The 56,114-nt window shown below is 67.8% G+C and carries 56 protein-coding genes and 1 tRNA gene (2 of these 57 running past the window's edge); 17 read left to right on the top strand and 40 right to left on the bottom strand.

Going from position 1 to position 56,114, the window contains the following annotated elements; all coding sequences use genetic code 11:
* From dapC to GV007_RS10285, 5 genes are all read right to left on the bottom strand, one after another.
* Positions 1 to 790, bottom strand: the 5' portion of a protein-coding gene (gene dapC, locus GV007_RS10265) for a succinyldiaminopimelate transaminase (protein WP_160072340.1). The gene continues 341 nt to the left of window position 1, outside the view; 790 of the gene's 1,131 nt are visible here — the first part of the coding sequence; the start codon lies at positions 788 to 790; the stop codon falls past the left edge of the window.
* Positions 787 to 1,113, bottom strand: coding sequence for a ferredoxin (fdxA, locus tag GV007_RS10270; protein ID WP_104241603.1), 327 nt, complete (start codon positions 1,111 to 1,113; stop codon positions 787 to 789). Before fdxA ends, dapC begins: the two co-directional genes overlap by 4 nt.
* A gap of 14 nt (positions 1,114 to 1,127) precedes the next feature.
* Positions 1,128 to 1,580 carry a hypothetical protein gene (locus tag GV007_RS10275; protein ID WP_160072342.1) on the bottom strand — a complete coding sequence of 151 codons (453 nt, stop codon included), beginning with the start codon at positions 1,578 to 1,580 and terminating at the stop codon, positions 1,128 to 1,130.
* A 45-nt stretch (positions 1,581 to 1,625) separates the two neighbouring features.
* Positions 1,626 to 3,542: a translational GTPase TypA gene (gene typA / locus GV007_RS10280; protein ID WP_160072344.1), complete on the bottom strand. Its 1,917-nt coding sequence runs from the start codon at positions 3,540 to 3,542 to the stop codon at positions 1,626 to 1,628.
* A gap of 106 nt (positions 3,543 to 3,648) precedes the next feature.
* Positions 3,649 to 5,442, bottom strand: coding sequence for an ABC transporter ATP-binding protein (locus GV007_RS10285; RefSeq protein WP_160072346.1), 1,794 nt, complete (start codon positions 5,440 to 5,442; stop codon positions 3,649 to 3,651).
* 80 nt (positions 5,443 to 5,522) lie between these two features.
* On the opposite strand from GV007_RS10285, the gene GV007_RS10290 reads away from it, so the two are divergent.
* Complete coding sequence (locus GV007_RS10290) at positions 5,523 to 6,128, top strand: hypothetical protein (RefSeq protein ID WP_146080229.1); 606 nt, start codon at positions 5,523 to 5,525, stop codon at positions 6,126 to 6,128.
* Between the two features lie 44 nt (positions 6,129 to 6,172).
* Here GV007_RS10290 and GV007_RS10295 read toward each other — a convergent pair whose 3' ends face one another.
* The 3 genes from GV007_RS10295 to GV007_RS10305 form a co-directional block, all read right to left on the bottom strand.
* Entirely contained in the window at positions 6,173 to 7,312 is a 1,140-nt protein-coding gene (locus GV007_RS10295) for an ABC transporter permease (protein ID WP_104331556.1), read from the bottom strand.
* A gap of 14 nt (positions 7,313 to 7,326) precedes the next feature.
* Positions 7,327 to 8,901 (bottom strand): ABC transporter permease, encoded by a 1,575-nt coding sequence (locus GV007_RS10300; protein ID WP_160072348.1) that lies wholly within the window; start codon positions 8,899 to 8,901, stop codon positions 7,327 to 7,329.
* Positions 8,902 to 9,054: 153 nt separating this feature from the next.
* A complete protein-coding gene (locus GV007_RS10305) occupies positions 9,055 to 10,923 on the bottom strand; it encodes an ABC transporter family substrate-binding protein (RefSeq protein ID WP_160072350.1) in 1,869 nt (622 codons plus the stop codon).
* A 189-nt stretch (positions 10,924 to 11,112) separates the two neighbouring features.
* On the opposite strand from GV007_RS10305, the gene GV007_RS10310 reads away from it, so the two are divergent.
* Positions 11,113 to 11,919, top strand: a complete 807-nt coding sequence (locus GV007_RS10310; protein ID WP_160072352.1) for a CPBP family intramembrane glutamic endopeptidase — start codon at positions 11,113 to 11,115, stop codon at positions 11,917 to 11,919.
* A gap of 59 nt (positions 11,920 to 11,978) precedes the next feature.
* Here the strand turns inward: GV007_RS10310 and GV007_RS10315 are convergent, their stop codons facing one another.
* From GV007_RS10315 to GV007_RS10345, 7 genes are all read right to left on the bottom strand, one after another.
* The gene (locus tag GV007_RS10315; RefSeq protein ID WP_160072354.1) at positions 11,979 to 12,524 is read right to left on the bottom strand and encodes a hypothetical protein; all 546 of its coding nucleotides are present in this window, start codon (positions 12,522 to 12,524) and stop codon (positions 11,979 to 11,981) included.
* Positions 12,525 to 12,667: 143 nt separating this feature from the next.
* A complete protein-coding gene (gene malQ, locus GV007_RS10320; RefSeq protein ID WP_160072356.1) occupies positions 12,668 to 14,806 on the bottom strand; it encodes a 4-alpha-glucanotransferase in 2,139 nt (712 codons plus the stop codon).
* Positions 14,803 to 15,240, bottom strand: coding sequence for a Rieske (2Fe-2S) protein (locus GV007_RS10325; RefSeq protein ID WP_160072358.1), 438 nt, complete (start codon positions 15,238 to 15,240; stop codon positions 14,803 to 14,805). The genes malQ and GV007_RS10325 overlap by 4 nt, the downstream gene beginning before the upstream one ends.
* An 80-nt stretch (positions 15,241 to 15,320) precedes the next feature.
* Positions 15,321 to 16,721 (bottom strand): MFS transporter, encoded by a 1,401-nt coding sequence (locus tag GV007_RS10330; protein WP_160072360.1) that lies wholly within the window; start codon positions 16,719 to 16,721, stop codon positions 15,321 to 15,323.
* Between the two features lie 159 nt (positions 16,722 to 16,880).
* Positions 16,881 to 17,291: a VOC family protein gene (locus GV007_RS10335; RefSeq protein WP_160072362.1), complete on the bottom strand. Its 411-nt coding sequence runs from the start codon at positions 17,289 to 17,291 to the stop codon at positions 16,881 to 16,883.
* A 123-nt stretch (positions 17,292 to 17,414) separates the two neighbouring features.
* Positions 17,415 to 18,980: a cryptochrome/photolyase family protein gene (locus tag GV007_RS10340; RefSeq protein ID WP_236558453.1), complete on the bottom strand. Its 1,566-nt coding sequence runs from the start codon at positions 18,978 to 18,980 to the stop codon at positions 17,415 to 17,417.
* A 31-nt stretch (positions 18,981 to 19,011) separates the two neighbouring features.
* Positions 19,012 to 20,262 carry an NAD(P)/FAD-dependent oxidoreductase gene (locus GV007_RS10345; protein ID WP_160072366.1) on the bottom strand — a complete coding sequence of 417 codons (1,251 nt, stop codon included), beginning with the start codon at positions 20,260 to 20,262 and terminating at the stop codon, positions 19,012 to 19,014.
* A 138-nt stretch (positions 20,263 to 20,400) separates the two neighbouring features.
* Here GV007_RS10345 and GV007_RS10350 point away from each other — a divergent pair, with 138 nt between their 5' ends.
* Positions 20,401 to 20,763: a TraR/DksA family transcriptional regulator gene (locus GV007_RS10350; protein ID WP_160072367.1), complete on the top strand. Its 363-nt coding sequence runs from the start codon at positions 20,401 to 20,403 to the stop codon at positions 20,761 to 20,763.
* A 5-nt stretch (positions 20,764 to 20,768) separates the two neighbouring features.
* On the opposite strand, the gene GV007_RS10355 is transcribed toward GV007_RS10350, so the two are convergent.
* Together GV007_RS10355 and GV007_RS10360 are read right to left on the bottom strand one after the other, a co-directional pair.
* Positions 20,769 to 21,128: a DUF2695 domain-containing protein gene (locus GV007_RS10355; protein ID WP_160072369.1), complete on the bottom strand. Its 360-nt coding sequence runs from the start codon at positions 21,126 to 21,128 to the stop codon at positions 20,769 to 20,771.
* A 69-nt stretch (positions 21,129 to 21,197) separates the two neighbouring features.
* Positions 21,198 to 21,596 (bottom strand): VOC family protein, encoded by a 399-nt coding sequence (locus GV007_RS10360; protein ID WP_160072371.1) that lies wholly within the window; start codon positions 21,594 to 21,596, stop codon positions 21,198 to 21,200.
* A gap of 179 nt (positions 21,597 to 21,775) precedes the next feature.
* Here GV007_RS10360 and GV007_RS10365 point away from each other — a divergent pair, with 179 nt between their 5' ends.
* Positions 21,776 to 22,210, top strand: a complete 435-nt coding sequence (locus tag GV007_RS10365; RefSeq protein WP_160072373.1) for a hypothetical protein — start codon at positions 21,776 to 21,778, stop codon at positions 22,208 to 22,210.
* 52 nt (positions 22,211 to 22,262) lie between these two features.
* Here the strand turns inward: GV007_RS10365 and GV007_RS10370 are convergent, their stop codons facing one another.
* The 3 genes from GV007_RS10370 to GV007_RS10380 form a co-directional block, all read right to left on the bottom strand.
* Positions 22,263 to 22,874: a dihydrofolate reductase family protein gene (locus tag GV007_RS10370; protein WP_160072375.1), complete on the bottom strand. Its 612-nt coding sequence runs from the start codon at positions 22,872 to 22,874 to the stop codon at positions 22,263 to 22,265.
* A gap of 67 nt (positions 22,875 to 22,941) precedes the next feature.
* The gene (locus GV007_RS10375) at positions 22,942 to 24,714 is read right to left on the bottom strand and encodes an HSP90 family protein (RefSeq protein ID WP_160072377.1); all 1,773 of its coding nucleotides are present in this window, start codon (positions 24,712 to 24,714) and stop codon (positions 22,942 to 22,944) included.
* Positions 24,711 to 26,948 (bottom strand): hypothetical protein, encoded by a 2,238-nt coding sequence (locus GV007_RS10380; protein WP_160072379.1) that lies wholly within the window; start codon positions 26,946 to 26,948, stop codon positions 24,711 to 24,713. The genes GV007_RS10375 and GV007_RS10380 overlap by 4 nt, the downstream gene beginning before the upstream one ends.
* A gap of 152 nt (positions 26,949 to 27,100) precedes the next feature.
* Here GV007_RS10380 and GV007_RS10385 point away from each other — a divergent pair, with 152 nt between their 5' ends.
* On the top strand, positions 27,101 to 28,294 hold the full coding sequence (locus GV007_RS10385; RefSeq protein ID WP_160072381.1) for a N(5)-(carboxyethyl)ornithine synthase: 1,194 nt from the start codon (positions 27,101 to 27,103) through the stop codon (positions 28,292 to 28,294).
* A 41-nt stretch (positions 28,295 to 28,335) separates the two neighbouring features.
* On the opposite strand, the gene GV007_RS10390 is transcribed toward GV007_RS10385, so the two are convergent.
* From GV007_RS10390 to ychF, 4 genes are all read right to left on the bottom strand, one after another.
* A complete protein-coding gene (locus tag GV007_RS10390) occupies positions 28,336 to 28,923 on the bottom strand; it encodes a mismatch-specific DNA-glycosylase (RefSeq protein ID WP_442960376.1) in 588 nt (195 codons plus the stop codon).
* 202 nt (positions 28,924 to 29,125) lie between these two features.
* Positions 29,126 to 29,446, bottom strand: coding sequence for a HigA family addiction module antitoxin (locus GV007_RS10395; protein ID WP_160072385.1), 321 nt, complete (start codon positions 29,444 to 29,446; stop codon positions 29,126 to 29,128).
* Positions 29,421 to 29,702, bottom strand: a complete 282-nt coding sequence (locus GV007_RS10400; RefSeq protein WP_160072387.1) for a type II toxin-antitoxin system RelE/ParE family toxin — start codon at positions 29,700 to 29,702, stop codon at positions 29,421 to 29,423. The genes GV007_RS10395 and GV007_RS10400 overlap by 26 nt, the downstream gene beginning before the upstream one ends.
* A 33-nt stretch (positions 29,703 to 29,735) precedes the next feature.
* Complete coding sequence (gene ychF, locus GV007_RS10405) at positions 29,736 to 30,809, bottom strand: redox-regulated ATPase YchF (protein WP_104242123.1); 1,074 nt, start codon at positions 30,807 to 30,809, stop codon at positions 29,736 to 29,738.
* Between the two features lie 68 nt (positions 30,810 to 30,877).
* On the opposite strand from ychF, the gene GV007_RS10410 reads away from it, so the two are divergent.
* Together GV007_RS10410 and GV007_RS10415 are read left to right on the top strand one after the other, a co-directional pair.
* A complete protein-coding gene (locus GV007_RS10410; protein WP_236558454.1) occupies positions 30,878 to 31,507 on the top strand; it encodes a 3'-5' exonuclease in 630 nt (209 codons plus the stop codon).
* Between the two features lie 30 nt (positions 31,508 to 31,537).
* On the top strand, positions 31,538 to 32,761 hold the full coding sequence (locus GV007_RS10415) for a DNA recombination protein RmuC (protein WP_160072389.1): 1,224 nt from the start codon (positions 31,538 to 31,540) through the stop codon (positions 32,759 to 32,761).
* A gap of 163 nt (positions 32,762 to 32,924) precedes the next feature.
* Here GV007_RS10415 and glpX read toward each other — a convergent pair whose 3' ends face one another.
* Positions 32,925 to 33,857: a class II fructose-bisphosphatase gene (glpX, locus tag GV007_RS10420; protein ID WP_228502914.1), complete on the bottom strand. Its 933-nt coding sequence runs from the start codon at positions 33,855 to 33,857 to the stop codon at positions 32,925 to 32,927.
* 232 nt (positions 33,858 to 34,089) lie between these two features.
* Here glpX and fbaA point away from each other — a divergent pair, with 232 nt between their 5' ends.
* The 6 genes from fbaA (at position 34,090) to GV007_RS10450 (ending at position 39,397) form a co-directional block, all read left to right on the top strand.
* On the top strand, positions 34,090 to 35,115 hold the full coding sequence (fbaA, locus tag GV007_RS10425; protein WP_104241631.1) for a class II fructose-bisphosphate aldolase: 1,026 nt from the start codon (positions 34,090 to 34,092) through the stop codon (positions 35,113 to 35,115).
* A complete protein-coding gene (locus GV007_RS10430) occupies positions 35,112 to 35,558 on the top strand; it encodes a DUF6264 family protein (RefSeq protein ID WP_146081981.1) in 447 nt (148 codons plus the stop codon). Before fbaA ends, GV007_RS10430 begins: the two co-directional genes overlap by 4 nt.
* Positions 35,559 to 35,773: 215 nt before the next feature.
* Positions 35,774 to 37,054, top strand: a complete 1,281-nt coding sequence (gene xseA / locus GV007_RS10435) for an exodeoxyribonuclease VII large subunit (protein WP_236558456.1) — start codon at positions 35,774 to 35,776, stop codon at positions 37,052 to 37,054.
* Entirely contained in the window at positions 37,051 to 37,287 is a 237-nt protein-coding gene (locus GV007_RS10440; RefSeq protein WP_104241634.1) for an exodeoxyribonuclease VII small subunit, read from the top strand. Before xseA ends, GV007_RS10440 begins: the two co-directional genes overlap by 4 nt.
* A complete protein-coding gene (locus tag GV007_RS10445; RefSeq protein ID WP_160072395.1) occupies positions 37,287 to 37,934 on the top strand; it encodes a DUF4245 family protein in 648 nt (215 codons plus the stop codon). The genes GV007_RS10440 and GV007_RS10445 overlap by 1 nt, the downstream gene beginning before the upstream one ends.
* A 59-nt stretch (positions 37,935 to 37,993) precedes the next feature.
* Entirely contained in the window at positions 37,994 to 39,397 is a 1,404-nt protein-coding gene (locus GV007_RS10450) for a class II fumarate hydratase (protein ID WP_442960377.1), read from the top strand.
* An 86-nt stretch (positions 39,398 to 39,483) separates the two neighbouring features.
* Here GV007_RS10450 and GV007_RS10455 read toward each other — a convergent pair whose 3' ends face one another.
* The 3 genes from GV007_RS10455 to GV007_RS10465 form a co-directional block, all read right to left on the bottom strand.
* Entirely contained in the window at positions 39,484 to 40,110 is a 627-nt protein-coding gene (locus GV007_RS10455; RefSeq protein ID WP_160072397.1) for a prepilin peptidase, read from the bottom strand.
* A gap of 105 nt (positions 40,111 to 40,215) precedes the next feature.
* A complete protein-coding gene (locus tag GV007_RS10460; protein ID WP_236558560.1) occupies positions 40,216 to 41,535 on the bottom strand; it encodes a PhoH family protein in 1,320 nt (439 codons plus the stop codon).
* A gap of 258 nt (positions 41,536 to 41,793) precedes the next feature.
* Positions 41,794 to 42,570 (bottom strand): isoprenyl transferase, encoded by a 777-nt coding sequence (locus GV007_RS10465; RefSeq protein WP_374953192.1) that lies wholly within the window; start codon positions 42,568 to 42,570, stop codon positions 41,794 to 41,796.
* 70 nt (positions 42,571 to 42,640) lie between these two features.
* On the opposite strand from GV007_RS10465, the gene trhA reads away from it, so the two are divergent.
* The gene (gene trhA, locus GV007_RS10470) at positions 42,641 to 43,381 is read left to right on the top strand and encodes a PAQR family membrane homeostasis protein TrhA (RefSeq protein WP_236558459.1); all 741 of its coding nucleotides are present in this window, start codon (positions 42,641 to 42,643) and stop codon (positions 43,379 to 43,381) included.
* On the opposite strand, the gene GV007_RS10475 is transcribed toward trhA, so the two are convergent.
* Positions 43,378 to 43,731, bottom strand: a complete 354-nt coding sequence (locus GV007_RS10475; protein ID WP_442960378.1) for a hypothetical protein — start codon at positions 43,729 to 43,731, stop codon at positions 43,378 to 43,380. The two genes, trhA and GV007_RS10475, sit on opposite strands and share 4 nt — an antisense overlap.
* Positions 43,728 to 44,609, bottom strand: coding sequence for a mycothiol conjugate amidase Mca (gene mca, locus GV007_RS10480; RefSeq protein ID WP_160072399.1), 882 nt, complete (start codon positions 44,607 to 44,609; stop codon positions 43,728 to 43,730). The genes GV007_RS10475 and mca overlap by 4 nt, the downstream gene beginning before the upstream one ends.
* A 109-nt stretch (positions 44,610 to 44,718) precedes the next feature.
* Here mca and GV007_RS10485 point away from each other — a divergent pair, with 109 nt between their 5' ends.
* On the top strand, positions 44,719 to 45,159 hold the full coding sequence (locus tag GV007_RS10485; RefSeq protein ID WP_160072401.1) for a DUF4307 domain-containing protein: 441 nt from the start codon (positions 44,719 to 44,721) through the stop codon (positions 45,157 to 45,159).
* Between the two features lie 67 nt (positions 45,160 to 45,226).
* Entirely contained in the window at positions 45,227 to 45,712 is a 486-nt protein-coding gene (gene greA, locus GV007_RS10490; RefSeq protein ID WP_104241642.1) for a transcription elongation factor GreA, read from the top strand.
* Between the two features lie 88 nt (positions 45,713 to 45,800).
* Here greA and ilvA read toward each other — a convergent pair whose 3' ends face one another.
* The 6 genes from ilvA to GV007_RS10520 all read right to left on the bottom strand — a co-directional run bounded on the left by ilvA (position 45,801) and on the right by GV007_RS10520 (position 51,029).
* Positions 45,801 to 47,048 carry a threonine ammonia-lyase gene (ilvA, locus tag GV007_RS10495; RefSeq protein ID WP_160072403.1) on the bottom strand — a complete coding sequence of 416 codons (1,248 nt, stop codon included), beginning with the start codon at positions 47,046 to 47,048 and terminating at the stop codon, positions 45,801 to 45,803.
* Positions 47,045 to 48,277, bottom strand: a complete 1,233-nt coding sequence (locus GV007_RS10500) for an AI-2E family transporter (RefSeq protein WP_160072405.1) — start codon at positions 48,275 to 48,277, stop codon at positions 47,045 to 47,047. Before GV007_RS10500 ends, ilvA begins: the two co-directional genes overlap by 4 nt.
* 40 nt (positions 48,278 to 48,317) lie before the next feature.
* Positions 48,318 to 48,887 carry a LemA family protein gene (locus tag GV007_RS10505; RefSeq protein WP_160072407.1) on the bottom strand — a complete coding sequence of 190 codons (570 nt, stop codon included), beginning with the start codon at positions 48,885 to 48,887 and terminating at the stop codon, positions 48,318 to 48,320.
* Between the two features lie 39 nt (positions 48,888 to 48,926).
* Complete coding sequence (gene lipA, locus GV007_RS10510; protein WP_160072409.1) at positions 48,927 to 49,919, bottom strand: lipoyl synthase; 993 nt, start codon at positions 49,917 to 49,919, stop codon at positions 48,927 to 48,929.
* Positions 49,916 to 50,563 (bottom strand): lipoyl(octanoyl) transferase LipB, encoded by a 648-nt coding sequence (lipB, locus tag GV007_RS10515; protein ID WP_160072411.1) that lies wholly within the window; start codon positions 50,561 to 50,563, stop codon positions 49,916 to 49,918. Before lipB ends, lipA begins: the two co-directional genes overlap by 4 nt.
* A 97-nt stretch (positions 50,564 to 50,660) precedes the next feature.
* Positions 50,661 to 51,029, bottom strand: coding sequence for a hypothetical protein (locus GV007_RS10520; protein WP_104241648.1), 369 nt, complete (start codon positions 51,027 to 51,029; stop codon positions 50,661 to 50,663).
* A gap of 495 nt (positions 51,030 to 51,524) precedes the next feature.
* Between GV007_RS10520 and GV007_RS10525 the strand changes: the two genes are divergently transcribed.
* Positions 51,525 to 53,003 carry an ATP-binding cassette domain-containing protein gene (locus GV007_RS10525; protein ID WP_160072413.1) on the top strand — a complete coding sequence of 493 codons (1,479 nt, stop codon included), beginning with the start codon at positions 51,525 to 51,527 and terminating at the stop codon, positions 53,001 to 53,003.
* A 51-nt stretch (positions 53,004 to 53,054) separates the two neighbouring features.
* On the opposite strand, the gene GV007_RS10530 is transcribed toward GV007_RS10525, so the two are convergent.
* From GV007_RS10530 to GV007_RS10545, 4 genes are all read right to left on the bottom strand, one after another.
* A complete protein-coding gene (locus GV007_RS10530) occupies positions 53,055 to 53,870 on the bottom strand; it encodes a shikimate 5-dehydrogenase (RefSeq protein ID WP_160072415.1) in 816 nt (271 codons plus the stop codon).
* A gap of 49 nt (positions 53,871 to 53,919) precedes the next feature.
* Complete coding sequence (locus tag GV007_RS10535) at positions 53,920 to 54,492, bottom strand: GNAT family N-acetyltransferase (RefSeq protein WP_160072417.1); 573 nt, start codon at positions 54,490 to 54,492, stop codon at positions 53,920 to 53,922.
* Between the two features lie 47 nt (positions 54,493 to 54,539).
* Positions 54,540 to 54,617, bottom strand: a tRNA-Leu gene (locus GV007_RS10540).
* Positions 54,618 to 54,669: 52 nt separating this feature from the next.
* Positions 54,670 to 56,114, bottom strand: the 3' portion of a protein-coding gene (locus GV007_RS10545) for an FAD-dependent oxidoreductase (RefSeq protein WP_160072419.1). Its footprint extends 82 nt past the window's final position; only the last 1,445 of its 1,527 coding nucleotides appear in the window; the start codon falls outside the window, past its right edge — the gene reads right to left on this strand; the stop codon is at positions 54,670 to 54,672.

Raw genomic sequence — 56,114 nt, forward strand, 5'->3', positions numbered from 1 at the left:
CCTGCACCGGAGCGGGGACGATGAGCCCCGCGTGCTTGCGTGCAGTGAGCAGCCGGGAGATGAGCTGCGGGTCACCCGCGACGTAGGCGGCCCGGTAGCCCGCCAGATTCGACCGCTTCGAGAGCGACGAGCACGCGAGGATGTTGCTCAGGTCGCCGCCCGTGACCCGCTCGTCGAGGATGCTCGGGATGCGCTCCCCCGACCAGTCCCCCCAGCCGAGTTCCGCGTAGCACTCGTCGTTGATGATGACGGCGCCCAGTTCGCGAGCACGGGAGACCGCGGCCGCCAGCTCCTCGACGCCGAGCACTCGTCCGTCGGGGTTCCCTGGACTGTTGAGCCAGATGAGCTTCGTCGATTCCGGCCAGGCCGCGGGGTCGTCGCCCGCGAAGCCCTCTGCTCCGGCGAAGACCGCGCCGATCTCGTAGGTCGGGTATGCCCGGGCAGGGTAGACGACCGTGTCGCCCGCACCGAGTCGCAGGAAGAAGGCCGTCGTCGCGACGAACTCCTTCGAGCCGACCGTGAGCATCGCGTTCGCGCGCAGCAGGCCGCTCACACCACGGCACCGCGCGAACCAGGCGACGACGGCGTCCCTGGCCTCCGGTGTGCCGATCGTGGTCGGGTAGGAGTGCGCGTCGGCGTGCTCCCGCAGCGCCGCGCGGACGACCTCCGGCGTCGGGTCGACGGGAGAGCCGATCGAGAGGTCGAGGGCGCCGTCCTGGTGCGCGTTCGCCTGGTCGATGTACGGCGTCAGCTGATCCCAGGGGTAGTCGGGGAGCTCGCCCAGCGTCACGCGCCCTCTCCCTGCGGTTCGAGCGCCGCGATGACCGGGTGGTCGTGGTGGATCACGCCGACCTTCGCCGCTCCCCCTGGCGAGCCGATCTCGGAGAAGAAGTCGACGTTCGCGGTGTAGTACTCGCTCCACTCCTCGGGCAGGTCATCCTCGTAGTAGATGGCCTCGACGGGGCAGACAGGTTCGCAGGCACCGCAGTCGACGCATTCGTCGGGGTGGATGTAGAGCATCCGATCGCCCTCGTAGATGCAGTCGACGGGGCACTCATCGATGCAGGCCCGGTCTTTCACGTCGACACAGGGAAGGGCGATGACGTAGGTCACTGAGGTGACTCCTCCTAGCTCGGTTGCGATCTCTCATCGTACTCGCCGCCGCCGGTCGCCGTTCGCGATCGGCGGCTGGGCAGGGCGGGCCAGAATGCGCAGCCAGCCGCGATGAGGGACGCCAGGGCGAGCCACGCGAGGCCGACCACGTCACCGACGACGACGACGCTCGAGCCGGGATTCCAGACGCCGAGGCCGACGACCGCGACGATGACCCCCACAGCGAACCCGGTGCTCATCCAGCGATCGACGAGGTACAGGCGCAGCCCGATGCCGAGGCACAGGATGCAGGCGAGGCCGAGCACGATGCCCACCCAGAGCGTCGTCTCGAAGAGCTCGACGCGGCCACGGTGGAGGAACGTCGTCACGGTGCCGACGATGAGGCCGAAAAGCGCGTAGAGCAGCGCCCCGAGGATGCGTTCCCCGGTTCGCTGCTCTGCGGCAGGCTGTTCGATGACTTCCGTCATACGACCTTACTGTTCACGTGTTGCCGTGCGAAGGCGCACGCGCAACTACTGCTTCTTGGCGCGCGACGTGGCACGCGCACGCGCGTTGCCGTCGAGGAGCAGCTTGCGGATGCGGATCTTCTCGGGCGTGACCTCGACGCACTCGTCCTCGCGGGCGAACTCGAGGCACTCCTCGAGCGTGAGCTGACGAGAAGGCGTCATCGACTCGAACGTGTCCGCGTTGGCGGAACGCATGTTCGTGAGCTTCTTCTCCTTCGTCACGTTGACGTCCATGTCGTCGGCGCGCGAGTTCTCGCCGATGACCATGCCCTCGTAGACCTCTTCGGTCGGCTGCACGAAGAACGACATGCGCTCCTGCAGTGCCTGCATCGCGAACGGCGTCGCGACTCCGGCGCGGTCGGCGACGATCGAACCCGAGATGCGGGTCGTGATCTGGCCGGCCCACGGCTCGTAGCCGTGCGAGATCGCGTTCGCGATACCGGTTCCACGCGTGCTCGTCATGAACTCGCTGCGGAAGCCGATGAGGCCTCGCGACGGGATGATGAACTCCATGCGGACCCAGCCCGTGCCGTGGTTCGACATCGACTCCATGCGGCCCTTGCGCGCGGCGAGCAGCTGCGTGATGGCACCGAGGTGCTCTTCCGGCGAGTCGATCGTGAGGTGCTCGTACGGCTCGTGCGTCTTGCCGTCGACGATCTTCGTGACCACCTGCGGCTTGCCGGCGGTGAGCTCGAAGCCCTCGCGGCGCATGTTCTCGATGAGGACGGAGAGCGCGAGCTCGCCACGACCCTGGACTTCCCAGGCGTCCGGGCGTCCGATGTCGAGAACGCGGATCGAGACGTTGCCGATGAGCTCGCGGTCGAGGCGGTCCTTGACCATGCGCGAGGTGAGCTTGTGGCCCTTGACCTTGCCCATGATGGGCGAGGTGTTCGTGCCGATCGTCATCGAGATGGCTGGCTCGTCGACCGTGATGCCGGGAAGCGGACGGATGTCCTCGGGGTCGGCGATCGTCTCGCCGATCATGATCTCGGGGATGCCGGCGACGGCGACGATGTCACCTGGGCCAGCGGAGTCGGTGGGGACGCGGTCGAGCGCCTTCGTCTCGAGCAGCTCCGTGATGCGCACGTTGTGCACCGAGCCGTCGTTCTTCACCCAGGCCACGTTCTGGCCCTTCTTGAGCGTGCCGTTGAAGACGCGCAGCAGCGCGAGACGACCGAGGAACGGGGAGCTGTCCAGGTTCGTCACGTGCGCCTGCAGCGGCGCCTCTGGGTCGAAGGCCGGCGGCTGGATGTGCTTGAGGATCGTCTCGAAGAGCGGCTCGAGGTCGTCGTTGTCCGGCAGCTCTCCGTCGGCGGGCTGGTTGTGCGAAGCGGCACCGGCGCGGCCCGAGGCGTAGAGGACGGGCAGGTCGAGGAGCGCGTCGATGTCGAGATCGGGCGCCTCGTCGGCCATGTCGGAGGCGAGACCGAGGAGCAGGTCCTGGCTCTCGGCGACGACCTCGTCGATGCGCGCGTCCGGACGGTCGGTCTTGTTGACGCAGAGGATGACCGGGAGGTTCGCGGCGAGCGCCTTGCGGAGCACGAAGCGAGTCTGCGGGAGGGGGCCCTCTGAGGCGTCGACGAGCAGGACGACACCGTCGACCATGGACAGGCCGCGCTCGACCTCGCCGCCGAAGTCGGCGTGGCCGGGGGTGTCGATCACGTTGATCGTGATCGGCCCATCCGTGGCGTGCTTCCCCTTGTAGGAGATCGCCGTGTTCTTGGCGAGGATGGTGATGCCCTTTTCACGCTCGAGGTCGTTCGAGTCCATGACTCGGGCTTCGGTCGAGTTGCTGTCGTGCTCGCCAAACGAGCCCGTCTGCTTCAGCATGGCGTCGACGAGGGTCGTCTTGCCGTGGTCGACGTGCGCCACGATGGCGACGTTACGGAGTTCAGAACGGTGGGCGACAGGCACAGCAGTCATTCAGGGGTGCTTTCATTTGAGAAAAGGGCAGTTCATCCTACGTCACGGAGGACACGCCTCCCGACCAGCGTGAGATGGCCCCACGCTGGTCGAAGTTTCTACCGAGTCACTGGCCGGATTCGCGCTCCTCCGCCTCGGCCCGCAGGATGTCCTCCTGCTGTGCGGAAGGAGCATCGGAGGCCACGATGTCGTCGCCGAGGACCTCGGACGTGACCGCACCCTCGGTTGCGCGCTTGAGTGCGGCCCGCTCGGCTCGGCGGATTGCCTGCTCGTCGGGGTCCGGCACCGGCACGGCGGCGACGAGGCGCTGCGTGTACGGGTCCTGCGGCGCACGGAGGATCTGGTCCGTCGGCCCCTGCTCCACGATCTTGCCGTGGTTCATGACGATGACCCGGTTCGCCAGCTGGTCGACGACGGCCAGGTCGTGCGTCACGAACAAGACGGCGAACTGCAGCCGCTGCTGGATCTCCACGAGCAGCTCGAGCACGCGCTTCTGCACCGACACGTCCAAGGCGGAAGTTGGCTCGTCGGCGACGAGGAGCTTCGGCTCGAGCGCCAGGGCGCGGGCGATGCCGATGCGCTGACGCTGTCCGCCGGAAAGCTCGTTCGGGTAGCGGTTGCGGAACGAGCGGGGAAGCTCGACCTGGTCGAGCAGCTCGCCGACTCGGGCCTCGATCTCCGCCTTCGTCAGCTTCTTCTCGAGGATGAGCGGCTCGGCGATCGACTGCCCGACTGGCCACCTCGGGTTGAGCGACGAGCCCGGGTCCTGGAAGACGATGCCGATATCGCGGCGCACCTTCGCGAGGTCGTGCCTCGAGACCCCGTTCAGCTCGACGCCGTTGAGCTTCATCGAGCCGGCGGCGACCGGCAGCAGTCCGACGACAGCGCGAGCGACCGTGGTCTTCCCCGATCCCGATTCTCCGACGACGCTCACGATCTCGCCTGGGTAGATCTCGAAGGTCGCGTCCTCGACAGCCTTGAATGCGGGGACGCGGCCCTGCTTCGGGTACTCGATGTCGGCGTTCTGCACGACGAGCGCCGGCTCACCCGTGAACTCGCGCGCATCCAGTCCGCTCGCCTCTCCGGTACCCAGGTGCGGAACCGCGTCGAGCAGCGTCTTGGTGTAGGCGTGCTGCGGGTTCTTGAAGATCTCCCGCACGGTGCCGCGCTCGACGATCTCGCCGCCCTTCATCACGATGACGTTGTCAGCGATATCGGCGACGACGCCCATGTCATGCGTAATGATCACGATCGCCGAGTTGAGACGCTCGTGCAGCGAGCGCATGAGCTCGAGGATCTCGGCCTGGATCGTCACGTCGAGGGCCGTCGTCGGCTCATCGGCGATGAGGAGGTCCGGGTCGCAGCTGAGCGACTGCGCGATCATGGCGCGCTGTCGCTGTCCGCCGGAGAGCTGGTGCGGGTACGAGTCGAACGCCTTCGACGGGTTGGGCATCTCGACGAGACGAAGGAGCTCGAGCGCACGCTCTCGGGCGGCGTTCGGCGTCATCGTGGGGTTGTGGATGCGCAGCGCCTCGGAGATCTGGAACCCGATGGTCAGCACCGGGTTGAGCGCCGTCATGGGCTCCTGGAAGATCACCGCGATGTCGTTGCCTCGAGCGCGGCGCAGCGTCGACTGCGGCGCCCCGATGAGCTCGGTGCCGTTGAGCTTCGCGCTGCCCGAGGTGCGCCCGTTCTTCGGGAGGAGGTCGAGGAGCGTCATGGACGACACGGACTTGCCGGAACCCGACTCGCCGACGATGGCGAGCACCTCGCCCGGCCGGACCACGTAGTTGATGTCCTTCGCGGCGGTGACCCAGTCGCCACCGACCCAGAACTCGACACTCAGATCCTGGACCTCGAGGATCGGCGTCGTGTCGTCTTTGCGTGAAGTCGAGCTCATGAGCGTGCCTCCCGGTGGGCTGCGGTTGCAGTGCGTGCTGTCTGGGGTGTGGGCCGTGCGGCCTCTGCGAGAATGGGCGGGTGTCCGAGCGAACCGTTCTCCGCCCCCGTATGGGTCTTGTCGTCTACGGCGTCATCGCCGCGATGGCGCTCGTCGCCGTCATCTCCGTGATGATCACTCCGGGAGCCGAGCGGCACCTGCTCTCGGTGCTGCCGCTGCCCATCCTGGCCCTCGGCCTCGGATGGATCACCCTGGTGAGCCCGAGTGTCGTCTTCACCGACGAGGCGCTCGAGGTGAACAACCCGCTCAAGAAGACGGTTGTGCCCTACGGGCAGATCGAGCTCGTCGAGACGACGCGCGGCTTCACCGTCACGACGCCGGAGGGCAAGGTCAGCGCGTGGGCCGCTCCCCCGCCCGACCGACTCAGCGCTGAGCGCATGGACCCGCGCGATCCGCTCCTCTGGAAGGACCCGCGCCGGCTCACGGACGAGTCCCAGAGCATACGCACGAGCGCGGCTCCCGGAACCTACTCCGGCGACGCCGCCGTGAACCTCACGCATCGCAGGGCTCAGCAGCAGCGAGACGCCGGAACGCCGATCGGTCCGGTCGTGCGCACCCAGAACGTGGTGAACACGGTTGTGCTCATCACGACGGTGCTCGTGGTCGGCGCGCTCATCGCCATCTAGCCCGTCGAGGACCAGGCGAGGGGCGCGCTCTGCAACGAGGCGCGTCACGCATCCGCCTTGCTTGCGTCACCCGTGCTCGTGTCGCCCTTGGTGGGGCGTCCGTCGCGCGACGAGAGCGTGCGCCACATGCGCGACCAGGTGCCGTTGCCCGGGATCTTGCGCTGGCGCGGGTCGAACGCGTCGCGCAGGCCGTCGCCGATGAAGTTGATGCACAGCGCGATGGCGACGATGAAGGCACCTGGGAACCAGAACAGCCACGGGCGAGTGGCGAACGCACCCTGGTACTCCTGCACGATCTGACCGAGCGAGACGTCTGGCGGCTGGATGCCGAAGCCCAGGAACGACAGGTTGGCCTCGAGGATGATGGCCGCGCTCATGAGCAGGGTCGTGGAGACGATGACCACACCGAGGGCGTTCGGCAGGATGTGTCGGAAGATGATGCGGCGACCTGATGCACCTGCGACGCGCGCCGCGTCGACGAACTCGCGCTCACGGAGCGTGAGGAACTCTCCGCGCACGAGGCGGGCAAGCGACATCCAGCCGACGAGACCGAGCACGACGGCGAGCGAGACGGCACCGTAGGCCCGGAGGACCTCGTTCTGGCCGGCGAGCTGGCCGAGGACGGCCGCGAAGACGAGCGTCGGGATGACGAGGAAGAGGTCGGTGACGCGCATGAGCACGTTGTCGACCCATCCGCGGTAGTAGCCCGCGATGCCGCCGACGATGATGCCGATGACCGCGGCGAGGATGCCGTAGATGAACATGACCGTGAGCGACTGCTGCGTTCCGCGCATGACGCGGGCGAAGATGTCGCGGCCGATCTCGTCCTGCCCGAACGGGTGCGAACCCCAGTCGAACAGGCTCACGAAGGTCGGGTTGCCGCCGTTCTCGATGGGGGCGATGGAGTTCCAGTCGTAGGCCCACCAACCGGGGACCTGGATCTGCGTGAACTTGCCCTCGGAGAAGTCCCACCACGGCACGACGATGCCGACGGAGGTGAAGACGAGCAGCACGATGACCAGGAGGACGGCAGTCGAGACCATCGCACCCGTGTGGCGCACGAAGCGGCGCCAGACGATCTGGCCCTGGCTCAGGCCGATGGTCTCTCGCTGCTCGATGGTCAGCTCGTCCCCGGGGCCGTGCGGCTGGGGTGAGGTGATCTCAGTGAAGTTCGGAGTCGTCATAGCTCAGCCCTCTCTCAGCTCAGGCGGATTCGCGGGTCGAGGACGGAGTACAGGATGTCGGCGATCAGGTTGAAGATCACCGTGAGGGCGGCAGTCACGAGGACGTAGCCCATGAGCGGATTGAGGTCGACGTTGCGCAGCGACTCGGAGAAGATCGAGCCCATCGCCCTCCAGCCGAAGATCTGCTCGGTCACGATCGCGCCGGAGATGATGGCTCCGACGTCGGCCGCGACGATCGTGGTGATCGGGATGAGCGAGTTTCGCAGTGCGTGGCGCATGACCACCGTGCGCTCCGGCAGGCCCTTCGCGCGAGCGGTCCGCACGTAGTCCTGGTTCATGATCTCGAGCAGGCTCGAGCGGGAGTACCGGCTGTAGCTCGCGATGGAGATGACCATGATCGCGATGGTCGGCAGCAGCAGGTGCGTGAAGCCGTCGAGCATCTGCAGCCAGATGGACGGGTCGGAGCCGAGCTGCGGGCTGGATGCGCCGACCGTCGCGATCGGTCGTCCGCCGGTCTGGTCGTAGTAGCCGGACCAGGTCTGCATGACGCGGTCGATGACGAGAAGCAGCGAGACGACGAAGCCGACGATCGCCGCGTTGCCTGCGACGTTCCGCTTGTCGAGGCCGCCGAAGAACTTGCCGACGAAGTAGGCGATGGCCGTGAAGGCGACGATGAGGACGATCGGGAACCAGGCGCCGATCTCGTTGGTCATCGCGAACTGCAGCGGGTACCAGAGCGCTCCCCCGACGACTGCGACCGCGCCGGTGACGATGAGGTTGCGACGGTGGGAGAGACCGACGGTCAGCGCCGCGGTGATGAGCACCGTCGCGAGCCCGAGGAAGATGATCAGCACCGTGCCGAGGCCCGGGTTGCGGAACCAGTCGAGCAGCTCCATCCCGAAGAGGATCGCGATGCTGCCAGCGGTGCCGGCGCCGAACACGATGGCTCGCGTCTTTGCGGGCCCTCCGATGATCGACATGAAGATGAAGCCGATGACCACGCCGATCAGCAGCAGCATCGGTATCGGTATCTGAGGTTCCTGCAGGAAGTCGTTGAAGCCGATGGCCATGTACTGCTTGAGAAGCACGGCGACGAAGAAGATCGGCAGCGAGTACGTGAGGAACGACAGGAACGTCACCGTGTAGTCGTAGCCAGAGTACTGGCGCAGGGCGGTCGTCACGCCGACGGCGACGCCGATCACGACGGCGATGAGCGTCGCGGCGGTGACGAGCTGCAGGGTCTGGCCGACCGCGGAGGCGATGAGCGGTCCCACGTCCTGGCCGACGATGTTGACGCCCATGGAGAAGTTGTTGCCGAGGAAGCCGAACAGCCCGTTCGGGTCATTGAAGGTCGGGATGAAGAACCCGAGGATGCCGCCGAGCCAGATGAAGAATCGGGCCGGGGCGGGCACATCCAGTTGCAGGAGCTCCACGCGCGCGGCGATGAGCTGCTCCTTGTTGGGAGCCGTGGACTCCAAGATGTCCGCGAGCGGGTCCTTCGAGATCGCGACGAGGTTGTACACGATGAAGAGCGCGCCAAGCAGGATGAAGATCGACACGAAGAGGCGTCGGAGGGTGAATCTCAGCACAGAGGTGTCCTGTTCTGGAGGAGGCATTCGGCCGGGGTGTGGCCGCGAACAGACGAGGCGGGAGTCCCGCAGTCGAGAAGACTACGGTACTCCCGCCGTCGCTTGGTCTGACCGCGCGGCGGTCAGCGCGTCGAGAGATCGACGCTGGTGTGACTACTCAGCGGCTTCCACGGGCGCCCACTCCCAGGCGTTCCAGAAGTACTGCGGGGAGAGGAATCCGGGCTTGACGTTCGCGACCTGGTCGCTCCAGGCGACCACGCCGGGGAACTGGAAGATCGGCACGGACCAGGACTTGTCCATGATGATCTTCTCGGCGTCGACGAGCTTGCCCTGAGCCTCAGCTGGGTCGAGGGTGACCTCGACGTCCTTGAGGATCTGGTCGAGCTCGGGGTCGCTCCAGCCGTAGTAGTTGTTGATGCCGCCCGTGATGTAGTTCGGGGACGGCTCGCCGACACCGAGACCCTCGGACTGCCATCCGAAGAGGGCCGCGTCGTAGGCGTCGGTCTGCGTCGTGAGCACGGTGGACCAGTCCTCAGCGCTCGCGTCGACGATCGTGAAGCCGGCCTTCTCAGCCGATGCCTTGATGAGCTGCAGCTCCTGCTGGCGGCGCGGGTTCGACGATGCCGTCATGAAGCGGACGGACGGGTTGGCCTCGCCGGCCTGCGCGAGGAGGCCCTTGGCCTCTTCGATGGCCGCGTCGTCGCCCGAGTAGCGGTCGACGCCGCTGGCGGCGACGGATTCCTCGTAGCCGTCGGCTCCGGGGAGGAACACGAGCGAGTCGCGGGTGGTCGCATCCGGTGCGATCGGCGTGATGAGCTTCTCGACGATCTCCTGGCGCGGGATCGTGAGCAGGAAGGCCTCGCGGATCTGCTGAGCCTTGGCCTCGTCGCCGCCGTAGGTTGCGGGGTCGAAGACGCCGCCGTTGGCGACCTGGAGGTCGACGTGCTCGTAGGTGCCCTCGAGCGAGGACTCCCATTCGATGCCCTCGGTGGCCTCGAGCTGCTGTAGGAGGTCGGTCGTCGGCTGGCCGGAGACGATCTGGACTTCACCGTTCTGGAGCGCCTGCACCTGTGCCTGCGGGTCCGGGATGAAGCGGATCGTGATGGTCTCGTAGTGCGGCAGCGGGCCCCACGTGTAGTCCTCGCGGGCCGTGAGCGTCACGTACTGGTTCTCGACGAGATCAGTGATCGTGTACGGGCCGTTGGAGAGCGTCTTCTGCGGCTCCTCGGGCATCGAGGTGTAGTCGTAGCCCGTGCGGTACTCGGACGCGACCTTGCCGAGGAAGGCGGTGTCGTTGTCGTTGACGGCCGTGATGAAGGCATCCTTGGCGGCCTGTGCGTCGTCGTACTCGCCCGGGTAGGCGAGCTGGACGGTGCCGTGTGCCGAGATCGCCGTCGTGTCCGGCGCGAACATGGTCTTCCAGTCCGCGTACGGCTGGTCGTAGACGACCGTGAACGACTTGTTGTCGTCTGCCAGCGTCGGAACCGCGGATGCGAGATCGAGCTGCAGGCCGGGAGCCGGGTCGGTTCCCCAGTAGACACCGGCGTCTGCGGCCGCGTCGATCGCGTCCTGGTTGGTGACGTTGCCCTCGTCGTCGTACTCGGCCTCTGGGACCTCGCCGGCGGAGCGGTGCGTCGTGTTCGCAGCCCAGGTGAGGAGCAGGTCGGCGCCGTCGAACGGGGTTCCGTCGCTCCAGGTCACCGCGTCGTTGACCGTGTACTTGATGGTGAGCGGGTCGCTCGAAACCTCTTCGACGCTGCCGAACTCGGTGTTCTCCACGAGCTCAGGGGTTGGGTCGTAGTCGATGAAGCCGTCCGACGTGACGTGGACGATGTTGGCGTTCGCCGCGGCGTTGTTGGCCGAGGTGTTGACGTTGAACGCGAAGAACGGGTCGTTCCAGGCAACCGTGATGGCGGAGCCACCGACGATCTCCGGATCGCGGTTCGGGGCGGAGCAGCCAGCGAGCACCAACGCGCTTGTGGCGACGATGGCTCCCGTGGCGATAACTCGTGATGTCCTCATAGGACCTCCTTGGGGAAAACATGGGGCTGTGAGCGTCGAAGATCCACGGACTCTGTGAATTCTCGACAAATACCCGTTGAACCTACGCCCCCGCGCGCGCGCCCTCTTGCCAATTCAGAAGATTGTTACGCACACGAAACGGGTCTTGTTCATCTCACACAAGCCCGTCGGCGTTCGTAGACTGCCGACATGTCACATTCGCGCATTGACGTCACGGTCAGTGAAGGTCCCTCACCCCTGGACCGTTCCGCGCGCATCCGCACGCGCTGGGAGATCTGGATAGTCCTCGCGCTGGCGATCCTCCCGTCCAGCCTCTACGCCATCATCTCGCTCACCGAGCGGGCCACCCGCGACACGGCCCTCGCCGACCAGACCACCACGCTGAATGCCTCCCGCGACGCCAGACCGCTCTTCGACGCGCTCCTGCAGCTCATGAGCGTCGCAACCGACCTCGTCCCCGTGGCGCTCGTGATCTGGCTGCTCTGGACGCCGACGGTCTCCGGCTTCCGGAGGCTCGGCCTGGATGCGCGCCAGCCGGCCCGGGACGTGGGCCAGGGACTCCTGCTCGCCGCCTGCGTCGGCATCCCCGGCATCTTGTTCTACCTGGCGACGCGGGCCCTCGGCCTCACGCTCTCCGTTGAGGCGAGCGCCCAGGAGATCACCTGGTGGACCGTGATCCTGCTGCTGCTGGCCGCGCTCAGAGCGGCACTGCTGGAGGAGGTCGTCGTCGTCGGCTACCTCGTGACGAGACTGCGTGAACTCGGGTGGGCGACGTGGCAGATCATCGTCGCCTCGTCACTGCTGCGCGGTTCCTACCACCTGTACCAGGGGCCGGGGATGGCCCTCGGGAACGTGGCCATGGGCGTGCTGTTCTCGTGGTGGTTCCTGCGCAGGGGACGCGTGGGCGGGCTCGTGGTCGCCCATTTCATCCTCGATGCCGTCTCGTTCCTCGGCTACCCCCTGGCTGCGGCAATCCTCCCCCAGCTCTTCACCTGAGCTCGCGGTCGAAGCGGTTCGCGGGTATCCCCTGCCCCCTCATCACGGCGTGAGGGTCATCACTGCATGAGGTTGACGTAGCGGAACGTCTGCTCCCCGTACTCCCAGACGACGTCGAACTTCTTCTTGGGCACGTCGAAGACGAGGTAGCCGGACTCCGCGCCGACCCCGTACTCGCGCTGCTCCACCGAGCCCTCCATGCAGTCCTCGGCGATGGCACCGCCGAGGCGCGACTCGGAGTTCTTCTCGAAGAGCTGCAGCTCGTTCAACCCGAAGACGGGGCCGTAGCCCGCGCCGTCACGCTCTGCCCCCAACGCGCCGTAGCCTTCGACCTGCAGCTGGATGGCCACGTAGCTCCCCTTCGCCTTCGGCGCGCCCTCAGCGAGGCACTTCACGCCGAAGACGACCCCCGTGACCGTGAAACGCCCGACGGGCTCTCCACTCGCTCCGAGAACCGTCGCCCACTGCCCGCGGGTGAAGCGCAGCTCGCCGTCAACCGGCTTGGGGTTCTCGTTCTCGGCGACGCGGGGCGCCGCCACGACCTGGACGTTCACGGGGCTCGAGGTCGCCGTCGGCACAGGCGTCGCCCCCGGAGTCGCGATCACGTCGGCCGCCTCAGCCGGGCCAGGAGAGGGCGCAGGCCACGCTGGCGAGCAGGCCGAGAGCAGCAGAAGGAGCACGAGCGCGCCGACCAGGGGAACGCCCCGGCCCCGCCGGGACTGCCACCGGTCGACACGCCTTGTGGACATCACTCAGATCTTGCCGAGGAGGCCGCGATCCTCGCTGCAAGCGGCGAGGCGAGCAGCTCCTCGAGCAGCACCAGACGACCACTCGCATCTGTCATCGGGACGCGCCAGTTCGGGTACTCGTCAGCTGTGCCCGGCTGGTTCACGCCGCGGCGGTCACCGGCCAGATCAGAGACCCCGACGCCGAAGAGCTGGGCCGAAGAAGCCGCCAGGTATTCGTGGAGCGCGACGACGAGGTCCTCGTTGGAGGGATCCTCCCCCACCAGACCTGATGCCCGGAGCTGGTCCACGACCTTCGAGATCGTCTCGGTCTCCTCGGCCCGCGCCTCCTCGACGGAGCCCTCGAGGAGGCCGAGACGCTCGCGAACGTCGAGGTGCTCGAGGGCCAGGAACCCGGCCGTCGGCGGAAGATCATGCGTTGTGACCGTCGCCAGGCAGGCGCGCCGGTAGTCTTCCGCGGCGAGTGGGACACTATCCTCATCCCATTCGAACCAGAGCACGGAGGCGCCGAGCATGCCCCGCTCAGCCAGCGCATCCCGAGCCTCGGGCGGCACCGTGCCGAGGTCCTCGCCGATCACGACGGCGCCGGCGCGCTCGGCCTCGAGCGCGAGGATACCGAGCATGGCCTCCGCGTCGGTGCGCACGAAGCAGCCGTCCTTCGCGGTGTTCCCCTCCGGGATCCACCAGAGGCGGAAGAAGCCCAGGATGTGGTCGATGCGAACGGCGCCCGAGTTGCGGAACACGGCGCGGAGCATGTCCCGGTACGGCGCGTAGCCGAGCTCGGCGAGCATGTCGGGGCGCCACGGCGGCTGGGACCAGTTCTGACCGAACTGGTTGTACTGGTCAGCAGGGACCCCGACCGTCACGCCACGGGCCATCGCCGCGCCGAACGACCAGGCGTCAGCTCCACCCGCGTGCACTCCGACGGGGAGGTCGTGCACGACTCCCAGCGACATGCCGGCGGCCCTGGCCTCGGACTGCACCCGCCTCGCCTGGACTTCGAGGAGGCACTGGAGCCACACGTGGAACTCGGTGTCCTCGGCGTGCGCGATGGCGAACGGGAGCACCTCGGCGCCGCTGGCCGTCGCGAGCTCGCTCGGCCACTCGCGGGAGTCGCGGCCGTGCACTCGCGAGATGGCGCAGAAGACACCGAACCGTTCGAGCGGCTCACCCGAGGCTCGTCGGAAGTCCTCGAACTCGTCGTCGACCACGTTCGCCGACCGCCAGGCCTCGAACAGCGCGCGCAGGGCGGGTTCCTTCAACGACCAGGCCTCGTCGCGGTCGATCGTGTCGACGCCGTTCCCGACGATCGCCGCGGCTGCGAGCCCCGAGAGGAGCTCGATCGTCGAGGCCGAGAGCGGCGCGCGCTCCCCGACGAAGACGGCCGCCCAATCGATGTTGAGGATGAGGGGGTCGACGAACTGCCTCGAGGTCGGCAGGTACGGGGAAGGCTCGAGCGGTGACACCGGGGGGTTCGCGTTCAACGGGTTGACGAGCACGAAGTCGGCATCGCGCTCGGCTCCCCAGGCTGTCAGCACCGAGAGATCGCGGAGGTCGCCGATGCCCCAGGACGTCGAGGAGCGCAGCTGGTACAGCTGCGTGAAGAGTCCCCACGAGCGCTGCTCGGGCCATGGCGTGGTCGTCGGCACGACGATGAGCGTGCCAGACTCCGCCGGTTCCACGGCGGCAGCTCCCTGGCCGACGCTGGCGGCGATCGAGTGCCAACCCGTCGGCAGGTCCGTCGGTACGGCGAACGTGGCTCGCCCGACGAGCGCGCCGTCGATGCTGCGCGGGTCGACCCAGTTGTCGAGCTGCTCGAGCTGGCGGACGGTGCCATCCTCGAGCCGCACCTCTGCGGTGACGGCGCTGCCGTGTGGCACGTGGATGAAGACGCTCGCGGAGCTCCCTGCTCGCACGGTCGTGCAGGCGGGCACCGTGCGCCGCCAGGGACGCTCCTCGAAGGCGACGGTCGATGCGGCCACCTCGTCATCGGTGTTCGCCGACAGCCCGAGCGCATCGAGCACCGCCGCCAACGTCTCCGGCGACACCTGCTCCTTCTCGCCCCGCCAGCCCCAGTACTCGACTTCCAGGCCGGCGTTCGCCGCGAGCTCGCGAATCGCCTCGATGTTGGTGATGCTCACGAGTATTCGACCTCAGTTTCGGTGACGGTGACGGTGCGCGGAGAGAGGGCCTGGTTGGCTGGTCCGGAGACGGGCTCGCCGGTCCTCGTGTCGTAGTGGCTCGAATGGCATGGACAGATGATGTGCTCCGCGGTGACCTGCGAGACCGGGCATCCCTGATGCGTGCAGATCGAGCTGAATGCGAAGAACTCGCCAGCCGCCGGCTGCGTGATGACGGTCTCGGTGGCTGCGACGATGGCCCCACCGCCCACGGGCACCTCGCTGAGCGGGATTGATCCGCTTGCCGCCGCATCGGCTTCTGCAGCGGAACCGCCGGCACCTTCGCCGTCTGGCCCTCCGCAGGCCGCGAGCAACGCCGCCGTCGCGATTCCACCGCCGACCGCCGCACTTCCCCGTATGACCCCGCGTCGTGAAGGATCCTGTCGTTCGCTCACGGCTCCAGGCTAGTCGGCGACCGCCTGGGTCGAGCTGCGGCGCGCGCTGTCGGCGCACGGAGCAGGGGCTGCACGCGACGCTACTCCTCGAGCTCGGTCCCCATGAGCTCTGGAAGGGTGAATGCCGCCGCGGCCGCGAGGAGGAAGGCCGCCGAGAAGACGCTGAAGACGAGCACGCCTCCGCCGGCGGCCAGCATGACCGGGACAAGCAGCGGCGCGATGATCGATGCGATTCTGCCGAAGCCGGCCGCCGCCCCGGTTCCGGATGCCCGCAACCTGGTCGGGTAGAGCTCGGGGCCGATCGCGTACAGGGCACCCCAGGCGCCGAGGTTGAAGAACGACAGGCACATTCCTGCGGCCAGGATGGTGCCTTCCGTGGTCGCGAAGCCGAACCAGAAGGCGGCACCCGCCGAGCCGAGCAGGAAGATCGCCAGCGTCGCCCTCCTGCCGATCCGCTCGATGAGGAAGGCGGCTACGACGTAGCCAGGCAGCTGCGCGAGCGTGATGATCAGCGTGAACTCGAACGACTTCACGAGCGTGAACCCCTGGCCGACCAGCAGGCTCGGGATCCAGATGAACGCGCCGTAGTAGCTGAGGTTGATGCAGAACCACACCGCCCAGAGCGCCGCCGTCCTGCGGCGCAGCGCCGGAGCCCACAGGTCGCGCCACCGGGCCGGCCGCGCGCCGGACGCCGCACTTGCGCGCTCAGCGGCCTGCGCGCGGTCCGTGGCCTCGACGGCCGACGTTTCCGGCGCATCCACCCCCGCCGACTCCTCGAACTGTCGAACCGCGCGTTCGGCCTCGCCGTACCGGCCCTTGCTCTCGAGGAAGCGCACCGACTCAGGCAGCCCGAAGCGCACGACGACCGCGTAGATCGCGGGCAGCAGACCCGTCAGCAGCGCCCAGCGCCAGCCGTCGTCGGACAACGGGATGATGAAGGCGCCGATGAGCGCCGCGCCGATCCACCCCACGGCCCAGAAGGCCTCGAGCAGCACGACGACTCGACCGCGAATGCGCTTCGGCGCGTACTCGCTCACGAGTGTGGACGCGACGGGGAGCTCGGCCCCGAGGCCGAGGCCGACGACGAAGCGGAGCACGATGAGCGCCGCCACTGACGCCGCGAGCGCCGAGGCTCCCGTCGCGAGGCCGTAGATGAGCAGCGTGGCGGCGAAGACCTGACGCCGCCCGAGCTTGTCGGCGAGTAGACCGCCGAGGCTCGCCCCGATCGCCATCCCGACGAATCCGATGGACGCGATGAACGAGAGCGTCGTGGCGTCGAGACTCCATTGCACCGCGAGCGCGGCCATGACGAACGAGATGAGGCTCACGTCCATGGCATCGAGGGCCCAGCCGATGCCGGAGCCGAACAGCAGCTTCCGGTGCCTGCCAGTGAACGGGAGCCGGTCGAGGCGCTGGTTGCGCGTGAGGGGTACCTGCGGTGCTGCGGCGGCGGGGCTGTCTGCCGGGCGAGGCTCGGTCATGTGCGTATCCAAGGGTGCTGGAGTGGAGTGGACGCCTAACCGTGCCAGACGGGAATCGGCTCCACCAGTCCCCGTGCCGCAATCGGCAATGGAGCCAGGTGGAGCCGTGGTGCCGAGAGCTCACGCTGGGCGTTCGCCTGTGGGGTTGGCGCCGGCTGGCTACGCCTCGGGCGCGGCCATGTGGAAGACCTCCCACAGGTGCCCGTCGAGGTCATCGAAGGCGGCGCCGTACATGCCGAACTCGTTGGCTTCCGCGGGACGGTGGATCTTCGCACCACCCGCCTCGGCCTTCGACGTGATCTCGTCGACCTCCGCGTCGCTGCCGAGGAGCAGGGCTGTTGTGCTCTCGTGACGGTTGCCACCGAGGATCGCCTCTGCCCCCTCGGGGAGGAAGCCTTGGAAGCGTTCCGTCTGCAGCAGCATGATCGCCACGTGCTCGTTCACGACGATGCAGCTCGTGCTGTCATCGGAGAACATCGGATTCACGGTGAAGCCGAGGCTCAGGTAGAAGTCGGTCGCCGCCTTGACATCGGCGACGGGGAAGTTCGGGAAGACCATGGACGCGACCATGAGCGGCTCCTTTGCACGTAGATCATGTGATGACGGGATCTTGTGATGGCGCGGTCCTCGTCGTCTCATGATTCTAGAAGGTGAACGCAGGTTTTCGGGCGCTGCGGTGGCCGATTTCGTGGATCAGCTATCCGCGTCTGCCCCCGCTGCTGACGGAGGCAGGATCTTCGCCGCGACCGCCAGGTGCTCGGCCCGTTTCTCCGGCCCCATCCGGTCGAGGAGCGCGACGGTCATCTGGGTGCGAGGGTTCCGCGCGAACACCGCACGATGGTCGTCCACGAAGGCCCAATAGAGGGCATCCCACCGAGTGGTCCAGTCGCCAGCGGGCAGGTCGGACATCTTGCGCAGGTAGTTGCTGCCGGAGACGTACGGCTTGGTCGTGATGTCCGCGCCCGCAGCGAACTGGCTCATCGCGTAGACGTTCGGCACCATCACCCAGTCGTAGGCATCGACGAACAGCTCCATGAACCAGCGGTAGACCTCGTCGGGGTGGATACGCAGCAGCGACATTGCGTTGCCGAGCACCATGAGCCGCTCGATGTGGTGGGCGTAGCCGGTCTCGAGGACACGGGAGATGACGAGGTCAACCGGCTTGAGTCCGGTCGTGCCCCGCCACCAGCCGGGCGCCAGGCGCCCATGATGGTCCAGCGCGTTCGAGGTCCGCAGCTCCCGCCCGCGGACCTGGTAGGTGGCCCGCATGTACTCGCGCCACCCGATGACCTGGCGAACGAAGCCCTCGAGGGAGGCGAGAGGCGTCTCCGCGTCGGCCGCATCGAGCGCGGCTCGGACAACCTGCCTCGGGTCAAGCAGGCCGATGTTCAGCGCCGGGGTCAGGAGCCCATGGTTGAGGAACGGATGCTCGCTCGAGATCGCATCCTCGTAGGGCCCGAAGTCGCGAAGCCGCTCCCGGACGAACTCCGCCAGGTGGCGTCGGGCCTCGTCGGCGTCCGTCGGCCACGCGAACGTCGTGGGGTCACCTGGGGCATCCGGGAACTCGCTGGCGACCCACTCGATGGCATCCTCGACATCGGCGTTCCTGGGCTCGGCGCTCTCTGCCGCCGACTCCTCCCCCAGGAGCGCGTCGAGGTCGAACGTCCCCTCCCGCTGCAGCACGGGGTGCCCCTCGAAGCGTGCGACCTTCGGTGGCGCGTACCCGCGGGGCAGCTTCTTGCGGTTCTCGGCGTCGAACGACCACCGCCCGCCGAGGGGCTCACCGTCTTCGTCGAGCAGGAGTCCGAGTCGCCGGCGCTGCCAGATGTAGAAGGCGTGCATTCGAGCATCGTTGCCGGAGAACCACGAGTCGATCTCGGCTCGCCCCGTGAGGAAGTTGGGCGACTCGAGCTCATCGTCGCCGCTCCACGTGTAGCCACCCGCTTCGAGCGCGCCGAGGAGGTCACGCTCGAGCCAGTCGTCGACCACGTCGAACCACGTGACCCGGCGGGGCGCCTCTCGGCGGATGAGCTCGGCCAGCTGCAGCCTGGATGGTAGCTCCTTCCTGCTCTCGAGGTACTCGACGGCGAAGCCGCGACCGATGAGCCTCTTCGCGAACCGCGCAAGGGAGGCCCGGTGGAGAACCAGCTTGTGCGCGTGGAATCGGTACTGGCGGAAGAGGAGCTCGTGCTCGATCAGCACGAAGCGGGTGCCGGACGGTGCAGCGAGATGCTCCTCGAACAGCTGGTGCGGGAACACCAGCCGCAGGCTGCCGCGCTTCCTGGCCGGATCAGGCAAGGGACTCGGCGACTGCCGCTGCCGCTCGCTGGCCGGCGACGAGTGCCCCTTGGATCGACCCCGTCTCGCGGTGGTCCCCTGTCACGACGACCCGCTCGCCCAGGAGCTGTGGCCCGCGGTCCCGCAGGGGTGGCAGCTGGACCGGAAGCGTGTGCGGGATGACGTGGTGCGTGATCACCTCCCAGTCGGCGGTGGAGGTCTTGTACAGGCGTGCGAGATCGCGGCGCACCTCTGCCTCGCTCGCCAGACCGTCCAGGCGATCGAGCAGGGTCGTCGCCTGCACGAGGTGCGCTCCTGCTGGGGCGTATGAGCGCGCGACCTCCGAGATGACGGCGGTGTTCCAGATGGGCCCCGCGGGTCCCCCGCCGGCTCGCGAGGCGTCGAGCAGCAGGAAGGGGCCGGTTCGCGGCTCACCCGTGGCGCGGAACCACCAGGTCGTCAGCCCGTGGGTCTCCGGTGCCTCTTGGCCTGTCACCGCGGGCAGGTCGTCGGGCGCCACCGCGACGATCGCGGCGCGAGCCAGGATGGTGCCGCGGTCCGTGGTCACCCTCACCCCGCCAGACGTCTCCTCGACGTCGCGCGCCGCGGTGCCGAGCCGCACGGGTTCGTGGAGCCCCGCGGCGATCTGTGCCGGCAGCGCGCGCATGCCGTCCTTGGGGAGTCCCGGTGCGCCGAGGGCGAAGTATCGAACCAGTTGCTTGACGTATGCGGCAGACGAGGTGCCGCTGCTGTCGGCGAGCACACCGGCGAGGAAGGTGTCGAGCAGGTCGGTGCGGAGGCGGCCGGTGAGCCCCGCATCGTCGAACGAGGCGCGGAGCTCCTGGTCGGCGCCTGCCTGCTCCGAGTCGGGTCTCATCAGCGTCGGGCCGAGCCACCGGGCAAGCGCGACGAGATCGGAGAGCGGGGTGTGCGCGCTCAGCAGGGTGGGCAGCGCGTGCTGAGGGTGGCGGATCGGATGCGCGAGCGTCGTCGTCTTCTCGCCTGACCGCACGATCGCCCCGACGCCGAAGCTCTGCAGGTCGAGCGCCCCCAGGTCAACGCACTCCCTGAGCGCCGGGTAGGCGGGGTTGAGCACCTGGAAGCCCCGGTCGCAGAGGAACCCGTCGATGGCCTCGGTGCGGACTCGTCCGCCGACCTCGTCGTGCGTCTCCAGGACGACCACGCTCTGTCCACGAGACTCGAGGCTCTGCGCTGCCCGAAGGCCGGCGAGTCCGGCTCCGATGATGACGACGTCCGTGTCCATAAAGCTCCGTTCGATGGCGTAGTGCGCCATTGTCCGGGAGCAACCCGGGCCGCCCCTGAGCGCTTCAAGTACTTCAGGCACTTCAGGCGGTTCGGGTTCCGTCAGGACTTCTGGCGCCTGCTGGACGAGAATGGCGGCATGGATGGAGCTGACACGCACGCGGAACGTCTGGAGGCCCTGCGGTTGCTCGCTGCGGGGCGCGTCGCGAGCACTGATGCCGCCCTCGAGACGCTGGTGCATGATCGTGCGTCGCTCAACGATGACGACGAGCACGACCCCGATGGGGCGCCCCTCTCGGCGGAGTGGTCGAGGCTCGCGGGTCAGTCCGACGCCGCGAAGTCGGAGCTCCGGCAGATCGAAGCAGCGGTGCTGCGCCTGGACGCGGGCAGCTACGGTGTGTGCGTGACGTGCGGCAGGCGAATCCCGGACCAGCGTCTGCGCGTGCGCCCGTTCGCCGAGCAGTGCGTCGCCTGCGCGGAGCGGTCGCTCCCGCGTCGCTGACCGGGTCAGTAGTCGCTTCCGCGCTCTGTCCACCAGAGCCTGCACGGCTGCGTCGAGCCGCGGCGAACGCCCAGACAGGCTGGAAGAACCTGGGCTTCGCCCTCGCCGGCATCAGCGGCGTTCAGGAAGATCTCGCAGTCGCAGTAGGCGCCCATGCGGCCGAGTCGCTCGAGCAGGGCGGTTGCCCGCGGCGCCTGGCGCTCCTGGTACCACTTCGAGAACCGATGCGTTCCATCGCAGCCGAACTCGTCCAGCTGGTCGGCGACGTAGCAGAGCACGCACTCCCCTGTTCTCGGCGCAAGGAGCTCACCGGCGAGGCTCCGCACGAAGGACTCGGCTTCTCTGTCAATTCGTTGATCTGTCATGCCGACAGTTTGGACCGGACCACCGACATTCCGACGGGCCATCGGCGGGGGTGGTGTGCGGGACGGCGCTCAGGACTCCCGAGACGAGAGGACGCAGAATTCGTTGCCCTCTGGGTCGCGCAGCACGACCCACGTCGTGTCCTCCCCCTGCCCCACGTCAGCTCGGCTGGCCCCGCGGGCGAGCAGTGCGTCGACGTGCGCCACCTGGCTTTCGTGCAACGGGGCGGCGAGGTCGATGTGCAGCCGGTTCTTCACGGTCCGCTCGTCCGCGACCGGCACGAAGACGAGTCCGGGCCCGACCTGCTCGAACGGTACCCCCGGGCTGTCCTCGTCGAGCCATTTGGGGATGATCGCTGCCTCGTTCTCGTCCTCGAAGCTCACCTGCCAGTCGAGCGTCTCCGCCCACCAGGCCGCGAGCGCGCGATGGTCGTGCGCGTCGACGACGGTCGAATACCAGCGAAGTCCCATGCGTGCCTCCTCAGACCTGCCCATCACGACCAGCCCATCCTGCTGGCCGGAGCTGGGTGCGAGCGGAATGCCGCGGGTCCTCGATGGCGAGTCCGAGCAGTTTCAGAGAAGCACGGAGCCCCGATGGGTCGTACGTTGGTCCTGAACCACCGGTCAGGAACACGGAGAAGGAGCTCGCTATGGCGGAGAAGACGGCTGGACTGTCGAAGGACGAGCGGGACGCGGTCAAACAGCGCGCCGCAGAGCTGCGCGCTGAGCAGAAGGCCGGGAAGAACCGCGCCGCTGGCGACGCCGCCATCCAGAAGGCCATCTCAGAGATGACGGACGAGGATCGAGCGCTCGCCGAGGGTGTCGACCGCATCGTGAAGGAGGTCGCCCCGCAGCTCATGCCGAAGACCTGGTACGGGTTCCCCGCCTACACCGACGCCGACGGCAAGGTCGTCGTGTTCTTCAAGGCGGCATCGAAGTTCACGACGAGGTACGCGACGCTCGGGTTCGAGGAGGCAGCGCAGCTCGACGACGGCGACCTCTGGGTGACGTCGTTCGCGCTCATCAGCCTCACCCCCGAGACGGAGAAGACCATCGCGGACCACGTCCGCAAGGCCGCCGGCTGAGCTGAGCCCCGCGAGGAGAATCGACCGGCAGACTGCTGTCGGCCTGGTGCGGTCAGCGCTGGGCCGACCTCCGGTAGCGGATGTGCGTCGACAGGGGCGAGTGCAGCACCTCGACGGGCTCGTAGTCGAACGCCTCGACGCCGTCGAACATCCGCTCGCCGGAGCCGAGCAGCACGGGCGCGACGTCGAGCGTGAGCTCGTCGACAACCCCCGCGTTGAGCGCCTGTCGAACGGTGGAAGCGCCGCCGGCGATGTCGACGCCCTTGCCTCCAGCGGCCTCGACGGCCCTGGCGTAGGCCGCGTCGAAGCCGCCCGTGACGAAGTGGAAGCTCGTGCCGCCCTGCATCTCGATGGGGTCGCGTGCGTGATGCGTGAGCACGAAGACCGGCGCGTGATATGGCGGCTCGTCACCCCACCACCCGCGCCAATCCTCATCCCACTCGCCGCGAACGGGACCGAACATGTTCCGCCCCATCACGTAGGCGCCGCGAGGTCGCATGAGCCAGCCGGTCGCGACCTCGTCGGCGTCGGTCGCCCGTGGGTCGCCGATGTGCCAGCCGTGCAGCTCGTGCCCTCTTCGGCCGAGCGGATGCTCCGCACTCTGCTCGGGGCCCGCGACGAAGCCGTCCAGGGAGATGGACATGTGGCAGGTGGTGTCGGACATCGGGAGTCCTTCCGTCGACGTGAGATCGGCCCGTGACCGCGACCCTACTCCCGGTCTCCTCGCCCTGTCACTCCCTGGAGCCCGCCGCGGCGATCAGCGTGTGCAGCGTGCTGCTGAGCAGCTCACCGTGCCGCTCGTCGAGCGTCTCGCCGGCCCTCAGGAGGCCGATGACGTACAGTCCGCTGATCGCTTCGGCACGCACGCGCTCGTCGCGCACCTGCCCAAGCGAGCGCACCGCCTCGCTCGACACGTTCATGACGAGCCTCGGCCGCGTGGGCGGCGACGCCGGTGCGCTGAGGAGGTCCGCCCACGGGTCCGCTTCCGCGTCGGCATCGGCCGGCTGGCCCCGGTACTGCTCGCTCGGAGCAGCGACGAACAGGGATGGGGTAGATGCCGGGGCGAACTCCCGCAGGTCGAGATCGACCCCGAGCCGGTCGAGGACGATGCGCGCCTGCGACTCGAATCCTCGAGCCGCAGCGTCATCGTCACTCGGCTCCGGCAGCTCGTCGACAAACGAGTGCGGGTCGAACGCCCGAACGCGCGCCGCGTGCCCACGACGCTCGCGCACCTTGCGCAGGATCTCGCTCCCGTACACGTAGGAGCCGTTCACCAGCAGCGCCTTCCTCGCGCGAAGCAGCGGCGCGAACGCCGTGAAGTCGGTCATCGAGGCGGTGTACTGCACGTCGTCCGAGATGCGCAGGATCTGGGCGAGGGTCATCGTGCCCTCGCTGGTCTCCCAGGGCACGTGGCCGATCACGAGGTCGAGCATGTCGTCGTCCCCCGCCGCCATCGCGAGGATGCCCTTCGCGTGCACGTCCATGAACCGGTCGAAGCCGACGGGATCGCGTAGCGCGAAGTGCTCGATGCCCTGCCGGAGCTGCGTCCCGATCTGCGCCTTCACCTCGCCGATCGCCGACGAATCCTGCAGGGACTCGCGGGACGCGGTCAGGGGCAGGCCACCTCCCTCGACGGCGAGGCGCACGAAGTAGGCCCAGTTCGGAGCGAGCTGCACGTTGTCGTCGGCGACGAACATGCCGTGCGAGTAGACCGTGTCGCCGTGTCGGTTCCCGACCCGCCCCGGGCTGTCCGAGATGAAGGCGACGCCGACCACACCCGCGGTCGGGACGTCGACGGGGAGCATTGCGAGGGGCGTGAACCCGAGCTCACGGCGACACCACTCGGCTGCCTCGAAATCGGAGGTCCGCCACGGTGGCGTCCTGGTGCTGACGAGCTCCGCCGGCTGCCGGGGAGTCGTTCGCAACGAGATCGGGAGCTCAAGCAGGCTGGCGAAGCGCTCGGCGAGAAGACGCACCCGCACCGGGTCGACCCATTCTCGGTCGTCGGCGCGAGCCTGAACGCGCACCTCAGTGCCCGCGTCCGGCAACGGGGTCTCCGCGGGTGTGATCGTGAACGTGCCGTCCGAGCTCCCAACCCAGCTCATCGTCGGCGCGTCCGCCGAGCGAGCGCTGCGCGAGCGCACCTCGATGCGATCTGCGATGAGGAAGCAGGAGAGGAGGCCGATGCCGAACTGCCCGAGGTACTGTCGGCGCACTCTGGTGAAGTCGCTGCGCTTGCTCGACGCCCCGATGGTGGCGAGCACCGACCGCATTTCCTCCTCGGTCAGCCCGATGCCATGGTCGCGGACCAGCACGGCCCCGCCGTCCTCGACCTCGACCGCGATCTCCTGGGGCGCGGTCGGATCGAGCTCGCTCCTGGCGACGACCGCGTCCCTGGCGTTCTGCATGAGCTCGCGGAGGTACACGCGCGGACTCGAGTACAGGTGATGGGACAGGATGTCGACGATGCCGCGCAGGTCGACGCGGAAGCTCTCGCCACTCATGCGGTCACCCCGAAGGAGGCGTTGCCCGGGAACCATCTGTCGCGCACCCAGGTGCTCCACCGGTCATCGCCGTTTCGCGCATCCAGCCGGCGGGTGATGTCGGCGGCGCGCGCACGGAGGTCCGGCCCTCGAGGGTCGTCGGGGGCCGTGGCGAGCAGGGCGCTGCCGCACGCGGCGAAGATCATCAGGTCGCTCGGCGACTCGTCGACGTCCGCGAGCAGCGCGTCGATGAGCGGCCCAAGCTCGGTGCCGGGTGCGGCTATCCCCTCGAGCAGCACCCATCCGGGCAGCGGACCGAACGCGTCCACGTCGCCGTCGACACTCTCGAGGATGCGGGCCAGCTCGGCCGAGGCGGCAGCCCTGTCCCCTGACCGAGCGTCCAGCCAGCACAGCCAGGCCGTCGCGGCGCGCACCTGCTCAGCATCGCCGTCCGCGAGGATCCTTCTCGCGGTGGCCGCCGCGAACGCAGGTGCCGCGAACGCGGTGAGGCGAACGACTTCGAGGTCGACCGTGACGCGATCGAGCAGCTTGCCCTCCGCTTCGAGCTGGGGTCCGAGCTGCGAGAGGGCGGCGCGCAGCGACGCCGTGTCGCCGCGGTGAGCCGCCACTTCCGCGCGCGCGAGCGTGAGGTGGGCGGTGGGTCCCCCGGTGACCGCTCGGAGGCGCACCTCCGCCTCGATGAGCTCCTCGATCTCCGGCCACGTGACCTCGGGCGCGGCGACGGCCTGGTCGACGGTCACGGCGAAGAAGCGCTCGCCGATGGCCGCGATGGAGTCCTCGATCGCGTCCGAGTCGTTCCGAAGCTCCACCTGAGCCGCGCGGAAGTGGCGCACGAGCGTCGCGATATCGCCCTGCTGACCAGCGCGCAGGCCATGCAGCAGCGGCACGCAGTACCGAGTGGTGGCGCACTTCAGCTGCTCTGAGCGTGCGGAGAGCGAGGCCGCGAGGGCGTCGGCGTCCTCGGATGTCTCGGCGGAGAGAAGGTCCATGGTGGCGCCGAGGTGCGCGACGTAGCGGTGCTTGATGGAGATGGGCGGCTCATCCATGCTGACCGAGGCGGTGCGCGGCAGCCAGCCGGACGCGAGGATCGTCTCCGCTCGCTCTTCCACGTCACCCCAGACGTCCTCGTCGTCGACCACCTCCGGTCGTGTCGGTGCGGGCAGGCCGGCCCACCAGAACTCGTCGAGCTCCCGCGAGTGCACGTCGGTTCCGCCGCGTCGGTCGAGCGAGGCGGCAGCCTCCACGGCGAGCGCTCGCAGCAGCCCGCCCTCGTCCCCGATCGGATCGGCGAGGATGCGGTTGCGCGCCGTGGCGGCGGTGGCCTCCCAGTCGCTCCCGTCGAGGTGCAGGTTGCGGAGGGTGTGGTCGACGGCTTCGAGCGCGGCCTCCGGACGCTCCTCGAGGACTGGGATGAGGAACTCCGCGACCCCGTCTCGCGCGAGTCGGGAGGCCCCGACCCCGGCGAGGAGCTGGTCGGCGATGAGGTTCGCATCGCTTCGACGGCCAGCGCGCACGTAGAAGAAGGCGAGCAGGATGAGGAGGGGCGTGGCGTTCTCCGCGTCGGAACGCGTGGCGTCGAGCTGGCCCGGGTCGATCTCGAGCATCCGCAGCCGCTGCTCGAGCGTCTCCGTCGCGCGCGGCAGATCGAAGCGCGCGACGAGCGGCAGCTCCATCTGGATGACGCCGGAGTCGTCCGGCCGCCACTCGACGCTGTTCTCGGATCGCCACCGTTGGATCCAGTCGAACGTCGCCTCGGCGTCTCCCCTGGCCGCGGAGACCACGGCTCGCGCCACGTAGACGCCCACGATGTCGGCACCGCGCTGTCGTATCTGCTGCTCGACGAGGTCGATGGCGCGGGTGATCTGCTCGAGCGGCACCGTCGGGTCGTCGACGAGCCTCATGCTCGCGGTCGCGATGGAGTTGAGCATGCGCCCGACGTTCTCGGGCGCGATGAGGTCGCCGTGGCGGTGGATGACCTGCATGAGCCGCACGTACGCATCGAGCGCTGGGACTGCGAGTCCCGCCTTGACGAGGGTCGTGTACTGGCCGAAGCGGGCGCTCGCGATGAGGTGAGGGAACTCGGCGCGTTCGCAGTCCTCGATGAACTCATCCCAGATCTCGAGCTTGCCCTCGTCCTCAGGAAGATCCCAGATCGCGGAGCTGCGTTCGAACAGGGCTTGGATGCGCTCGTGCTGCTCGGGGTCGAGCGTGGCGATCTCTGAGTACGCGATCATCTGGGCCTCCAGGCTGCGGTCTGCTTCCCGAGGTCACCGCACGCTTGGACGCTGGGGAAGGTGGCTGCCGGTCACCCTAGCGAATGTGCCTGCCCGAAATGGGCGTACTGTCAGGGCAGGAGCTGACTCTGGTTCCCCAATGATGGGATCCCATGTCGTTCGCTGTCGCCTCCACCCGTGCTCCGCTGCTCTCGCTCGGTGTCCTCGCCGACTCCTCGATGGAGAACGAACGCCGGCTTCCCCTCCACCCGCATCACCTCGATCGGATCGACGCGGACGTGCGGGCTCGCATGATCGTGGAGCGCGGCTACGGGGCCGACTTCCAGCTCGAGCCCGGCTACGTGGAATCGCGTGTCGGCAGGGTCGCCGAGCGAGCCGAGGTCCTCGCATCCGCTGACGTGCTCCTGCTCCCCAAGCCGCAGGCTGCGGATGTGGCGGCGCTCGCACCAGGGCGGGTGCTCTGGGGGTGGCCGCACTGCGTCCAGGACCCCGAGGTGACGCAGCTCGCGATTGACAGGAAGCTGACGCTGATCGCGTTCGAGGCCATGAACCACTGGACGCCGCAGGGTGACATGAGCCTGCATGTCTTCCACAAGAACAACGAGCTCGCCGGCTACTGCTCCGTCATCCACGCGCTCAGCCTCATCGGGCTGACGGGCCTCTACGGCCCTCGCCTCAGGGCCGTGGTGATCGGCTTCGGTGCGACCGCTCGAGGCGCGGTGACGGCGCTCAACGCACACGGCATCCACGACATCGAGGTGCTCACGCAGCGCGGCGCGGCGGCCGTGGGCTCCCCCATCCACAACGCGCACATCACGCAGCTCAACACGGATGACGGGCCGACGCACCTCAGTACCGTCAGCACCGAGCAGGGCGATTGGCTCCTCCCCGATTTCCTGGCCACCTACGACATCGTCGTCAACTGCACCTTCCAGGATGTCGCCGCACCATTGACCTACCTCCTCACGGAGAACCTCGCACGGTTCTCGACGGGGAGCCTCATCATCGACGTGTCCTGCGACGAGGGCATGGGGTTCGAGTGGGCACGGCCCACGACGTTCGAGCAGCCGATGTTCACGGTCGGGCAGGGCGTCAACTATTACGCCGTCGACCACAGCCCGTCCTACCTGTGGAACTCCGCCACCTGGGACATCAGCGAGGCCCTGCTCCCGTTCCTCCGACCCGTCCTCGAAGGCCCGGAGGCGTGGGCCGAGAGCGCGACGCTCACTCGAGCGATCGAGATCCGGGATGGTGTGATCCAGAACCCGAGCATCCTGAGCTTCCAGGGGCGCGAGGCCGAGTACCCGCACCGCGTTGCCGCCGCCCAGGTGCCGCTGGCGTCCTGACGGAGCATGCCTGGGGTGTTCATGACGCGAGGTCTGCGTCGTCACTCAGCAGGAAGCGAATCCCAGACTTCTCGCCATTTGGCGGCGAGGGTGTCGATCGTCTCGTGCGCGTTCAGCCCGCTGGGTTGCGGGACGACCCACAGGGCGACGTCCTCCGGCCAGCCCACGACAGTCCCCGTCTCCTGACGCCCGAGCTTCGACTTCGGCAGGCCGAACGCGGTGCGGAATGCGGTGATCCCGGCGACGGCGACAGCGTCGGGCCGCATCTCGTGCACGCGCTCGATGACTCGCCGCCCGCCGTCGCGCAGCTCCGAGGGCGTCAGTTCGTCGGCACGCGCCGTCGCTCGGCCCACAAGGTTCGTGAGCGCGATGCCCCGGCCGAGCAGCTGCTGCTCGTCTGGCACAGAGAGGCCACGCGATGCGTCGACCGTGTGGTCGGTGAGGCCCGCCCGGTTCAGTGATGGCCAGAATCGGTTCCCGGGCCGCGCGAAGGGGGCATTGACCGCGGCCGTCCACAGTCCCGGGTTGACGCCAACGATGAGCAGCCGCACCGTCGCGAGGTCGACGGGGAGGATGTCGTCCATGGCGTGCTCATCCGGCGTCTGGAACTGTGCCAGCTCCGCGGTCACGGGTTTGCGCCCACCGAGTGGGGATGCGCGACGCTCCCTGGCCGGGACGTGCGAGGAATCCGGCGGGTCGATCTCGACTCCAGCCCCATGAGGCGGAGTGGGGAACGACCGCTTCACGCCATCCGCGGCATCCGGAGTCACTGGGACTGGCATCCAGCGTCGACGACGTCACCGTGCGCAGAGACACCGATCGACAGATCCGTCATGCGACCTTCAACGGTGTGATCGCGGCGACCTTGTCGTGCAGGGCCCTGCGCTCGAGCCGCAACTCGTAGTTCGACTGCAGGTTCATCCAGAACTCCTCCGACGTCCCGAAGTACCGGGCCAGGCGGATCGCTGTGTCCGCGGTGATGCCGCGCTTGCCGTGCACGATCTCGTTGATCCGACGCGGAGGCACACCAATGGACACCGCGAGCTTGTTCTGCGTGATGCTGAACCCCTCGAGGAAGTCCTCCATCAGGATCTCCCCCGGGTGGATCGGCTCGATCGCATCCGCATCAGTGATAGTCGATGAGCTCGACATCTTCCGCCCCTCCCTCTCTCCAGACGAAGCAGATACGCCACTGGGAGTTCACACGGATGCTGTGTTGACCACGTCGATGGCCACCCAGCTTCTCCAGGCGATTCCCCGGAGGGATCGTCAGATCTTCCGCATCTTTCGCCGCATGGATCAGCTCGAGCTTCCTCAGGGTTGCTCGTTGAACCGCCCGATCGACGCCCTTGACATACCGCTCACGCCAGATGCGCTCGGTTTCCTTGCTCCCGAACGATCTGATCACGAGGTCAGCGTATAACGCAGAGCGTCAATAACGCTAGACGTTAAAGCGGAACTCCACGACGTCGCCGTCCTGCATGACGTACTCCTTGCCCTCCATGCGGGCCTTGCCCTTGGCGCGAGCCTCGGCAGTGGAGCCGGTCTCGACGAGGTCCTCGAACGAGATGACCTCGGCCTTGATGAAGCCGCGCTCGAAGTCGGTGTGGATGACGCCGGCCGCCGCCGGTGCCTTCCAGCCCTTGCGGATCGTCCACGCGCGCGACTCCTTGGGGCCCGCGGTGAGGTAGGTCTGCAGCCCGAGCGTGTCGAAGCCGATGCGGGCGAGCTGGCTGAGGCCCGACTCATCCTGACCGAGCGACGCGAGGAGCTCGGCGGCTTCCTCGGGGTCGAGGTCGATGAGCTCGGACTCGGTCTGCGCGTCGAGGAAGATCGCCTTCGCCGGAGCGACCAGCGCCGCGAGCTCAGCCAGCTTCTCCTCGCTGCTCAGCGCGGCCTCGTCGATGTTGAAGACGAAGATCATGGGCTTGGCCGTGAGCAGGCCGAGCTCCTTGATGGGCTCGAGGTCGATCTTGGTGGCCGAGAGCAGCGTGCCCTCGTCGAGCGCCGCCTTCGCCTCGTTCGCTGCCTCGAGCACGGAGGAGTCAAGACGCTTCTGCTTGACCTCCTTCTCGAAGCGCGGGAGCGCCTTCTCGATGGTCTGCAGGTCGGCGAGGATCAGCTCGGTGTTGATCGTCTCCATGTCGCTCGCGGGCTCGACCTTGCCATCGACGTGTACGACGTCGCCGTCCTCGAAGCCACGCACGACCTGGACGATCGCGTCCGCCTCGCGGATGTTCGCGAGGAACTGGTTGCCGAGCCCCTCGCCCTCGCTCGCGCCACGCACGATGCCCGCGATGTCGACGAACGACACGGCGGCGGGCAGGATGCGCTCAGAGCCGAAGATCTCGGCGAGCACCTTCAGCCGTGCATCGGGCAGCTCGACGACCCCCACGTTGGGCTCGATCGTGGCGAACGGGTAGTTCGCCGCGAGAACCTGGTTCTTCGTGAGTGCGTTGAAAAGGGTCGATTTGCCGACGTTGGGCAGGCCGACGATGCCAAGAGTAAGAGCCACGAGCACCTATCGTACTTGCCCACCGGATGCGCCACACCCGATTCGACCGACGCCAGGTTCGTGCCACCATGAATGACGTGACCATCGACTTCACCGCGATCGACTTCGAGACCGCCAACGGCTCCCCCGCCTCAGCGTGCGCCGTCGGACTCGTCAAGGTGCGGGACGGTGCCGTCGTCGAGCGCGCGAGCTGGCTCATCCAGCCCCCTCAGCCCCACGACGCGTTCCTGCCCTTCAACGTCCAGCTGCACGGCATCAGCCGGGAGATGACGCGCAACGCACCGACCTGGGAGGAGCAGCTGCCCCGTCTCCTGGCCTTCGTCGGAGACGATGTGCTGGTCGCGCACAACGCCCGCTTCGACATCGGCGTGGCAGTCACGATCAGCCTTGCGACGAACACGACGCTCCCACCGCTCGCCTACTTCTGCTCGCTCCGACTCGCGAGACGCAGCTACGAGCTGCACTCCTACCGCCTCCCGGTGGCCGCGGAGGCGGCAGGGTTCACGACGCTCGTGCACCACGACCCCGTCTCCGATGCGGAAGCGAGCGCCGCCATCGTCGTCGACGTCTCGCGAAGGCTGGGCGCTGTGGAACTCGCCGACGTGGGCGCGTCGGCGGGCGTCGACATCGAGCGCATCGAGCTCAGCAGGGAGCGGGAACTCGCCGCGACACTCACCGCGGCGGCCACCTTCGCCTGAAATGTCGGAGGCACCTGCGAGGGTGGATGCATGGACCTTCTCCCGCTCGTCATCGGCCTCCTGCTCGGCCTCATCGTCGGATTCGCGATCGCCGCGATGCGAGGAGCAAACCAGCGCCAACAGCTGGCGACCGAGCTCGCGGGTGCCAGCGCACGCGCCTTCGCTGCGAGCGAGGCACGCTCCACTGCCGAGCAGCATCTCGAGGAGGTGCTCGCACGGGAACGCTCGCAGCTCGAGGCGCGCCGCACGAAGGACGTCGGCGAACAGCAGGTGCTCACGGCGCTCGCCCCGGTGAACAAGCAGCTCGAGCTCATGCGCCGCGCCGTCGCCGCTATCGAGGAGCAGCGCCTGCAGCAGCACGGCGAGCTCAGCGAGCAGCTCCGCAACCAGCACGAAGCAGACGAGCGCCTGCGGGCGACAACCGACTCGCTCGCCTCCGCGCTGCAGTCCAACCAGGCACGAGGCGTGTGGGGCGAGGCCCAGCTTCGCAACATCGTCGAGGCCTCCGGAATGATCGAGCGCGTCGACTTCGACACGCAGGTCACGCTCACCGGGGAGCAGGGCGCGGGCCGCCCGGACATGATCGTGCACCTACCAGGGGCCAAGCACCTCGTCATCGACGCGAAGGCCCCGATGGCGAAGTATCTCGCCGCGAGCCAGCTCAGCGAACTCGGCGACCAGGAGGAGACCGCACGCCGGCGCAGCCTCATGGGCGACCACGCGAAAGCCCTCCGATCACACGTCACCGCCCTCGCCGCGCGCGGCTACCCGAGCGCGGTGCCCGGATCCCCCGAACTGGTCATCGCGTTCGTCCCCAGCGAGTCGGCGCTCTCGGCCGCAGTCGCCTCCGACCCGTCGCTCCTGGAGGACGCGATCCACCGCGGAGTCGCGGTCACGTCTCCCGTCTCGCTCTGGGCTACCCTCCGCGCCATCGCCTACGCCTGGCAGCAGGACGTGCTCGAAGACCAGGCCCACGAGATCTTCGAACTCAGCACCCAGCTCCACACGCGTCTCGGCACGCTGGCCACCCACATCGACAAGCTCGGTCGGTCGCTGGCTGGCGCCACCACCACCTACAACGCGTTCCTGGGCTCCCTCGAGACACGAGTCCTCCCCACCGCGCGAAAGCTGGACGCCCTCAACATCGGCTCCCCCATCAGCACGCCGCGCCCCGTCGAGGAGCAGCTCCGCGGGCTCACCGCGCCCGAACTCACTGAGCATCGAGAAACGCAGCCCGAGCTCACGGAGCACTGACCCCGACCCCTCGAACGGGCGAACTCCCGGAAGAACCGCACGCGAACGGCTCCTCAACGACAAACGCTGCCAGCCCGATGCCGCGACGGTGAACGCCGGGAACATCAGACTGGCAGCGCTTTGGCGGCAGCTCCAGAAGAACTGCGTCAGCTGCGGAAGATGATCAGAGCCACTTGTCCGCGAGGTGCTCGGCCGTCACACGACGCACGGTGCCGGAACGGGAGCGGAGGACCACCGAGTCCGTGAAGATGCGGTTGCCGGACCGGCGAACCCCGGCGCACAGCCCACCGTCAGTCACACCCGTCGCCACGAAGTACGTGTTCTCGGTGCGGACCAGGTCGTCCTGCGTGAGCACTGCGTCGAGGTCGTGCCCGGCAGCGATCGCCCGCTCGCGCTCCTCGGCGTTGCGCGGGTACCAGCGTCCCTGCAGCACGCCGCCGAGCGCCTTGATCGCGCACGCCGTGATGATGCCCTCAGGAGTGCCGCCGATGCCGACGCACATGTCGATGCGACCAGTGCCGCGCGCAGCATTGATGCCACCGGCGACGTCGCCGTCGAGCATGAGCTGCGTGCCGGCACCCGCCGCGCGGATCTCGTTGATGAGCTCCTCATGACGCGGACGGTCGAGCACGGCGATGACCATGTCCTCGACCGGCTTGTTCTTCGCCTTGGAGAGGGCGCGGATGTTCTCGGCGATCGGGCGAGCCAGGTCGATGACGCCGACGCCCTCGGGACCCGTGACGATCTTCTCCATGTAGAAGAGGTCCTTCGGGTTGTACATCGAGCCGCGGTCGGCCACGGCGATGACGCTCAGCGCATTCTGCCGGCCAGCGGCCGTGAGGCTCGTTCCATCGATCGGGTCGACGGCGATATCGCAGTCGGGGCCCTGCCCGTTGCCGACCTGCTCGCCGTTGAAGAGCATCGGGGCTTCGTCCTTCTCGCCCTCGCCGATGACGACGACGCCGGCGAAATCGACGGTCGAGAGGAACTTGCGCATGGCGTCGACGGCCGCACCGTCGGCGGCGTTCTTGTCACCTCGCCCGATGAACGGCGTGGCCCGAATGGCCGCAGCCTCGGTCGCACGCACCAACTCCATAGCGAGGTTGCGGTCGGGGTTCGCGAAGAGCTGCCCGTGCTCCGGAGTTGAAGTGGCGGAAGATGAGGTCACAAGGGTCCCTTTCGCTGGCGTTATGGACGTTCTCGCCGAGCAATCACACGACACCATTGCTCCGCGCCATCCGGTTCTCAACCCTAGTACGCGCGCTCGGAGAAAGTCGGCGGCCCTGGCTAGACTTCAGTCGTAAGTTCCAAGCGCTGAAGGAGCACATATGCCCATCGCAACACCGGACCAGTACGCCGAGATGCTGAACCGAGCCAAGGAAGGCGGCTTCGCGTACCCAGCGATCAACGTCTCCAGCTCGTCGACGATCAACTCCGTCCTCCAGGGTCTCACCGAAGCCGGCTCAGACGGCATCCTCCAGGTCACCACGGGCGGTGCCGACTACTTCGCCGGCCAGTCCGTCAAGGCTCGCGCCTCCGGCGCCCTCGCCATGGCCGCATTCGCGCACGAGGTGGCGAAGAACTACCCGATCACGGTCGCGCTGCACACCGACCACTGCCCGAAGGACGCGCTCGACGGCTTCGTCTACCCGCTCCTCGAGGCATCCGCTGACCAGATCAAGCGCGGCGGCGAGCCGATCTTCCAGTCGCACATGTGGGACGGCTCCGCAGTGCCGCTCACGGAGAACCTCGAGATCGCGTCGAAGATCCTGAAGCTCACGCAGGCCAACAACCAGATCCTCGAAGTCGAGATCGGCGTCGTCGGCGGCGAGGAAGACGGTGTCGCGCACGAGATCAACGAGCACCTCTACACGACGCTCGACGACGCCATCGCGACCGTCGAGGCGCTGGGCCTCGGCGACCGCGGCCGCTACATGGCCGCGCTCACCTTCGGCAACGTGCACGGCGTCTACAAGCCGGGCAACGTCAAGCTGCGCCCCGAGCTCCTCGCGGAGATCCAGGCAGGCCTCGCAGCCAAGTACGGCACCGGTGCCAAGCCGCTCGACCTCGTCTTCCACGGCGGATCGGGATCGACCGACGAGGAGATCGCCGAGGCGGTCCGCAACGGCGTCATCAAGATGAACATCGACACCGACACGCAGTACGCGTTCAGCCGCTCCGTCGCCGACACCGTCCTGAAGAACTACGACGGCTTCCTCAAGATCGACGGCGAAGTGGGCAACAAGAAGGTCTACGACCCCCGCTCGTGGGGCAAGAAGGCCGAGACCGCTATGGCGGCTCGCATCATCGAGGCCACCAAGCAGCTCGGCTCGTTCGGTCACTCGGCCGCGTGAGCGTGACGCCGGGATCCGAGCCGCAGGACTCGGTGCAGGAGGTAAAGCGGAAGAACGACCGCTTCCTCGGCATCGGGTTCCTCGTGCTCGGCCTCGTCGCCACAGTCCTGAACATGACGACGTTCACGGAGAACTCGTTGGCGGGCCAGATGGCCCTGCTCTACGAGGACTTCGGGATCAGCGGCTACGTGCGACCTGAGGGTCTCGGCTCCCTGTCCACCACCGCTGTCCTGGTACTGCCGGCGATCTACGCCCTCACGCTGTACCTGACGCTCGTCCGCTGGAAGGCCGGCAAGCGGGCGATGTGGATCCCGATCATCGGCGCCGTCGTCACCCTCATCACGATCTTCGGCTTCACGATCGCCGCGATCCTGATGCACGGTGAACTGCTCGAAGCGATCTCGAGCGGCGCCCTGCCGATGCCGACGCCAACCTCCACGTAGGGCGTGGCGACAGCAGTCACGCTGACGTCGCCACGTGCCTGCCCGGGCGAGCCACCTGGCCACCCGACCCGGGCAGGCTGGGTTCTCCACAGCACTGAAGCATCGGCCGCCGCACGCGATATCCTCGATCTCGCATGCGGCGGCCGATTCTCTGCGCCCAGCAGCACGCTCCCTCCGCGACCGCAGCGGGAGACATCAGATTCGAGAAGAGGCACGTGGTCGTCATCCAGCCCCCGAAGTCAACGCCGGATGCGCCGTGGCCCGTCAGCGTCGTCTCAGAGCTCGTCCGCGACTGGATCGCACGGCTCGGGTCGGTCTGGATCGAGGGAGAGCTGACCGGCTGGAGCATCCGCGGTGGGCACGCCTACGGGAAGATCAAGGACCTCGACGCGGACGCAACCCTGTCCGTGACCGCTTGGCGCAGTGTCGTGCAGCGCCTCGACGGCGAGTTCAAGCAGGGCGACCGCGTCATCGCCAGCATCAAGCCCGACTTCTGGGTCAAGGGCGGAACGCTGTCGATGCAGGTCTCTGACCTCCGGCACGTCGGGCTCGGCGACCTCCTCGAACGGCTCGAGCGACTCCGCAAGCAGCTGGCCGCAGAAGGCCTCTTCGCCGACGAACGCAAGAAGCCCCTCCCCTTCCTGCCGGGCACCGTCGGTCTCATCACAGGCCGCGAGTCCGACGCGGAGAAGGACGTGCGCCGCAACTCCGAGCTCCGCTGGCCAGCGGTGCAGTTCCGCACCATCCACACCCCCGTGCAGGGCGAGCGGACCGTTGCCGAGGTCTCGGCCGCGCTCCGCGAGCTCGACGCCGACCCCGAGGTCGACGTCATCATCGTCGCCCGAGGCGGCGGCGACTTCCAGCACCTGCTGCCGTTCAGCGACGAGAGCCTCGTGCGCCTCGTCGCGACGCTCTCCACGCCCGTCGTCAGCGCCATCGGCCACGAGGCCGACCGTCCGATCCTCGACGACGTCGCCGACCTGCGCGCCTCCACCCCGACAGACGCCGCCAAGCGCGTCGTACCGGACGTCGCAGAGGAGCTCGCCGGCGTCCAGCAGGCCAGAGCCCGCATCCTGCAGCGCATCGTCGACCGTGTGCGCAGCGAGTCCAACGCCCTCGAGTCGCTCGTCTCACGGCCAGCGCTCGCCAACCCATCGTGGATCATCGACCAGCGCGGCGAGGAGCTCATGCGCGCCTCCCAGCGCGGCGAAGAGCTCATCACTCGGCGAATCGACCGAGAGCACGACCGGCTCGAGTCGCTGGCGAGGCACCTGCGTGGCCTCTCGCCACAGGGCACGCTCGAGCGCGGGTACTCCATCGTCGAACGCGTCGACGGTGATGCGAAGTCACTCGTCACCGGATGGCAGGACGCACCCGCGTCGACCGAGCTCCGCATCCGCACGGCCGATGGCCGCATCTCAGCCTCGTCGCTCGGCGGCGAGGCCATCATCACACCAGGCGCCCCGGACGGCGCAACGGAGGCGAACGTAGAATGACCACCATGCAGGAACAGACCGACATCGCCGAGCTCAGCTACGAGCAGGCACGCGACGAGCTCATCTCGGTCGTGAGCCAGCTCGAGCAGGGCAGCGCCTCCCTCGAGGCGTCGCTCAAGCTCTGGGAGCGCGGCGAGCAGCTCGCCGCGCACTGCGAGTCCTGGCTCCTCGGCGCCAGGAAGCGCCTCGAGGCGGCACGTCGACGCGACGACGAAGCTCTGGACGAGGCCTGATGGCCAAGCAGAAGCAGCCACCGGTCGTCGCGGAGCTCGGACGACCGGAGACCCCGGAGGAGACGTTTGCGCGCAAGGCCGAGTCTTCGCGGCTGTACCGGAAGCGCAAGACGATCAACAACCTCGTCTACTCGCTCCTGGTGTCGCTCGGCCTCGTGCTGTTCATCGTGGCGATCGTGCCGCGCAATGACACTCCCGTGACCTTCGATGTCGATTTCGCGTCAGAGGCGCAGAGCGCGCAGGGCGACTTCGCCGCCCCGCTGGTCGTGCCTCAGGTTCCGGCGGACTGGACGGCGAACGAAGCCGAGATCCGCACGAGCGCCGACGGCGTCAGCGAGTGGTACATCGGCTTCCTGGTCGGGCCGCAGGGCGCCCCCACCGAGTACGTCGGGGTCAGCCAGGGCATCGGCGTCAACCCGACCTGGCTGCTGGACGCGACACGCGAGCGCACTCCGACGGGCACCGTGCAGGTCGGTGGCCTCGACTGGATCGAATACGACGCGACCGACCTCAGCCCGGAGGACGCAGGCAACCGGGCCTACATGCTCGTCCACGAGCAGGACGGCCAGGCCTACCTCGTCTATGGCAACAACTCCCCCGAGACGGTCACGAAGCTGGCAGAGCTGGTCGCGGCCGACCTCGGCTGAGGCCAGGACTCGATAGGCTGGCTCGGACAGAGATCGGCTACCTGGAAAGGTCACACAACGTGGTGGAAAATCAAGACGAGTACCGCATCGAGCACGACACGATGGGCGAGGTCCGCGTTCCCAAGAACGCCCTCTACGCCGCGCAGACGCAGCGCGCAGTCGAGAACTTCCCCATCTCCGGTGCAGGTCTCGAGCCGGGCCAGATCATCGCCCTCGCGCGCATCAAGCGCGCCGCCGCGATCGTGAACGCGAAGCTCGGAATCATCGAGCAGCCGGTGTCCGACGCGATCGTCGAGGCCGCTGAGCAGATCATCGGCGGCAAGCACCTCGACCAGTTCCCGGTCGACGTCTACCAGACCGGGTCCGGCACCTCCTCGAACATGAACATCAACGAGGTCCTCGCGACGCTCGCGACGCTCGGCCTCGGCGGCCCCGTCCACCCCAACGACCACGTCAACGCGTCGCAGTCGTCGAACGACGTCTTCCCGACCTCCGTGCACGTCGCCGTGACGGACGCACTCCTCAACAACCTCATCCCGGGGCTCACGCACCTCGCCGAGGCCCTGGATCGCAAGGCACAGCAGTGGGCATCCACCGTCAAGGCCGGGCGCACGCACCTCATGGACGCCACCCCGGTCACGCTGGGACAGGAGTTCGCGGGTTACGCCCGCCAGATCCGCCTCGGCATCGAGCGCGTGCAGTCCACCATCTCGCGCGTCGCAGAGGTCCCCCTCGGTGGCACCGCGACCGGCACCGGCATCAACACGCCGGCTGGCTTCTCGCAGCAGGTCATCGCCGAGCTCGCCGACAACGCGAAGCTCCCCCTCACCGAGGCCCTTGACCACTTCGAGGCTCAGGGCGCACGCGACGGCCTCGTCGAGGCCTCCGGCGCGCTGCGCACCATCGCCGTGAGCCTCATCAAGATCAACAACGACCTCCGCTGGATGGGCTCCGGCCCGAACACGGGACTCGGCGAGATCCAGATCCCCGACCTGCAGCCTGGCTCCTCGATCATGCCGGGCAAGGTGAACCCGGTCGTCCCGGAGGCCGTGCTCATGGTCGCCTCGCGCGTCATCGGCAACGATGCTGCCATCGTCTTCGGCGGAGCGTCCGGCTCGTTCGAGCTCAACGTGCAGATCCCGGTCATGGGAACCGCGCTCCTCGAGTCGATTCGCCTCCTCTCCAACGGCGTGCGTGTGCTCGCCGACAAGACCGTCGATGGCCTCGTCGCGAACGAGGAGCGTGCCCGCGCACTCGCCGAGTCGTCCCCCTCGATCGTGACCCCGCTCAACCGCATCATCGGGTACGAGGCGGCAGCCAAGATCGCGAAGTACTCGGTTGCCAACAAGGTCACGGTACGCCAGTCCGTCATCGACCTCGGCTACGTCGAGCGCGGCGACATCACGGAAGAGCAGCTCGACGAGAAGCTCGACGTGCTCAGCATGACCACGCCCAACCTGTAGGCGAAGAGCCGACAACAGAAGGCCCGCCGGGGCAACCCGGCGGGCCTTCTGCGTCCCCAGAGGCCCGCGCCTCGCGGGCCCGTGCATCACCCGAACGGCACGGCAAGCCAGACGACGGGAATCCAGTACCCGGCGAGCAGCGCCGGCCCGAAGGCGATGCTGCGACGGCGGTCTCGAGTCCGTGCCAGGACGATGACGCTCTGCACTCCCCCGATGAGGATCGCCAGCGCGCCAAGGAGTGCGGCGAGCGAGGGCTCGACGAGCGCCGCCGCCCAGCTGAGCACGGCTCCGAGCTTCACATCGCCCATGCCCAGGCCGCCGGTGAGTGCCAGGACGAGCAGGACGGCCCCTGCCGAGGCGCCGGTTGCGACGGCGAGGAGATCCGGAGTTCCGTGCAGCGCCCAGTCGGCGAGCCAGGCGACGAGGACCCCGAACGCCCCGAGCGCGACGAGGCGATTCGGCAGCCGGTGCTCGCGAGCATCCACCGCCACGAGTCGCGGAGTGACCGCTGCGACCGCGAGCGACGCCGGCAGGAGCTCCGGGTGCTGCGGGAGGGCCGAGGTCACGCCCACCACGAGCAGCGCCCCGACGCACAGCGCCTCCCCGACGCGCGACCACCGTGACCTCGGGACCGGACCCTGCGCGTCCGAAGCACTGCGCAGGGGATCCGGCCCCATCACAGTAAGGGGGTCGGCCTGCGCTCGTTCTGCCATGCCCGGACACTAGTCAGCTCTCGAGCCTCCCGCAGAAGTTCCCCACAGGCCAGGTCGACGAGGCCCGACTCGGTGCAGCGCAATCGAGCCGGACCCGCGTCCCCATCACACCTCGTAGTCTCCGAGCAGCTCCGTGACGAGCGCCGCGATGTCGCTGCGCTCGGACCGCGTGAGCGTCATGTGGGCGAAGAGCTTGTGCCCCTTCAACGTCTCGATGACCGATGCCACCCCATCGTGCCGGCCGACGCGCAGATTGTCCCGCTGCGCCACATCGTGGGTGAGCACCACGCGAGAGTTCTTGCCGATCCGAGAGAGCATCGTGAGCAGCACGTTCCGCTCGAGCGACTGCGCCTCGTCGACGATCACGAACGCATCGTGCAGCGAGCGGCCCCGGATGTGCGTCAGGGGCAGGATCTCGAGCATCCCACGGTCCATGACCTCGTCGATGACGTTCTCCGACACGATCGCCGACAGGGCGTCGTAGACCGCCTGGCCCCACGGGTTCATCTTCTCGCCCTGATCGCCGGGCAGGAAGCCGAGCTCCTGCCCGCCGACGGCGAAGAGCGGTCGGAAGACCATGATCTTCCGGTGCAGCCCGCGCTCGAGCACCGACTCGAGCCCTGCAGCCAGGGCGAGGGCACTCTTCCCAGTGCCCGCGCGGCCGCCGAGGGAGACGATGCCGATCGACGGATCGAGCAGCAGGTCGATGGCGAGCCGCTGCTCCGCAGACCGCCCGTGCACGCCGAACACATCCAGGTCTCCGCGGACGAGTCGGACGGCGCCCTTCCCCGACACGCGTCCGAGTGCTGATCCGCGGTCCGAGTGGATCACGAGGCTCGTGTTGATGGGCAGCTCGTCGACGGTGGCGGTCGTGACCGTCTCGTCCGTGTACAGCGTGTCCAGCTCGTCTGCGCCGAGGGAGATCTCGGCGACCCCCGTGTAACCGGTGTCGCGGGCCAGCTCGGCTCGGTACTCCTCAGCAGCCAGGCCGATCGCCGAGGCTTTCACGCGCATCGGGAGGTCCTTGGACACCACCGTCACGGCGAGGCCCTCACCAGCGAGGTTCTGCGCGACGGCCAGGATGCGCGTGTCGTTGTCTCCCAGCTGCATTCCGCTGGGGAGGACGCTCATGTTCGAGTGGTTGAGCTCGACGCGCAGCGTGCCGCCTGCCTCCCCGATGGCGATGGGGAAATCGAGGCGCTCATGCTTGATGCGCAGCTCGTCGAGGAACCTGAGCGCCTGGCGGGCGAAGTACCCGATCTCCGGGTCGTGGCGCTTCTTCTCCAGTTCCGTGATCACGACCACGGGGATGACGACCGCGTGTTCCGCGAAGCGGAAGAGGGCCCTCGGATCGCTGAGCAGCACCGACGTGTCGAGCACGTAGGTGCGGGTCGAGATGGACGAGTCGGGAACCGCGGCATGCACGGCGCCCCCTTCCTCGTTCTCGAGGTGGTCGGTGTTGCGCTGTGCGGGTATCACGGCAGTTCCGCTCCTTCGCCAAGCTCTCGCTCGTCGCTGGGTTACGTTCCGACCACAGGGGCACTCGGTAGGGGGAAACGAACTTCGGGAACCTGTGGCCGTTTCGATCAGGCACCGTACCTGATGGCATTAACGTACGACGGCGGGGACCACGCCACGCGCAGGTGAAAGTTAAATTTTGTGTCGTGTCTGGGAGCGTCGCGACTACTGGCCGTAGCGTCGCTGGCGGGACGCGAAGTCGCGCAGCGCGCGGAGGAAATCGACCTCGCGCAGGTCGGGTCCTAGGGCCTCGACGAAGTAGAACTCTGAGTGCGCAGACTGCCACAGCATGAAGTCGCTGAGCCGCTGCTCACCCGAGGTGCGGATGACAAGGTCGGGGTCCGGCTGGCCGCCCGTGTAGAGGTGCTCGGCGATGAGGTCAGGCGTGAGGATGTCGGCGAGAGCCGCGACGTCGCCACCATCTGCCGCGTGTGCGCGCACGATCCTGCGCATCGCGTCGACGATCTCGCTGCGGCCTCCGTACCCGACCGCGAGGTTCACGTGCATGCCTCGACGCTGCGCCGTGTCGCGTTGCAGACGCTCGAGCGTCGCCCCGAGTCCGGAAGGGAGGTGCTCGGGAGATCCGGCGTGGTGCACCCGCCAGCGCGCGTTGTCGGCGATCTGCATCGCGAGCTTCTCGATGATGTCGATGAGCGCGTCGAGCTCTTCGCTGCTGCGGTTCTTGAGGTTGTCGTTCGACAGGAGGTAGAGGGTCACGACCTGGACGCCTTCCCGGTCGCACCAGGCGAGGAACTCCATCATCTTGGCGGCCCCTGCTGCATGCCCCTGGGCCGCATCCCGCAACCCGAGCTGCCTGGCCCAACGCCGGTTGCCGTCGATGATCATCGCGACGTGCTTCGGCTTGGGACGACCGTGCAGAGATCGGCGCAGTCGCCTCGTGTACAGCCCGTACAGGAAGCTCCGCAGGCTCGTGGGAATCATCGACATGGTTCGAACAACGTACCGGACCACGGGTCAGATGCACGTGCACGGGGCCGCGTAGAGTGCGAGGGTGGCTTCAGAACATCACGCGGATTCGGAACTCGACTCGGGCCAGGAGCCCACCGTGCACTTGCCCCTGCTCGAAGCTGAATCAGGCGCGAGCGTCGCGGAGGCGAAGCCATCGTGGCGCGGTTGGGTGCACGCCGGCACGCTTCCCGTCTCGATCGCGGCGGGGATCGTGCTCATCGTGCTCGCCGAGGGCACGACCGCCAAGCTGGCCTGCGCGCTCTACGCGATCTGCTCCTGGCTGCTCTTCGGCATCTCCGCCCTCTACCACCGCTTCAACTGGAGCGAGAAGACTCGTGTCGCCCTCAAGCGGTTCGATCACGCGAACATCTTCCTGCTCATCTCTGGGACCTACGCGCCCATAGCGCTGGTCGCGCTGCCGCCGGAGAAGGGGTGGCCGCTGTTCGCGATCGTGTGGGGCGCAGCGCTGCTTGGCATCTGCTTCCGCGTGTTCTGGATCGGCGCCCCGCGGTGGCTGTACGTCGCCCTGTACATCGCGCTTGGCTGGGCTGCCGTCGCCTACCTCGGCGACATCGCCGCTGTGAACGTGGCCACTGTGGTGCTCATCGTCGTCGGCGGCCTGTTCTACACGGCTGGAGCCGTCTTCTACGCGCTCAAGCGCCCCAACCTCTGGCCGGGGCACTTCGGCTTCCACGAGCTCTTCCACGTGTTCACGGTGCTGGCGTTCCTCAGCCAGTGGACGGGCATCCTGCTGCTCTGCATCGACCCGCCGGTCTTCGCCTAGGGCTTGGCCGCCGGAGGTTCGTGGTCGGGTTCGCGACCCTCAGTCGCCGCCTGCCCCTCGGGGTCCTGGCCGAGCTGAGGGCTCTCGGTGCCCTCGGCCGCCGCACCCTCTTTCGCTGCCATCTCGGCCTGCAGCTGCTCGCGGATACGAGCCCTCGCCTGCACCCGGCTCGTGCGGCGGATGAGGTCCATCACCAGGAGGCCGGTCGCGACGGCGACGAAGATGAAGACGAAGAAGCCGAGCGGGCCCGGCGTCACGTCGTCCGGGTTGAAGGGCAGCTCCTCCCCTGGTGTCGGCGCCGTCGCCGCAAGCGACAGCACCCAGGACTGGGCGGAGGCGAGCAGCATCACTCGGAGGCCTCCGCAGCGCCCTGCTTGTCGTCGTTGCGTTCGTCGACGCCGGAGAACAGGTCAGTCTCTGGCGTCGGGGCATCCACTCGGGAGTCGACGAGCTCGAAGTCGTCGTACGGGTACGCCGCGGCCTCGATGTCGCGCGGAATCGCGAAGAACCCGCTGTCAGGTGCCACCTGGCTCGCATGCGAGCGGAGCGCCGAGTCGCGGGCGTCGAAGAACTCGTCGATCTGGATCTGCGTGGTCACGTTGCTCGGCTTGTCTCGCATCCAGGCGAGCATCTGCTCGAGGCGCTCGAGCAGCGGCGACTCCGGGTCGAGCGCCTTGATGTGCTGCAGGAGGCTGTCCGCACGCTTCCCGTTCATGGTGCGGTCGTAGTACAGCTTCGAGATGCGCCACGGCGAGCCGAGCTCAGGATGCGTCGCGAGGCCCGACTGCCTCCACACGCGCATCGAGATGTCGTGGGTGCGGATGTGGTCGGGATGCGGGTAGCCGCCGTTCTCGTCGTACGTGACGAGCACGTGCGGCCGGAACTCCCGGACCAGGCGCAGCAGTGGACGTGCGGAGATGTCGAGGGGGATGCTCGCGAAGGAGTTGAGCGGCAGCGATCCGTCCTCCGAGGCCATGCCGGAGTCGACGTACCCGAGCCAACGGTGCTCGACGCCGAGGAACTCCTGGGCGGCAGCCATCTCGACGCGCCGGAGTCCCGCCAGGTCGCGCTGGGCGTGCGAGACGGACTCGAGACCCGGGTTGAGGATGTCGCCGGCCTCGCCTCCGGTGCAGCTCACCACCATGACCTCGGCGCCCTTGGCACGGTACGCGGCGTATGTCGCGGCGCCCTTGCTGGACTCGTCGTCGGGATGGGCGTGGACCGCCATCAGTCGAAGTGTCACTGGTCTCCTCGTGGAACGTTAACCTAGACAGAGAGCCTATCTCGCGCGGCCCGCACTTTCTGGCCGCGCCCGCCCTCAGCCGAGAGGAATCCACGTGTCAGCTGAACGCGAGACCCGCGCCGACACCGCCGCCACGTCAGCTGACCTCGTCGACCGCTACGGCACACGCGCACCCCACTCGGAGAAGAAGCCGGAGCGCTGGATCTGGATGGTCGTCGGCATCTTCGTCATCGCCGTCGTCGCCTTCTGGGCGACGACCACGGTGGGCCCCGTCTCCTCCTCCGCGATCCGAGCCGACACCGTGCGCTTCTCCATCGTCGACGACGCGAATGTGAGCTTCGACTACCGAATCACCGCCCCTGCCGGAACCGAGGCGACCTGCGCGATCGAGATCCGCGACGAACAGCAGGCGGTCGTCGGCTGGGACATCGTCGACGTCCCGGCGACCGACGGGGCCTCGCAGGTCCTCAACGCGCAGGTGCGCACCACGAAGGCCGGGACAACGGCTTTGGTGAAGGAATGCTGGTTGCCGTAGAATGGCACCAGAGGCCCTGACTCGCGTCAGGGCTTTGGTCGTATCCGGCTGCACAAGGAGTTCCAGCATGGCTAACCCATCGGTGACCTGGCTCACCCAGGAGACGTATGACCGCCTCAAGGCGGAGCTCGACGAGCTCGCTGTGAACGGTCGCGAAGAGATCGCCAAGCGCATCGAAGAGGCGCGCGAAGACGGCGACCTCAAGGAGAACGCCGGCTACCACGCGGCGAAGGACGAGCAGGGCAAGATCGAGGCCCGCATCAACCAGCTCGAGACGATGCTGAAGAACTCCGAGGTCCGCGAAGCGCCAGAAGCATCCGGCATCGTCGAGACGGGCACCGTCGTGACGGCGAAGATCGGCGGCAAGGAGCAGAAGTTCCTCCTCGGCAGCCGCGAGATGGCTTCGCAGACCCAGTTGCGCGTCTACTCGGGCGAGAGCCCGCTCGGAGCCTCGATCCTTGGCCTCGCGATCGGCGCATCCACGAGCTACGAGGCGCCGAACGGCAACTCCATCGACGTCGAGATCACCGAGGTCGAGACCTTCCACCCGTAGCCGTCCGACGCGGCCACGCACTTGGACACACACGAAGAGGACCTCCCGAGGGAGGTCCTCTTCTCGTTCCTGCGAGGGTGCACGCAGCTCAGGGAAGCGGGGACGCGTCCCTGCTCGTCCGCGGCTGGTAGCCCAGCGCACGCAGAGCATCCATCACCTGGTGGGAGTGCTCGGTGCCTCGAGTCTCGACCGACACCTCGAGCTCGACGTGACTCACCTGCAGACCCTTGTTGTGGCGGGTGTGCAGCACCTCCACCACGTTCGCGTTCACCTCGCTGATGGTCTTCGCGATCAGCGCGAGCTGGCCGGGAACATCCTGCAGCTCGATGACGAGCTTCAGGTAGCGGTCCGAGGCGGCGAGGCCGCGGCTCAGCACCTTCTCGAGCATGAGCGGGTCGATGTTGCCGCCGGACAGGATGGCCACGGTGGTGCCCGCGTCCTTGATCTTGTCCGCGAGGATGGCCGCGACGGCGGTCGCACCGGCCGGCTCGGCGACGAGCTTGGCCCGCTCGACGAGGAGCAGGATGGCCCGCGAGATGTCGTCCTCCGAGACGGTGACGACCTCGTCGACGAGGTCGCGGACCACCTCGAAGGTGATGTCGCCTGGCATGTCGACGGCGATGCCGTCGGCGATGGTCGGGCGAGCCTGGATCTTCACGGGGTAGCCGGCCTCGAGCGAGACGGGGAACGGCGCCGAGTTGGCTGCCTGCACTCCGATGATGCGGATGGGGCGCCCGCGCTGCTCACCGAGGAGCTTCGCCGCGACGCTCACGCCCGAGATGAGCCCGCCGCCGCCGATGGGCACGATGATCGTGTCGACGTCGGGCGCCTGCTCGAGGATGTCGAGCGCGAGGGTGGCCTGGCCCGTGATGATGTCCGCGTGGTCGTACGGGTGGATGAACTCGGCCCCGGTATCGACGGCGAACTGCTTGGCCGCGACCAGCGCATCCGCCACGTTGACGCCGGTCAGGACGACCTCAGCACCGTAGCCGCGGGTCGCCTGCAGCTTCGGCAGCGGAACGCCGACCGGCATGAAGATCGTCGCCTTGATGCCGAGCTCGCGCGCCGCGAAGGCGACGCCCTGCGCGTGGTTGCCGGCCGAGGCGGCCACGACTCCACGCGAGCGCTGCTCCTCGCTCAGCCGCGAGAGGCGGTACGTCGCCCCGCGGATCTTGTACGAGCCCGTGCGCTGCATGTTCTCGCACTTGAGGAGCACAGGAGAGCCGAGCTTCTCGGACAGGAACCGGGCCGAGTCGATGGGGGTCTGGGAGATGACCTGCCGCACGATTTCACGTGCGGCGACGATCTGTTCCAGCGTGATGGTGGGAGCGGTCATACCGTGCTTGCCTTCTTCTCGCGCTTGGCCTTCTCGCGCTTGGATACGGGGGTTTGCGTGATCTTCGTCGGGTCTGGGTCATCGCGCCAAGTGCCACGCGAGATGAACTGGACCATGACCTTGCCTGCAGCGACAAGGGGGACGGCGAAGACGGCGCCGGCGATTCCGCCGAAGATGGTTCCTGCGCTCACCGACAGCAGCACTGCGAGCGGATGCAATTTCACGGCGCTGCCCATGATGAGCGGCTGCAGGATGTGCGACTCGATCTGCATGACCGCGACGACGACGATGAGCATGATGAGCGCATTGAGGAAGCCGTTGTAGGCCAGCGCCACGGCGACGGCGATCGTGCCGGCCGAGATTGCGCCGATGTAGGGGACGAACGACGCGAGGAAGACGATCACGCCGATCGGCAGCGCGAACGGCACCTGCAGGATGACGGCACCGAGGTAGATGCCGACGGCGTCGATGAGCGCGACGAGCACCTGTACGCGCACGTAGTGGCCGACCGAGATCCAGCCCCGCTGGCCAGCCCCGTCGATGGCGGCGCGCGCCTTCTTGGGGAAGATCGACACGATGAAGAGCCAGATGCTGCGGCCGTCGAGGAGATAGAAGATCAGGGCGAAGGCGGTGACGAGCGTGCCGGCGAGGAAGGCGACGACGTTGGAGCCGACCGAGACCGCCTGAGACGCGATGGAGTTCACGTTCGACTGCACCCAGCCGACGATCTCACTGAGCCCCGCGTCGACCTGCTCCTCGGTGACATGCAGCGGGGAGTCCCTGAGGAACTGCAGCGCCAGCTGGTACTGGGCCTCGAGCTTGCCCAGGTCGAGGTTGAAGCCCTGCGCGAACTGGCTGACGACCAGGCTGATCAGCGTTCCGATCGCGAGCAGCAGGACGATGAGCGACAGGATGAGCGCCGCCCACCTGGGGAGGCCGACACCCACGAGCCACTTCATGAGCGGTGCGAGCAGCGACGCCAGGAGCGCGGCCACGAGCAGGGGTATGACGAGGATCGAGGCCTGTGCGACGAGCCACCCGAGGGGAATCAAGGCAAGCAGGATCGCCACGGTGCGCCAGGCCCAGGCCGCGCCGATGCGCAGCCCGCGGGGCACGAGCTCGTCCTCGCTCTCGTTGCGGAGCGCTGGCGTGGGGTTCTGCGCCAGGGTGGAGCCGGTTCTCGTCGATGCAGCCTTGTCGGCAGGCTCGTCGAGGTCGCGTTCGGTCATAGGCTCAATACTAGGAGCGCCCGCGGACGCTGCGATGCCACTAGAACTGCACCCGAGGGGGCTGCGAGATGGCAGCTCGATCGGCGACCTCGAAGAAGGTCCGCTGCTCGAAGTGGAGCGGCCCCGCGACGAGGTTGTTCGGGAACACCTTCACCTTGGTGTTGTATTCGCGCACTCCCCCGTTGTAGAAGCGACGCGACGCCTGGATGCGGTTCTCCACGTCGACGAGGTCTGACTGCAGCTGCAAGAACTCACGGCTGGACTGGAGCTGCGGGTACGCCTCTGCTGCGGCGAACACACCGCGGAGCGAGCCCTGCACCAGGTTCTCGGCGGCGCTCACCTCTTCGGGTGTCGTCGCGCGAGAACTCGCAGCGCGAGCCTCCTCGAACGCCGCGAAGACCTTGTCCTCGTGCGTCGCGAGACCCCGCACTCGAGTCTCGAGCTGCGGGAGCAGCTCCTCTCGGGCCGCCAGCTGCGTCGTGATGTCGCTCCAAGCTCCGTCGACGCGGGCGCTCAGGCGCTTCAGCGAGCGATTGGTGACGACGACGTAGACGACTACGGCGATGACGATGAGGAGCACGGCTCCGACGGCGATCCAGACTTCGAGCATGCCGGAATGGTAACCCGCTTCGACTGCGAGACGGCGGGGTCAGCCCACCGCCTGAGCGAATTCGCTGGATGCAGAGTCCGCGAGGTGCTGAAGATGCTGCGGGATGGGCATCCCGCGGCGTCGAGCAGCTTGCGCCCAGAGTCGACCGGCGCGGTAAGAGGAGCGGACGAGCGGGCCGGCGAGCACCCCGAGGAAGCCGATCTCCCCAGCCACGGCCTTGAGCGCGATGAACTCCTGCGGCTTGACCCACCGCGCCACGGGTAGATGCCTCGGGCTCGGCCGGAGGTACTGCGTGAGCGTGATGATGTCGCAGCCAGCCTCGTGGAGGTCGACGAGCGCCTGCTCGATCTCGTCGCGCTCCTCCCCCATGCCGAGGATCAGGTTGGACTTCGTGACGAGACCCGCGGCCCTGGCCTGCGTGATGACGTCGAGCGAGCGCTCGTATCTGAAGGCGGGGCGGATGCGCTTGAAGATGCGGGGAACGGTCTCGACGTTGTGCGCGAAGACCTCGGGCCTCGAGGAGAAGACCTCTCCGAGAAGCGCAGGGTTGCCGGAGAAGTCCGTCGCGAGGATCTCGACCCCGGTCCCCGGGTTCTCGGCGTGGATGCGCCGGACCGTCTCCGCGTGCAGCCAGGCGCCCTCGTCCGGCAGGTCATCACGGGCGACTCCGGTCACGGTCGCGTAGCGCAGCCCCATGGTCGTGACGGACTCCGCTACCCGGCGCGGCTCGTCGGTGTCGTAGTCGGCAGGTTTGCCCGTATCGATCTGGCAGAAGTCGCAGCGACGCGTGCACTGCGAGCCGCCGATGAGGAACGTGGCCTCCCTGTCCTCCCAGCATTCGTAGATGTTCGGGCAGCCCGCCTCCTGGCAGACGGTGTGCAGGCCGCCCGCCTTGACGAGCTCCGAGACCTGCCGGAACTCCGGCCCCATCTTCGCTCTCGTCTTGATCCACTCCGGCTTGCGCTCGATGGGGGTCTGCGCGTTCCGTGCCTCGACGCGAAGCAGTTTGCGGCCCTCGGGCTTGATCGTCACGCCGCGACTCCCGCTTCGACATCCAGGTGAGCGGCGAGCAGTTCAGCTGCTCTCGGAGCGACCCCGGCGGGAGTGATCGGCCGTCCGAGCTCCGCACTCAGGGACGTGACTCCGGCGTCGGCGATGCCGCACGGCACGATGCGGCCGAAGGGCTCGAGGGAGTTGGAGCAGTTGAGCGCGAAGCCGTGCATCGTGCAGCCTTCGACGACGCGGACCCCGATCGCGGCGACTTTGCGAGCACCGTGGTCGTCATCGACCCACACGCCGGAACGGCCGGCGACCTGCACGCCGTCGACGCCGAACTCGGCGATGAGCTCGATGAGGGCCGCCTCGAGGCGGCGGACGTGTGCGACGACGTCGATGGGCTCTGGCAGCTTGACGATCGGATAGCCGACGAGCTGGCCGGGCCCATGCCAGGTCAGCCGCCCTCCGCGGTCGACCTCGACGACGGGCGTGCCGTCGCTGGGCCGTTCGCTCCGCCTCGTGAGGCGCCCCGCCGTGTACACGCTCGGGTGTTCGAGGAGGACAAGCGCGTCGCCCCGGTCTCCTCGAACGCGCTCGGCGTGCAGCCGCCGCTGGAGCGCGAGGGCCTCCGCGTAGTCGACCGTGGTGGGCTCGAATCCCGGCGTCAGCACATGCATCATGACGACAGTGTTGCATATTCTGTACGAAGTACAACAACTACTCGCCGGCACGAGGGGCGCCGTCCTGGCCGCCCCTCCCCGGCTCGATGGGCGCCGGTCAGACCGCGATCTGCGCAGCCACCACCTTCAGCTTGTGGCGAGCCAGCGCCAGGTTGGCGCTCGTCCGATTGAGCACGAGGTAGATGAACAAACCGCTCGACCCCTGCGAGTTGAGGACGTTGATGAGGTGGTACTGCGAACTCAGCGTGATCAGGATGTCGTCGATCTCATCGGCGATGCCGAGCTCGGACATCGTGCTGAGCTTCGCGCGCACGACGTTGGCGTTACCCGCGGCGGCGATGCCGAGGTCGAACGACGGATTGCCGCCCTGCGCCAGCGCCATGCCGCTCGCGTAGTCGACGATCGCAGCCCCCGTCGCGCCTTCGATGCTCAGCAGCTGGTTGATGGCCTCATCGAGTGAACTCATGTCTTGTCTCCCCTTGTCCTTGTGTCGCCGCCTCACCGACCCCGGAACCTGCAGCTCAGATGCAGTCCTGCATCATCGTCCAGTTCGAAGTGAATGAGGCATCCGAATCCCCATGCCGACCAGAGCACCATCCGCGACCGGACCACCGCACGCGAGCAGTTCTGCTCGCTCACGAAGCGGTCGCCTGCCACGTCGGCCGTTGTCCACGCGGCAGGAAAGCACCTCTCCCTCATCCGATCGATCGGTGAGGAGAGTGTCTGCGCGTACACATCAGCCGCGATGATGAACGCATCGGCATCGACTGCAGGTAGCAGCCGACACGACAGTAGCGCACACCCGAGGAAGACAATGGACACGAATAGCGCCGATCTCGTATAGGTTCGAGTCGTCTGAGTTCGCGGATCTCCGTGAGGGGGCAGACACGCGGAGCTGCTTCGATCTCAGAATCGGGCTTCGCACATCTATCGAGGGGGAACGATGGAAACTCTTGTGCGCATGAGCGGCGCAACGACTTCGTACGGCAGCCGGCAAGTACTCCGGGCGGTCGACCTCACCCTCTATCGGGGGCAGATCGTCGGACTCATCGGCGTCAACGGCGCAGGCAAGAGCACGCTCGTGAGCACGCTCATCGGACGCCAGCAGCTCGAATCCGGAACCATGATTCTCGGTGAGGAGCCCTACGCCCCGGCCTCACCCGAGGAGGCGCAGGCCTGCGGCGTGGGAGTGATCACCCAGAACGCGGAACCACCGAGGGGGTTGACGGTCGCGCAGGCGCTCTTCCGCAACACCTATCGAGCCGATGAGTCGCACGAGGCGGTTCTCGAACGCGCACAAGAGCTCGTCGAGCAGACCAGCACCCAGCTCGATCCTCACGCGATGGTCGATGAGCTCGACCGGGGGCGTCGCGCGCTCGTCGAGGTCGTTCGCATGCTCGCCGAGGAGGCGCAGCTCGTCGTCATCGATGAGGTGGCCGTCACGCTCGCCGACCACGAGATCGCGCTCCTGCACCGAGTGCTGCGGCAGCTCGCCTCGCAGGGCCGAAGCATCCTGTACATCACGCACCGCATGGACGAGGTGCAGTCGATCGTCGACCGCGTCCTCCTGCTCCGTGACGGCACGATAGCCGTCGACACCCCCATCGGCGGGCTCGGCGCCGAAGAGCTCACGGTCATGCTCGTCGGCGAGGTGCCAGACGCGGAAGCGAGCCTCGCGAGCTCCGGGGAGGATGCGCACCGTGCAGCGTTCGCTGCATTCGGCGTCGGTGACGGCCGCCTCCTGCACGGCGTCGATCTCCACGTGCGCCCGGGCGAGGTCGTTGGCGTCACGGGGACGCACGACTCGGGTGTGCGTCAGCTCATCGAGATCCTCGGCGGAGCGACCCGGCAGCAGCAGGGCCACGTGGAGCTGTTCGGAGAGCCTGTCGACCTGGCAGAGGCAGGCGTCGCCGAAGCACACGGCGTGAGCTTCCTCCCGGACGCAGTGCCGGCGTTCGACGCCGATCGGAGCCTCCTCCACGGCGTCGGTGCGACGGATGCGACCATCGGCGCGGAGATCTCACGGGCGAGGAAGATGATCGACCTCGTGCACCGACTGCGCATCAGCACCGCGAGCATCCACACCGCGCTCGCCGAGCTCTCCGGCGGAGACCAGCAGAAGGCCGAGTTCATCCGTGCCGTCGAGCGCGGCGGCACGGTGCTCGTGCTCGCTCACCCGACGCAGGGCGTCGATGTCGGCGCGCGTCGTGCCGTCTTCACCTTCCTCCACAGCCTCGCCCAGACCGGCACGGCGGTCGTGTTCCTGGGCACGGATCTCACCGAGCTGCTCAAGTGGAGCCACCGCGTCGTGGTCCTCGCCAATGGCAGGACCGCGCTCGAGGGACGCTCCGAGCTGCTCGACGAGGACATGATCGTGCATGCGATGCTCGGCGCCCAACGCGCAGAACATGTCGGACGCCGAGCAGTCACGACCACGTAGCGGGTCGAGGCCCGCCACTGAGACCGCGGTACTCCGGTGACGTCGAGCGGCCTAGAGCTCGCGAGAGAAAGCGGCCGCGCGCTCGACCTGCTCGGCGGTGATGTTCTCCCCCGTGTACTTCTCGAACTGCCGAGCCGCTTGCAGGGCGGCAACAGCGGCGCCGGTGACCACGGGAACACCCTGCGCTCGTGCGAGCCTGATGAGTGGGGTCTCCGCCGGGAAGGCGACGACGTCGAACACGAGTGCAGCGGCGGCCACCTGCTCCTCGCTGAATGACAGCGCGGCCTCGTCTTCCCCGGTCATGCCCAGGGGTGTGACGTTGACCAGCACGAAGGCACCTGGCTCGGGGTCGACGTCCTGCCACCAGTACCCGTACTTCTCAGCGAGGGCGCTGCCAGCGATCTCGTTGCGGGCGACGACGGTGAGGTCGCCGAAGCCGGCGTCTCTGAACGCCGCGACGACCGCCTTCGCCATGCCACCGGCGCCGCGCACGACAACCGGCAGCGACGAGCTGATGTCGTGTTCCGCGATGAGCTCGGCGATGGCCTCGTAGTCGGTGTTCGACGCGACAAGTCGACCGCCGTCATTCACGATCGTGTTGACCGACTCGATAGCCAGCGCGGAAGGGTCGAGCTCGTCGACGAGCGCGATAACGGCTTCCTTGAACGGCATCGAGACCGAGCATCCGCGGATGCCGAGCGACCTGACACCGCGGATCGCCCCCTCGATGTCGTCCGTCGTGAAGGCCTTGTAGATGAAGTTGAGACCGAGCTCCTCGTAGAGGTAGTTGTGGAACCGCGTCCCCAGGTTCGACGGCCGCGCAGCGAGCGAGATGCAGAGGGTCATGTCCTTGTTGAGAATCGGCATACCGCCAGTATCGCGGGTGAGAGCCGAGTGCGCCCCAGCAGCTGCGACATCAACGCAGGTCGAGTCGCATGAGCACCCGAGGGAAGCCGTTCAGCACCGAGTCGGTCTCAGCTGCCTGCTCGAAGCCCGCCCTCTCGAACAGGCCGCGTGTGCCGACGTACGCCATCGTGAGGTCCACCTTCTCGCCCCTGTTGTCGACGGGGTAGGCCTCGACGACGGGGGCATCGTGGTCTCTGGCGAGCTGTACGGCGCCTTCGACGAGCTGGTGGGAGATGCCTCGGCCCCGGTAGCCGGGACGAACGCGAACACACCACAGCGACCAGACGGGCAGGTCGTCGAGGTGAGGGATGCGGCGGTTGCGTGCGAAGCTCGTCTCGCTCCGCGGATGCACTGCGGCCCAGCCGACAACCTCGTCGCCCTCGTAGGCGAGCACGCCAGGCGGCGTCTTCTGCCGCAGGAGGCGCTTGACTCGCTCGCCGCGCTCCGGGCCCACGAGTGACAGGTTCTCCTTCGAGGGGATGCGGTAGCTCAGGCACCAGCACACGTTGGCATCCGGCCGCTTGGGTCCGACCATCGTCTGCACGTCAGCGAATCGCTTCGCTGCTCGAACCTCGATCACCATGGCGGCATGGTGCCACGCGAAGCTCGACGCGAGCCGGAGTGGTCTCTTGGTGCCCCACCAGGGACTCGAACCCTGACCTGGAAAGATTTTAAGTCTTCTGCCTCTGCCAATTGGGCTAGTGGGGCGTACACGTCGGGGCCGCCGCATCCGAAGATGTGACGGCCCCGACGAGGTCAGCTACTTGCTGTCGCCAGCAGGCGCCTTGGCCGAGCGCGCAGCCGGCTTCGGAGCAGCCGATCCCGCTTCAGCGGCGACCTTCTCGGTCACCGTCTTGCCGCTGGTGTCAGCCGCAGGCTTCTCGGTCGAGGCGGCAGCCTTGTCGCCACCGTGCTCGCTCGACGCGGGGAGCTTCTTCGGAGCATCCGCCTTGGCCTCGGGGGCTGCGGGGCGGGGACGCGAAGCGAAGCGCTCGAAACCGGCGCGAGGCGTCTCGCGGGCGCTGAGCGAGACGAAGTCGCGGCCGAGCACGAAGTTGTTGATCCAGCCCGTGAGCACGCGGATCTTGCGCTCGACAGTCGGGATCGCCAGGTCGTGGTAGCCACGGTGAGCCAGCCAGGCCAGCACGCCGGTCAGGGCGAAGGTGCCCGACTGGAATGCGCCCACGCCGATGCCGAGACCGGCAACCGCGCCCATGTTCTCGTGGTAGTAGTCCTTCGGCGTTCCGCCGCGGAGCGTCGCCACGAGGTTGGAGGCCATGAGCTTGCCCTGACGGACCGCGTGCTGGGCGTTCGGCACGCAGAAGCCGCCGACTCCACCACCGGAGAGGTCGGGGACCGCCGAGACGTCGCCGGCTGCCCAGGCGTCCTGGACAATGCCGTTGTCGCCCTCGACGCGGAGGTCGGCGCGTGCCCGGAGGCGTCCGCGCTCGTCGACCGGGAGGTCGCTGTTGCTCTTGATGATCGGAGCTGCCATGACGCCGGCAGTCCAGACGATGACATCGGTGGGGAACTTGTCGCCAGCCGAGGTCTCGACGACGCCGTCGAGTGCAGAGGTGACCTGCGTGTTGAGGTGCACCGTCGCGCCGCGCTCTGCAAGGTTCTTGATGACCCACAGTGCGGTGTCTTCCGACACCTCGGGCATGATGCGCCCGGCAGCCTCGATGAGGTGGAAGTGCACGTCGTCGAACTGCAGCGACGGGTAGTCCTCGAGCAGCGCGGTCGCGAGCGAGCGCATCTCGGCGAACGACTCGATGCCGGCGAAACCACCGCCGACGACGACGAACGTGAGGAGGCGCGTGCGCTCCGGGCCCGGGGCCATGGTCGACGCCTTGTTGAAGTTGTCGATCATCGTGTCGCGGATCCACGTGGCCTCTTCGACCGTCTTCACGCCGATGGCGTTGTCGGCGATGCCGGGGATCGGGAAGGTGCGCGAGACGGCGCCGGCGGTGACCACGATGATGTCGTAGTTGACCGTGTACGGCTCGCCGATCTGCGGCGTGATGGTCGCCGTCTTCGTGGCGTGGTCGATGTTCGTGACCTCAGCCGTGATGACGCGCGAGCGCTTGAGGTGGCGACGCAGCGAGACGACTGCGTGACGCGGCTCGATGTTGCCGCTGATGACCTCTGGGAGGAATGGCTGGTACGTCATGTACGGCAGCGGATCGACGACTGTGACCTGGGCTT

The organism is Pseudoclavibacter sp. 8L, from assembly GCF_902506465.1.
Lineage (GTDB): Bacteria > Actinomycetota > Actinomycetes > Actinomycetales > Microbacteriaceae > Pseudoclavibacter.

What these genes read in the sequence shown, in the direction of transcription:
- GV007_RS10275 (WP_160072342.1), bottom strand. Translation starts at nt 1,580, where the DNA reads ATGACGGAAGTCATCGAACAGCCTGCCGCAGAGCAGCGAACCGGGGAA.
- typA (WP_160072344.1), bottom strand. Translation starts at nt 3,542, where the DNA reads ATGACTGCTGTGCCTGTCGCCCACCGTTCTGAACTCCGTAACGTCGCC.
- GV007_RS10285 (WP_160072346.1), bottom strand. Translation starts at nt 5,442, where the DNA reads ATGAGCTCGACTTCACGCAAAGACGACACGACGCCGATCCTCGAGGTC.
- GV007_RS10295 (WP_104331556.1), bottom strand. Translation starts at nt 7,312, where the DNA reads ATGACGACTCCGAACTTCACTGAGATCACCTCACCCCAGCCGCACGGC.
- GV007_RS10305 (WP_160072350.1), bottom strand. Translation starts at nt 10,923, where the DNA reads ATGAGGACATCACGAGTTATCGCCACGGGAGCCATCGTCGCCACAAGC.
- GV007_RS10310 (WP_160072352.1), top strand. Translation starts at nt 11,113, where the DNA reads ATGTCACATTCGCGCATTGACGTCACGGTCAGTGAAGGTCCCTCACCC.
- GV007_RS10330 (WP_160072360.1), bottom strand. Translation starts at nt 16,721, where the DNA reads ATGACCGAGCCTCGCCCGGCAGACAGCCCCGCCGCCGCAGCACCGCAG.
- GV007_RS10335 (WP_160072362.1), bottom strand. Translation starts at nt 17,291, where the DNA reads ATGGTCGCGTCCATGGTCTTCCCGAACTTCCCCGTCGCCGATGTCAAG.
- GV007_RS10345 (WP_160072366.1), bottom strand. Translation starts at nt 20,262, where the DNA reads ATGGACACGGACGTCGTCATCATCGGAGCCGGACTCGCCGGCCTTCGG.
- GV007_RS10350 (WP_160072367.1), top strand. Translation starts at nt 20,401, where the DNA reads ATGGATGGAGCTGACACGCACGCGGAACGTCTGGAGGCCCTGCGGTTG.
- GV007_RS10355 (WP_160072369.1), bottom strand. Translation starts at nt 21,128, where the DNA reads ATGACAGATCAACGAATTGACAGAGAAGCCGAGTCCTTCGTGCGGAGC.
- GV007_RS10360 (WP_160072371.1), bottom strand. Translation starts at nt 21,596, where the DNA reads ATGGGACTTCGCTGGTATTCGACCGTCGTCGACGCGCACGACCATCGC.
- GV007_RS10365 (WP_160072373.1), top strand. Translation starts at nt 21,776, where the DNA reads ATGGCGGAGAAGACGGCTGGACTGTCGAAGGACGAGCGGGACGCGGTC.
- GV007_RS10370 (WP_160072375.1), bottom strand. Translation starts at nt 22,874, where the DNA reads ATGTCCGACACCACCTGCCACATGTCCATCTCCCTGGACGGCTTCGTC.
- GV007_RS10375 (WP_160072377.1), bottom strand. Translation starts at nt 24,714, where the DNA reads ATGAGTGGCGAGAGCTTCCGCGTCGACCTGCGCGGCATCGTCGACATC.
- GV007_RS10380 (WP_160072379.1), bottom strand. Translation starts at nt 26,948, where the DNA reads ATGATCGCGTACTCAGAGATCGCCACGCTCGACCCCGAGCAGCACGAG.
- GV007_RS10385 (WP_160072381.1), top strand. Translation starts at nt 27,101, where the DNA reads ATGTCGTTCGCTGTCGCCTCCACCCGTGCTCCGCTGCTCTCGCTCGGT.
- GV007_RS10395 (WP_160072385.1), bottom strand. Translation starts at nt 29,446, where the DNA reads ATGTCGAGCTCATCGACTATCACTGATGCGGATGCGATCGAGCCGATC.
- GV007_RS10410 (WP_236558454.1), top strand. Translation starts at nt 30,878, where the DNA reads ATGAATGACGTGACCATCGACTTCACCGCGATCGACTTCGAGACCGCC.
- GV007_RS10415 (WP_160072389.1), top strand. Translation starts at nt 31,538, where the DNA reads ATGGACCTTCTCCCGCTCGTCATCGGCCTCCTGCTCGGCCTCATCGTC.
- glpX (WP_228502914.1), bottom strand. Translation starts at nt 33,857, where the DNA reads ATGGAGTTGGTGCGTGCGACCGAGGCTGCGGCCATTCGGGCCACGCCG.
- fbaA (WP_104241631.1), top strand. Translation starts at nt 34,090, where the DNA reads ATGCCCATCGCAACACCGGACCAGTACGCCGAGATGCTGAACCGAGCC.
- GV007_RS10440 (WP_104241634.1), top strand. Translation starts at nt 37,051, where the DNA reads ATGACCACCATGCAGGAACAGACCGACATCGCCGAGCTCAGCTACGAG.
- GV007_RS10445 (WP_160072395.1), top strand. Translation starts at nt 37,287, where the DNA reads ATGGCCAAGCAGAAGCAGCCACCGGTCGTCGCGGAGCTCGGACGACCG.
- GV007_RS10455 (WP_160072397.1), bottom strand. Translation starts at nt 40,110, where the DNA reads ATGGCAGAACGAGCGCAGGCCGACCCCCTTACTGTGATGGGGCCGGAT.
- GV007_RS10465 (WP_374953192.1), bottom strand. Translation starts at nt 42,570, where the DNA reads ATGATTCCCACGAGCCTGCGGAGCTTCCTGTACGGGCTGTACACGAGG.
- mca (WP_160072399.1), bottom strand. Translation starts at nt 44,609, where the DNA reads ATGGCGGTCCACGCCCATCCCGACGACGAGTCCAGCAAGGGCGCCGCG.
- greA (WP_104241642.1), top strand. Translation starts at nt 45,227, where the DNA reads ATGGCTAACCCATCGGTGACCTGGCTCACCCAGGAGACGTATGACCGC.
- ilvA (WP_160072403.1), bottom strand. Translation starts at nt 47,048, where the DNA reads ATGACCGCTCCCACCATCACGCTGGAACAGATCGTCGCCGCACGTGAA.
- GV007_RS10500 (WP_160072405.1), bottom strand. Translation starts at nt 48,277, where the DNA reads ATGACCGAACGCGACCTCGACGAGCCTGCCGACAAGGCTGCATCGACG.
- GV007_RS10505 (WP_160072407.1), bottom strand. Translation starts at nt 48,887, where the DNA reads ATGCTCGAAGTCTGGATCGCCGTCGGAGCCGTGCTCCTCATCGTCATC.
- lipB (WP_160072411.1), bottom strand. Translation starts at nt 50,563, where the DNA reads ATGATGCATGTGCTGACGCCGGGATTCGAGCCCACCACGGTCGACTAC.
- GV007_RS10520 (WP_104241648.1), bottom strand. Translation starts at nt 51,029, where the DNA reads ATGAGTTCACTCGATGAGGCCATCAACCAGCTGCTGAGCATCGAAGGC.
- GV007_RS10525 (WP_160072413.1), top strand. Translation starts at nt 51,525, where the DNA reads ATGAGCGGCGCAACGACTTCGTACGGCAGCCGGCAAGTACTCCGGGCG.
- GV007_RS10530 (WP_160072415.1), bottom strand. Translation starts at nt 53,870, where the DNA reads ATGCCGATTCTCAACAAGGACATGACCCTCTGCATCTCGCTCGCTGCG.
- GV007_RS10535 (WP_160072417.1), bottom strand. Translation starts at nt 54,492, where the DNA reads ATGGTGATCGAGGTTCGAGCAGCGAAGCGATTCGCTGACGTGCAGACG.